The sequence below is a fragment of the Pseudomaricurvus sp. HS19 genome, assembly GCF_009857815.1.
Lineage (GTDB): Bacteria > Pseudomonadota > Gammaproteobacteria > Pseudomonadales > Cellvibrionaceae > Pseudomaricurvus.
In genome coordinates, this window is sequence record NZ_WVVW01000001.1 from 745586 (window position 1) to 803256 (window position 57671).

The 57671-nt window shown below is 55.9% G+C and carries 49 protein-coding genes (2 of these 49 running past the window's edge); 26 read left to right on the forward strand and 23 right to left on the reverse strand.

Features of this window, described 5'->3' with window-relative positions:
* Positions 1-648 carry the 5' portion of a hypothetical protein gene (locus GSF27_RS03295; RefSeq protein ID WP_160965667.1) on the reverse strand. It extends 219 nt beyond the left edge of the window, so only the first 648 of its 867 coding nucleotides appear in the window; it begins with the start codon at positions 646-648; its stop codon lies off the left edge, out of view.
* Between the two features lie 259 nt (positions 649-907).
* Positions 908-1195 (reverse strand): hypothetical protein, encoded by a 288-nt coding sequence (locus GSF27_RS03300; protein WP_160965669.1) that lies wholly within the window; start codon positions 1193-1195, stop codon positions 908-910.
* Positions 1196-1513: 318 nt separating this feature from the next.
* Between GSF27_RS03300 and GSF27_RS03305 the strand changes: the two genes are divergently transcribed.
* Positions 1514-2041, forward strand: a complete 528-nt coding sequence (locus GSF27_RS03305; protein ID WP_160965671.1) for a TIGR02281 family clan AA aspartic protease — start codon at positions 1514-1516, stop codon at positions 2039-2041.
* 118 nt (positions 2042-2159) lie between these two features.
* The gene (locus tag GSF27_RS03310) at positions 2160-2765 is read left to right on the forward strand and encodes a carboxymuconolactone decarboxylase family protein (protein ID WP_160965673.1); all 606 of its coding nucleotides are present in this window, start codon (positions 2160-2162) and stop codon (positions 2763-2765) included.
* A 328-nt stretch (positions 2766-3093) separates the two neighbouring features.
* On the opposite strand, the gene GSF27_RS03315 is transcribed toward GSF27_RS03310, so the two are convergent.
* Together GSF27_RS03315 and GSF27_RS03320 are read right to left on the reverse strand one after the other, a co-directional pair.
* Positions 3094-4476 carry an SRPBCC family protein gene (locus GSF27_RS03315; protein WP_160965675.1) on the reverse strand — a complete coding sequence of 461 codons (1383 nt, stop codon included), beginning with the start codon at positions 4474-4476 and terminating at the stop codon, positions 3094-3096.
* A 201-nt stretch (positions 4477-4677) separates the two neighbouring features.
* Complete coding sequence (locus GSF27_RS03320) at positions 4678-6357, reverse strand: class I adenylate-forming enzyme family protein (protein WP_160965677.1); 1680 nt, start codon at positions 6355-6357, stop codon at positions 4678-4680.
* A 501-nt stretch (positions 6358-6858) separates the two neighbouring features.
* Here GSF27_RS03320 and GSF27_RS03325 point away from each other — a divergent pair.
* Entirely contained in the window at positions 6859-7704 is an 846-nt protein-coding gene (locus tag GSF27_RS03325; protein ID WP_160965679.1) for a TauD/TfdA family dioxygenase, read from the forward strand.
* 108 nt (positions 7705-7812) lie between these two features.
* On the opposite strand, the gene GSF27_RS03330 is transcribed toward GSF27_RS03325, so the two are convergent.
* From GSF27_RS03330 to GSF27_RS03340, 3 genes are all read right to left on the reverse strand, one after another.
* Positions 7813-8988 (reverse strand): MaoC family dehydratase N-terminal domain-containing protein, encoded by a 1176-nt coding sequence (locus tag GSF27_RS03330; RefSeq protein WP_160965681.1) that lies wholly within the window; start codon positions 8986-8988, stop codon positions 7813-7815.
* A gap of 154 nt (positions 8989-9142) precedes the next feature.
* On the reverse strand, positions 9143-9802 hold the full coding sequence (locus GSF27_RS03335; RefSeq protein ID WP_160965683.1) for a CoA transferase subunit B: 660 nt from the start codon (positions 9800-9802) through the stop codon (positions 9143-9145).
* A 12-nt stretch (positions 9803-9814) separates the two neighbouring features.
* Entirely contained in the window at positions 9815-10516 is a 702-nt protein-coding gene (locus tag GSF27_RS03340; protein WP_160965685.1) for a CoA transferase subunit A, read from the reverse strand.
* 109 nt (positions 10517-10625) lie between these two features.
* Here GSF27_RS03340 and GSF27_RS03345 point away from each other — a divergent pair, with 109 nt between their 5' ends.
* Entirely contained in the window at positions 10626-11522 is an 897-nt protein-coding gene (locus tag GSF27_RS03345; RefSeq protein WP_160965687.1) for a LysR family transcriptional regulator, read from the forward strand.
* Positions 11523-11541: 19 nt separating this feature from the next.
* On the opposite strand, the gene GSF27_RS03350 is transcribed toward GSF27_RS03345, so the two are convergent.
* Positions 11542-12369: a GntR family transcriptional regulator gene (locus GSF27_RS03350; protein ID WP_160965689.1), complete on the reverse strand. Its 828-nt coding sequence runs from the start codon at positions 12367-12369 to the stop codon at positions 11542-11544.
* Positions 12370-12729: 360 nt separating this feature from the next.
* On the opposite strand from GSF27_RS03350, the gene GSF27_RS03355 reads away from it, so the two are divergent.
* From GSF27_RS03355 to GSF27_RS03380, 6 genes are all read left to right on the forward strand, one after another.
* On the forward strand, positions 12730-14106 hold the full coding sequence (locus tag GSF27_RS03355; protein ID WP_160965691.1) for an SRPBCC family protein: 1377 nt from the start codon (positions 12730-12732) through the stop codon (positions 14104-14106).
* A gap of 147 nt (positions 14107-14253) precedes the next feature.
* Positions 14254-15414 carry a CoA transferase gene (locus tag GSF27_RS03360; protein WP_160965693.1) on the forward strand — a complete coding sequence of 387 codons (1161 nt, stop codon included), beginning with the start codon at positions 14254-14256 and terminating at the stop codon, positions 15412-15414.
* Positions 15415-15505: 91 nt separating this feature from the next.
* Complete coding sequence (locus GSF27_RS18070; protein ID WP_160965695.1) at positions 15506-16672, forward strand: acyl-CoA dehydrogenase family protein; 1167 nt, start codon at positions 15506-15508, stop codon at positions 16670-16672.
* A gap of 97 nt (positions 16673-16769) precedes the next feature.
* Positions 16770-17666 (forward strand): CoA ester lyase, encoded by an 897-nt coding sequence (locus GSF27_RS03370; RefSeq protein WP_160965697.1) that lies wholly within the window; start codon positions 16770-16772, stop codon positions 17664-17666.
* Positions 17667-17683: 17 nt separating this feature from the next.
* On the forward strand, positions 17684-18955 hold the full coding sequence (locus GSF27_RS03375) for an acetyl-CoA hydrolase/transferase family protein (RefSeq protein WP_160965699.1): 1272 nt from the start codon (positions 17684-17686) through the stop codon (positions 18953-18955).
* Positions 18955-19722, forward strand: coding sequence for an enoyl-CoA hydratase/isomerase family protein (locus GSF27_RS03380; RefSeq protein WP_160965701.1), 768 nt, complete (start codon positions 18955-18957; stop codon positions 19720-19722). Before GSF27_RS03375 ends, GSF27_RS03380 begins: the two co-directional genes overlap by 1 nt.
* A gap of 123 nt (positions 19723-19845) precedes the next feature.
* Here GSF27_RS03380 and GSF27_RS03385 read toward each other — a convergent pair whose 3' ends face one another.
* The gene (locus tag GSF27_RS03385; protein WP_160965703.1) at positions 19846-20001 is read right to left on the reverse strand and encodes a hypothetical protein; all 156 of its coding nucleotides are present in this window, start codon (positions 19999-20001) and stop codon (positions 19846-19848) included.
* Here GSF27_RS03385 and GSF27_RS03390 point away from each other — a divergent pair.
* From GSF27_RS03390 to GSF27_RS03400, 3 genes are all read left to right on the forward strand, one after another.
* Positions 20000-20770 (forward strand): enoyl-CoA hydratase/isomerase family protein, encoded by a 771-nt coding sequence (locus GSF27_RS03390; RefSeq protein ID WP_160965705.1) that lies wholly within the window; start codon positions 20000-20002, stop codon positions 20768-20770. The genes GSF27_RS03385 and GSF27_RS03390 overlap by 2 nt on opposite strands.
* A 38-nt stretch (positions 20771-20808) precedes the next feature.
* Positions 20809-21438, forward strand: coding sequence for a carboxymuconolactone decarboxylase family protein (locus GSF27_RS03395; protein ID WP_160965707.1), 630 nt, complete (start codon positions 20809-20811; stop codon positions 21436-21438).
* 337 nt (positions 21439-21775) lie between these two features.
* Entirely contained in the window at positions 21776-23503 is a 1728-nt protein-coding gene (locus tag GSF27_RS03400; RefSeq protein WP_160965709.1) for a thiamine pyrophosphate-binding protein, read from the forward strand.
* A 174-nt stretch (positions 23504-23677) separates the two neighbouring features.
* Here GSF27_RS03400 and GSF27_RS03405 read toward each other — a convergent pair whose 3' ends face one another.
* The 5 genes from GSF27_RS03405 to GSF27_RS03425 form a co-directional block, all read right to left on the reverse strand.
* A complete protein-coding gene (locus GSF27_RS03405; protein WP_160965711.1) occupies positions 23678-24841 on the reverse strand; it encodes an NADH:flavin oxidoreductase in 1164 nt (387 codons plus the stop codon).
* Between the two features lie 266 nt (positions 24842-25107).
* Positions 25108-25863, reverse strand: coding sequence for an SDR family NAD(P)-dependent oxidoreductase (locus GSF27_RS03410; RefSeq protein ID WP_160965713.1), 756 nt, complete (start codon positions 25861-25863; stop codon positions 25108-25110).
* Between the two features lie 39 nt (positions 25864-25902).
* On the reverse strand, positions 25903-26751 hold the full coding sequence (locus tag GSF27_RS03415; RefSeq protein WP_160965715.1) for a TauD/TfdA family dioxygenase: 849 nt from the start codon (positions 26749-26751) through the stop codon (positions 25903-25905).
* A 283-nt stretch (positions 26752-27034) separates the two neighbouring features.
* Positions 27035-27769, reverse strand: a complete 735-nt coding sequence (locus GSF27_RS03420; RefSeq protein WP_160965717.1) for an IclR family transcriptional regulator — start codon at positions 27767-27769, stop codon at positions 27035-27037.
* 31 nt (positions 27770-27800) lie between these two features.
* On the reverse strand, positions 27801-28757 hold the full coding sequence (locus GSF27_RS03425; protein WP_370462553.1) for an IclR family transcriptional regulator: 957 nt from the start codon (positions 28755-28757) through the stop codon (positions 27801-27803).
* Between GSF27_RS03425 and GSF27_RS03430 the strand changes: the two genes are divergently transcribed.
* From GSF27_RS03430 to GSF27_RS03450, 5 genes are all read left to right on the forward strand, one after another.
* A complete protein-coding gene (locus tag GSF27_RS03430) occupies positions 28708-29274 on the forward strand; it encodes a hypothetical protein (protein WP_160965721.1) in 567 nt (188 codons plus the stop codon). The genes GSF27_RS03425 and GSF27_RS03430 overlap by 50 nt on opposite strands.
* Complete coding sequence (locus GSF27_RS03435; protein WP_202410250.1) at positions 29271-30413, forward strand: hypothetical protein; 1143 nt, start codon at positions 29271-29273, stop codon at positions 30411-30413. Before GSF27_RS03430 ends, GSF27_RS03435 begins: the two co-directional genes overlap by 4 nt.
* A gap of 277 nt (positions 30414-30690) precedes the next feature.
* Positions 30691-32397 carry a thiamine pyrophosphate-binding protein gene (locus tag GSF27_RS03440; protein ID WP_160965723.1) on the forward strand — a complete coding sequence of 569 codons (1707 nt, stop codon included), beginning with the start codon at positions 30691-30693 and terminating at the stop codon, positions 32395-32397.
* Positions 32398-32543: 146 nt separating this feature from the next.
* Positions 32544-33785, forward strand: coding sequence for an MFS transporter (locus GSF27_RS03445; RefSeq protein WP_160965725.1), 1242 nt, complete (start codon positions 32544-32546; stop codon positions 33783-33785).
* Between the two features lie 44 nt (positions 33786-33829).
* The gene (locus GSF27_RS03450; protein WP_160965727.1) at positions 33830-34618 is read left to right on the forward strand and encodes an SDR family NAD(P)-dependent oxidoreductase; all 789 of its coding nucleotides are present in this window, start codon (positions 33830-33832) and stop codon (positions 34616-34618) included.
* A gap of 219 nt (positions 34619-34837) precedes the next feature.
* On the opposite strand, the gene GSF27_RS03455 is transcribed toward GSF27_RS03450, so the two are convergent.
* The 8 genes from GSF27_RS03455 to GSF27_RS03490 all read right to left on the reverse strand — a co-directional run bounded on the left by GSF27_RS03455 (position 34838) and on the right by GSF27_RS03490 (position 48232).
* Complete coding sequence (locus tag GSF27_RS03455; RefSeq protein ID WP_160965729.1) at positions 34838-36265, reverse strand: aldehyde dehydrogenase family protein; 1428 nt, start codon at positions 36263-36265, stop codon at positions 34838-34840.
* 109 nt (positions 36266-36374) lie between these two features.
* Positions 36375-38123: a thiamine pyrophosphate-binding protein gene (locus GSF27_RS03460; protein ID WP_160965731.1), complete on the reverse strand. Its 1749-nt coding sequence runs from the start codon at positions 38121-38123 to the stop codon at positions 36375-36377.
* Positions 38124-38278: 155 nt separating this feature from the next.
* Entirely contained in the window at positions 38279-39676 is a 1398-nt protein-coding gene (locus GSF27_RS03465) for an SRPBCC family protein (RefSeq protein WP_160965733.1), read from the reverse strand.
* 120 nt (positions 39677-39796) lie between these two features.
* Positions 39797-41662, reverse strand: coding sequence for an NAD(P)/FAD-dependent oxidoreductase (locus tag GSF27_RS03470; protein ID WP_160965735.1), 1866 nt, complete (start codon positions 41660-41662; stop codon positions 39797-39799).
* A gap of 314 nt (positions 41663-41976) precedes the next feature.
* A complete protein-coding gene (locus tag GSF27_RS03475; protein WP_160965737.1) occupies positions 41977-43365 on the reverse strand; it encodes an SRPBCC family protein in 1389 nt (462 codons plus the stop codon).
* Between the two features lie 123 nt (positions 43366-43488).
* Positions 43489-45336, reverse strand: coding sequence for an NAD(P)/FAD-dependent oxidoreductase (locus GSF27_RS03480; protein WP_160965739.1), 1848 nt, complete (start codon positions 45334-45336; stop codon positions 43489-43491).
* A 432-nt stretch (positions 45337-45768) separates the two neighbouring features.
* Positions 45769-46608 carry a TauD/TfdA family dioxygenase gene (locus GSF27_RS03485; RefSeq protein ID WP_202410251.1) on the reverse strand — a complete coding sequence of 280 codons (840 nt, stop codon included), beginning with the start codon at positions 46606-46608 and terminating at the stop codon, positions 45769-45771.
* A gap of 310 nt (positions 46609-46918) precedes the next feature.
* Complete coding sequence (locus GSF27_RS03490; protein ID WP_160965741.1) at positions 46919-48232, reverse strand: amidohydrolase family protein; 1314 nt, start codon at positions 48230-48232, stop codon at positions 46919-46921.
* Positions 48233-48472: 240 nt separating this feature from the next.
* Here GSF27_RS03490 and GSF27_RS03495 point away from each other — a divergent pair, with 240 nt between their 5' ends.
* The 5 genes from GSF27_RS03495 to GSF27_RS03515 all read left to right on the forward strand — a co-directional run bounded on the left by GSF27_RS03495 (position 48473) and on the right by GSF27_RS03515 (position 54301).
* Positions 48473-49888, forward strand: coding sequence for an SRPBCC family protein (locus GSF27_RS03495; protein WP_160965743.1), 1416 nt, complete (start codon positions 48473-48475; stop codon positions 49886-49888).
* Between the two features lie 791 nt (positions 49889-50679).
* On the forward strand, positions 50680-51459 hold the full coding sequence (locus GSF27_RS03500; protein WP_160965745.1) for a hypothetical protein: 780 nt from the start codon (positions 50680-50682) through the stop codon (positions 51457-51459).
* A 224-nt stretch (positions 51460-51683) separates the two neighbouring features.
* Entirely contained in the window at positions 51684-52277 is a 594-nt protein-coding gene (locus GSF27_RS03505; RefSeq protein ID WP_160965747.1) for a nicotinamide mononucleotide transporter, read from the forward strand.
* A 207-nt stretch (positions 52278-52484) separates the two neighbouring features.
* Positions 52485-52967 (forward strand): GNAT family N-acetyltransferase, encoded by a 483-nt coding sequence (locus GSF27_RS03510; protein ID WP_202410252.1) that lies wholly within the window; start codon positions 52485-52487, stop codon positions 52965-52967.
* Between the two features lie 176 nt (positions 52968-53143).
* Positions 53144-54301 (forward strand): sterol desaturase family protein, encoded by a 1158-nt coding sequence (locus tag GSF27_RS03515; RefSeq protein ID WP_160965749.1) that lies wholly within the window; start codon positions 53144-53146, stop codon positions 54299-54301.
* Between the two features lie 21 nt (positions 54302-54322).
* Here the strand turns inward: GSF27_RS03515 and GSF27_RS03520 are convergent, their stop codons facing one another.
* The gene (locus GSF27_RS03520; RefSeq protein WP_160965751.1) at positions 54323-54553 is read right to left on the reverse strand and encodes a hypothetical protein; all 231 of its coding nucleotides are present in this window, start codon (positions 54551-54553) and stop codon (positions 54323-54325) included.
* A 501-nt stretch (positions 54554-55054) separates the two neighbouring features.
* Between GSF27_RS03520 and GSF27_RS03525 the strand changes: the two genes are divergently transcribed.
* The 3 genes from GSF27_RS03525 to GSF27_RS03535 all read left to right on the forward strand — a co-directional run.
* A complete protein-coding gene (locus GSF27_RS03525; protein WP_160965753.1) occupies positions 55055-56011 on the forward strand; it encodes an alpha/beta hydrolase in 957 nt (318 codons plus the stop codon).
* Positions 56012-56341: 330 nt separating this feature from the next.
* The gene (locus GSF27_RS03530; protein ID WP_160965755.1) at positions 56342-56734 is read left to right on the forward strand and encodes a hypothetical protein; all 393 of its coding nucleotides are present in this window, start codon (positions 56342-56344) and stop codon (positions 56732-56734) included.
* 450 nt (positions 56735-57184) lie between these two features.
* Positions 57185-57671, forward strand: the 5' portion of a protein-coding gene (locus GSF27_RS03535; protein WP_160965757.1) for a DUF4760 domain-containing protein. 14 nt of this gene lie beyond the right edge of the window; only the first 487 of its 501 coding nucleotides appear in the window; the start codon lies at positions 57185-57187; its stop codon lies off the right edge, out of view.

Below are 57671 nucleotides of genomic sequence, written 5' to 3' on the forward strand. Positions count from 1 at the left end.
CAGCATCGCCTTCTCTTCATCGGACAGGGAGTTGCCCTTCTCGCGGCTGGCGCGTTCGATGGAGCGCTGCAGCTCCTTCAGCGCGCTCTCCAGCGCTTCACTGTAAGACTCGAGTGCATCCTCGGCTCGCCTGCTCAACACCTCCTGCTTTGCTTCCAGCTGCTCCAGCATCAACTCCAGTTCGGAGCTGGTTTGCGCGGCAGACTGGTCAAACTGGCGTGAGAACTCCTGGCTGAAGCGGTTCAGGCGCAGAAAGAGCTCGCCAAACACGCCACCACGAATGCCGGCGGCTGTGTGGTCGTAATCCACCAGCCACTGATCGTCGTTACGAACCAGATAGGTTACGAACACACGGCGTTTGGAGGGGGATTGGTCGGCAGCATCGAAGGTAGTTTCGATACTGGCTTCGTTGCCATCAACCACCAGCCGGCCCCAGCTGGTGGTGAAGCCCTGCCAGCGCTCGCCAAAGCCGTCAAAGTTGCGCTGCTCCTCCAGGGTGGAGTAACGCACCGCGTTACTGGCGTTGTCCTCAATCACACTCTCCCAGAAGGCTTCGGCCACACCCTCCGGTGTATCCGGTGTGAAGCAGGCGCTCAGCATCAGGGCAACGGCGGTAATCAGGACAATACGGGCACGGGTACAAATCATTGGCTTTACATCTTTGGCTATGGGCGCCGCCGCAGTGGCAGCTGTCAAACGGAATCTCTCGGAGAGAATCTTCTGAGGATGAATAATACGCCAATCAGCCCGTTAAATCTGTGCGAATGATCCCGCGCTGAAAGCCCGGGCGGTTAAAGACCGGTGATGCACTCCCCCACATGTCCTGGAAGCGCAATAAAAAAGCCCCGGACGAACCGGGGCAAGGGCCTTCAGGTGGGCGGACCCACCTGAACTTGGGGTTTGGCGATCAGATATTGCGGTCGCTGCGGATACCGAATTTACGGCCAGAGGTTTCAGCGACGGCCTCGAATGCGGCGATTTCAGTGTCAACCACCTGAGGCGCGTTTACCCGACTCTGGTAGGTACGGTACTTACCGAGGTAAGCGTTGTACTTCACATCACCGGTAACGGCGGAAGGTGCAGCACTGTTGGTGTTGTTCACAGACAAGGCGTGCATGGTCATGGGCTCTGCCTGGGCGAAAGAAGCAACAGTGGCAGCGGCGGTCATTACGGCGGTAATCATCATCTTTTTCATAACAGTTCTCCTGTTTACGTAATCTCTCTGAGTTTTTTGGCAAAGCGTGTTCGGCTTTGATGGGTGTAGATTACGGGTTGGGCAGTGATGCTGACCAAGCGGTTGTCCCGATGCCTACCATAGGTGAGACCTATCAAACTGCGTTCGACTGAAACAGAGCCCGGATCGCTTGGAGAGACCGCTGCACAGAGCGCCTGAGAGAGCGCCATAGAAGAGAGCGCAGTAAAAGGGTTGGCTTGAGAATTGCCTTACTCTGCAGAGCGACACCGGGCTCCCGCAGCCCGTCCGCAGACTCTTTGGAAACAGAGGCTTATCAGCATGTTGTTCACCGGGATTTTCAATGGCCGTACCGCCACAGTGCTTCGGTTACTGCTCCTGCCAGTATTTGGTGCAGCCCAGCTCGCGGCGGCGGAGCCCTCTTCTGTTACACATACAGACATCGAGCTGATATCCAAGGCGACTGACGTTTACTATTTGCCGGCCCGCCTGGGGGACTCTGTCGAAGGGGATTTTTTGCTTGATACCGGCTCCGGGTATCTGGCAATCAACGAGAAACAACTGAAGGCCCTGACCCGGGACTCAGAAGCCGCCTATCAACGCTCGGAACGGGCCCGGCTCGCCAACGGCAGCACCCGCTCCGTAGCGATCTATCGTATTACCAGCCTGGAACTGGGCAGCTGTCGACTGCGGGATGTAGAAGCCGCCGTTCTGCCCGGTAATACGCGGCCAATTATTGGCATGAGCGCCCTGAAAAAGGTGGACGGTTTCAGCGTCTCTTTCAGCCCCACCCCGCGCTTGCGCCTCAGTGGTTGTGAAGCCACGGTAGACACCGTAGCGGTCCGCTAGCTGATAACGGGCGCAGCCTCTCTATTCGCATAAGCGAAACCTCATCGGTTCAGCTTTTTCACCACGCTCCGGCTTGCATTACTATCCGCAGCTGACCTGTTTGACGGAGCAATACCCTGTGGATGAGATCGCCAAGCGCCAATCCGAGATCCTTGATCACCCACCGCGCATAACCCCGCTGGATGCCGACATCGTCACTGAAGCCCAGAAACAGACTGTGCTGGAATTGTGGCAAGCCATTGGCATTCCCCCAAAAGATGAGCTGCCGGAGTTTTTCGCCACCATGCTGCGCCACCCGCCATTGATGGTGGCCCAGGCGGCCTATGCCACCCAGCTGCTGAAGAGCGAATTAACGCCCAGACATCGGCAACTGGCCATCTGCCGTATCGGCTGGCTCTGTCAGGCACCGTTTGAGTGGAGCCAACACCTGAAAAACGGCAAGGCGCTGGCGGGTGTTACTGACGCCGATGCGGAGCGCCTGACCATTGGCTCAGATGCCGAAGGCTGGGATGAAGAAGCTCGCCTGATCGTACGAGCGGTGGAAGAGATGTATGGCAACGCCATGATCAGTGATGATACCTGGGCAGAACTGGAAGGTTTCCTCAACGACAAACAGCTGCTGGAACTACCATTGCTGGTGGGGTACTACCAGAGTGTAGCTTATTTGCAGAACTCCCTGCGCTGCCGGTTAATGCCCGGATCTGAGGGGTTGTACGCCCGTTAAAAGGATTTGTGTTAAGAGCGTTGTCAGCACGGCTGACTGTCAGAACAAGGTCTGTCGTCGTAACGTAGAAGGTAATCCCCGCGCAGGCGGGGATTCATGAAGCCCCTCACGAGCAGGATTCCCGCCCCCTGGAGCGTTCTCACTGCAATTAACCTTTTGCCAGGGAACACTGTGTGGGAAGGTGTCGCGCACTTATCAAGGTGGATCCCCGCCTGCGCGGGGATGAAAGTGGGTGTGATGACTAAATGCGCCGGCGGTCTCGAACTTCCATCCAGCAAAGAAAAAGGGGCCAAAGGCCCCTTTTTCTTTCGAGTATGACTGACAACAGTTATTTCTCGTCGGTCATATAACGATCCATCTCCTGATGCATGTTCAGGATGATTTTCTCGAAGTAGCTCGCCAGCCAAACCTGCTTGCAGCCGGAGGTATGCAAACCTTTCTGGATGCGTGGTACGTTGGCAAAGTCCTGACGCGGGATCTGGCGGAACTGCTCCGGATCAGAGACATCGTCCATCGGCTGAACTTCAGCGCGCGGCACAGGCTTGTCCGCCGGGTAGGTCTTGGTGGAAAAGATCTCGAAAATACAGGAATCCGGATCGTTACCGTTGGGGCGAATGCGATACATCATGCAGTTGCCGGCCTGTGGCAGGATCAGCAGGTTGGGGAAAACAAAAATTTCGCCGCCCCACATATCCAGAATCTCTTTCTCCAGTTTCGGCATCGGACGATTTTCCGCAGCCGCGGTTGAGTAGAGTGACTTAACATATTCGCCACCGAGGCTGGAACCTTCAGGAATTGGCTTGCCCTTTAGGGCGCGCACCAGATCCACATCCTCTTTCAGAACCATGGCGTCCATCCCTTCAACCAGCAGGTTGAGACGGTCGGCCATCAGATCTACCGGATCACCTTCAGGGCGAACCTTACCCGCCATCGGCGTGTTGGGACCGCCAAAGAAACGACCGTGGCCATTCTCAAAGGTCTCGTAGAAATGGTTGTTGTGAGCGTAGGTCTGCTCACCGGAAACGTCATCACCAAAGAGGAAATCGGCACCGGGCTTTTCCAGCTGCGGGTGTGTGGCAGGCACGTGGTAACCTTCGAGGAACGCCTCAACGGCCACCTTCCAGTTACAGGGTGCAGTTACGGATTTCCACCAGTAGTGATGCATCTCGCCAACAGCCAGGCCGTCGATCAGGTGTTTTACCGGCGCAATGTGCTCGGCAAACGGCTGCGGGTTTTCGGAGAAGTTAACAAACACGTAACCGGCGTAGATTTCCATGTTCACTTCACGCAGGCGCACATCGTGGTCGCACAGGTTGCCGCCCTTGAAGTTGTCGCGCTCAAGCACGTACTGGATCTGGCCTTCCAGGTTCCAGCGCCAGCCGTGGAATGGACAGATGATACGCCCTTTCTCGTAGTGGCCTGAGCCGGTGGCCAGCGCGGTACCACGGTGCGGACAGAAGTTGTGGTAGGCCTTGACGGTGTTTTCGTCGGCGCGAACGATGATCACAGACTGCTCACCGATTTCGTATACAGTGTGGTCACCCACCTCGGGGATCTCATCCAGACGAGCGGCCATTTGCCACACTTTGAGCCAGAGTTTTTCATGCTCCAGCTTGGTGAATTCAGGGTCGATGTAGCGGCCGGCGCGGATGCCGTGACTCAGGGTGAGCCAGCTGTCAGGCCAGGCGGTTTTGGTTTGCTGTTCAGACATGGCTATGCCTCATTTTCCAGGAGGTTTTGTAGTTATAGCGGCCGCAGCAGGAGTCCTGCGGCCTTGGCTTAACGGCTTATACAAGAACGTTACGCAAGAAAGCGGTTACTTTGACGCAGCCACACCGGAAACTCAATTCAGAGCTGACAATTCCTTACAGTTACTGCGTGGATTGTCGGGTTTCCGGCGTGAGAAGACGAATTACAGGCGCCCTTTAACCAGCTTCTTCAGCTCCGGACGCTGGATTTTGTTACTACCGGTCATCGGCAGCTCTTCCTCACTGAAGAAGAGCACGCGGCGTGGCACCTTGTAGCTGGCCAGGGTCTGCTTGGCGAAGGCACGAATGCCATCTTCATCGGCAGAGAAGCCGTCGCGCAGTACGATACAGGAGACCACGATTTCCCCCAGGGTGTCGTGTTCCATACCTACGGTGAAAGAGGTTTGTACCGCTTCGTGCTCAACAATGGCGGCATCGATCTCGGCTGGTGATACATTCGCGCCACCGGTCTTGATGATGTCTCCCAGGCGGCCTTTCCAGAACAGGTTGCCCTCTTCGTCAAAGTAACCGGCATCCTTGGTGTGAATAAAGCCCTCGGCGTCCAGCATCTCTTCCGGTGGTGACTTCAGGTAACCCGGGGTCAGGGTTGGGCCCTTGAGGATAATCTCGCCGGCCTGGCCCAGCGGCAGCACTTCACCGGTCTCCGGATCGACAATGCGCACTGTGTTGCCAGGCAGGATTGGGCCATGGCTGCCGGCCTTGATCTTGCTGCCGGCACCACCGGACACAAAGGTAAAGGTTTCGGTCATGCCGTAACCGTTGGGCTGATCCCAGCTCTTGCTGGTGGCAGACGGGTGTTTGGCGTACGCCGAGTTCCGGTCGATGCAGATCATTGCAGACAGGTCGGCGCTCTCCCAACCCGGACACTCCACCAGTCGGGCCTCCTGATGTGGCCAGGCGATGGGCATGGTGACCTTCTCTTCCTGGAAAATAACCAGGGCTTCATCCGGGTCGAAGAAGCGTTGCAGCACCAGGCAGCCGCCACGGGAAAGCGTACTGCCCAGCGCCATACAGAAGTTGCCGGACCAGAAGAAACCGTTGGCGCTCCAGCAGCGGGTAGTCTCGCTGGTTTCGAAATAGTCACCAAACCGCCAGCACTGCAGGGTCGCTCCGCGATGGGTCTGCTGAATACCTTTGGGCAGCGCAGTGGAGCCTGATGAGAAGAAGATAAATCCACGATCCATCGGGCTCAGGGCATCGATAGCACCGTCAATGATCTCCGCCGGGGTGGCCGGAGCCAGCTGCAGGAACTCCGGCCACGCCTGGATGCCCTGTTGGGTGCTGTCAAAATCAACGCACACTACGCGACGCAGGTAAGGCAGCGCGGCAAACTGCAACTCGCCGGGCACACTGGCTTCCAGTGCCGGACACAGCTCATGCATGTAACCCACAAAACTTTTGGACGCGACGCTCTCTTCCATAATGAGGACTTCTACATCGGCCAGGTGCAGCTGGTACTGCAGCTCGTGCTGTGTAGAGAAGGTGTTCATGGCCACCACGGTACAACCGGCCATGGCAGCACCGAAAACGGAGATGATCCACTCGGGACGGTTGGTGATCAGCACCCCTACACGGGTGTCCTTGCCGGCACCGGCGGCCAGCAGCGCACCGGCCACCTGACGGCACTCCTGATACATTTCCGCATAGGTCCAGCGCCGGGTGACTCCGGAGAGGTTTTTCCAGCACATGGCCTCGTTGTCGGAGAAACGTTGGCAGACATCCGTCATGAAACCAGCCAGTGTCAACGACCCCAGCCCTGCTTCTTCAGACAAAGGGGCTCCGGTGACAATGGACAGTGGCGCTTGTGCCTGCTCGTTAGCCATAGGCTCTTCTCCTCTTAATTCGGTCTTTGTGGCTCTTTTGGTATTTATCATGCCCGGCCCGGGGGACTGCCTGCCGCGCTTATGGCCGTGCATCAGCCATAATAATCATCAGTGTTGACTCATACAGCTCAGGCGCGAAAGTATACTTGTCCCGAAGCTTTATTGCAGCAGACCTCGGGGCAAAAACACACCATCACTGTTCTATTTTTAGCCATTTTGTTCTTTTTACTTAACTTTATAGACAACGGTGTTGATTTTTGGCCCGCAGATCGTTAAAACGGCACTCCGGATTCCATGAGAAGACCAGACCGCGGTGGCACAACCGCACCCGTGAGCGTGATTATTTCCGCGTTCGGGGCAATAATATCCGCATAAGCCAAACTGGCGGCGGTACACACGAACAGTACAGCAGCACCCCCGGAATTCACGGCCGACCGGCAGTCCAACAGCAGTCAGCCGCGCTCGTGGGCGCGAATTTGAGTTAACCACAGGAGATACGAAATGGCCCTCGAGACCAAAGAGATCAAACCGCAGATCGGCACCGAAATTCATGCCAGCAAAGAAGTCCTGCTGAGCGGTGAGTACGCCTCCCAGATTCGTGATCTGCTGGAGCAGCGTGGCGTTCTGGTATTCCCGAAAGTGGGCTTTACCGATGCCGAGCAAGTGGAATTCACCAAGACCCTGGGTAAATTCGCCCCGGAAATCGCCCACGGCGGCAACCTGGATGACGCCAACCCCGGCGAAGGCATCCACAAGATCACCCTCGACGCCAGCCAGACCGGCGCTGCCGACTACCTGAAAGGCTCCATGTACTGGCACATTGATGGCACCATGAACACCGTGCCAATCCTGGCCTCCCTGCTGTCTGCCCAGTACATGCCACCCGAAGGCGGCCAGACCGACTTCTGTAACACCTACGCCGCCTACGACGAGCTGAGCGACGAGGAGAAAGAAGACTACGATGACCTGCGCGTTCTGCACGCTGCCTGGGCTTCCCTGTTCTACTACAACCCTGAGCCCGTTCAGCCTCACCTCGAAGCCATGATGAACATCGGCGACGCCGAGCTGCCCCTGGTGTGGGAACACAAGTCAGGCCGCAAGTCACTGGTTCTGGGCTGTACCGCCTACGCCGTCGAAGGCAAATCCGTTAAGGAAGGCACCCGCCTGCTGAACAAGCTGCGCGAGTGGGCCACCCAAGAGCGCTTCAGCTACACCCACGACTGGAGTGTTGGCGACCTGGTGATCTGGGACAACACCGGCACCATGCACCGTGCCAAGCCCTACGATCCAGCCTCCGGCCGCCTGCTGCATCGCACCAAGCTGGAAGGTGAAGAGCCAATCATCTGATTGCTCCTGGTGCCTGGCCGCTTACGGCGGCCTGCCCTCACAAAAAAGCTCGCCAATGGCGAGCTTTTTTCGTTGCGGAACCCCGTAACCGGCCAGATCAGGTAGCAATCAGGCCGCAGGCAGCATCACTTCCGCTTTGGCAGTAGCCATAACCGTTCCGTTCTGGTTTTCCATGCGACACTTCACCTGCACCACCTGGCGACCCTGCGCGTCCACAGACTTGCCTGTCACCTCGCCGGTCATAATGGTGGCATCGCCAACAAACGCCGGCCCACGGTACTGGGCATTGCAATAAGTCACCATGCCCCACTCTCCTGCCCAGCCGGACAGGTAATCCAGTACCCACGCGCCCATGGAGGCGCCGTAACCATAGCCACGTGGCATCCCGATCTTCTGCGCATAGCGACTGAACAGGTGTCCACGGGAGGGCCCGAAATAGGCACCATCGGTCTGCTCCGGATTGAGGCGCTCCAGGTCGCCATCCATCTCGGCACCGTCCATCTCATCGGTCCAGCCCAGGTCGCCCATATCGGTACGGCGGCGCATGCCGCCCCAGATGGTCATGGTGTAAGCGCGCCATTCTGTGGCGAAGCTGGCCACACTGTGAGGACCAAAAACCCGGGTCGGCAGCTGCTCACCTTCTGCCACAGAGCCCAGCAGGCGCTTGCCATGTCCCAGGTCGTGTAACGATTTAATCCACTGGAATTTTTTCTCTTCCAGCTCAACGACCTGCTCATCACTCCACTGTGGCTCTTCGGTTTCCGTCAGCGAGTTCATCTCCCGCGCCAGGTCAGGGCGATAGCGAATACCAGTGGAACGCTGTGTAGCGATCTTGTCGCCATCCTGGTTGTAGTAGTGGTTGTCGCCGCGCTGGAAACAGGTGGGGCCGGCAAAGCCGGTTTCCTTCACCACGTAGTCAAATGGAATGCGTTCGTTGTGAATCATATCGCCGGGCTTGATCAGTGGCCCATGGAACCACCATTCGTCACCGCCGAATACCAGGTGGGAATTGGGGATCTTGCCCACGCAGGCCGGTGCAGCACCGTGACCGTCATCCGTGGATATGGCGAAAGACTGGGGTGCCACCATGCCACCGAAGCGACTCTCAGCAAAGTAGTCGCGGTCGTAGTGCAAACGATTGGGATAGTGCATCGCCTGCACCCAGCGGCGAATGTCGTTGGCTGCGACAGGCTCAAAAGCAATGGCGTCCTGCAGTTTTTTGCCCATGTAACGGTCGAGATCGGACGTATCCAGGGTCGCGCTATCGGGAGTCTTGTTGGTCATTATTGTTATCCTTGTTCATCACTCAAACGAAAATACTGCCCTACTGCACGAGAGAAAAAAAGCACCCCTGCAGTGCATCGACATGAACGGGGCTTTGCAGACATTCCGCAACAAAAAAAGGGGCCCGCAGGCCCCAGTGCAAAAACATAAGCTATCAGGCGAATGTCATTTCAGGCACGTGATCAGGTACGATCAGCTTACCTTCAGTTTTGGCAATGATCTCCTCCACAGAGATCCCCGGGGCGCGCTCTTTCAGGATAAAGGCGCCATTTTCGATTTCCAGGTAGGCCAGGTCTGTCAGCACCTTGTGAATGCAGCCGGAGCCGGTTAATGGCAAGGTGCAGCTGTTCAGTAGCTTGGAGTTACCGTGCTTGTCGGCGTGGGTCATCATCACAATGATGTTGCGCGCCGCTGCCACCAGGTCCATGGCGCCGCCCATGCCCTTGATCAGCTTTCCTGGCACCATCCATGAGGCGATATCGCCATTGACGTCCACTTCGAAAGCGCCCAACACAGTGAGATCGACGTGACCACCACGAATCATTTCAAAGGACGCTGCAGAGGAGAATACCGCTGCGCCGGCAATGGTGGTAACGGTTTCCTTACCGGCATTGATCATGTCGGCGTCCAGTTCGGCTTCGGTGGGGTACGGACCCATGCCAAGAATGCCGTTTTCCGACTGCAGCATTACTTCCATACCTTCCGGCACGTAGTTGGCCACCAGCGTCGGCATGCCGATGCCGAGGTTTACGTAGTAGCCGTCTTCCAGCTCGCGGGCCACGCGCATGGCCATTTGTTCTCTAGTCAGTGACACAGTAACTTCCTCCTAGCCTTGGCGCACGGTGCGTTTTTCGATGCGTTTTTCAAACGTGCCCTGAATCAGGCGATTGACGTAGATACCCGGGGTCTGGATCTGAGCCGGGTCCAGCTCGCCTGGTTCAACAATCTCTTCCACTTCCATCACACAGATCTTGCCGCAGGTAGCGGCCATGGGGTTGAAGTTCTGCGCGGTGTGGCGATAGATGGCGTTGCCATAGCGGTCGGCCTTCCAGGCTTTCACCAGCGAGAAATCGGCGTTAATAGCCTCCTCCAGCACGTAGTGGCGACCATTGAACTCACGGGTCTCCTTGCCTTCGGCGATGGGCGTGCCGTAACCGGTGGCTGTGTAGAACGCGGGAATGCCAGCGCCACCAGCTCGCATCTTCTCCGCCAGCGTGCCCTGCGGAGTGAGGATCACTTCCAGCTCGCCTTCCAGCATCTGCCGCTCGAACTCTTTGTTTTCACCCACATACGAGGCATAGATGCGGGAGATCTGCTTGTCCTGCAGCAGCAGGCCCAGGCCGAATCCATCAACGCCGCAGTTGTTGGAGAATACGGTCAGGTCGCGGGTACCCATTTTCTTTACCTGAGCAATCAGGTTTTCCGGTATGCCGCAGAGGCCAAAACCCCCAACCGCCATACTCATGCCATCGGTCAATCCGGCCAGTGCCTCTTCGTAGCTGTGCACCACCTTGTCAAATCCGGCCATGCAGCCTCCCCTTCTGTTTTGAAAACTCACTCAACGTTTTGTGTTGTCTAGTGTTGCCAATCGCAATATATTTAGCAAATTGATACTTTTTATGCATTGATTTAGAAATATGATTAATGTCTCCCCCAAGCAACTGAAGGCCTTTGTCGCCGTGGCAGAGTGTCGCAGCTTCGCCGAAGCCTGCGCAGTGGTGCACCTGTCGCAACCGGCCTTGAGTATGGCCATCAAAAACCTGGAGCAAGCGGTGGGCGGCCAACTGCTGGTGCGCACCACCCGCACCATTTCACTGTCGCCAGAGGGCCAGAGCTTCCTGCCGGTAGCGAGGCGCCTGCTGACAGACTGGGAAACCGCCTTCAACGACCTTCACAACCTGTTTGCCCGCCAGCGCGGCAAGCTGACGGTGGCCGCCATGCCCTCCTACGCCGCCACCCGCCTGCCTGATGTTTTGGCTGCCTTCAGCCGCGACTACCCCAACATCAACGTGCTGATCGAGGATGTGGTGGCAGAACAGGTTAACGAGCGGGTGTTATCCGGGCGCGCAGAAATCGGCGTCACCTTCCAGCCTGATGATCTCAATGAACTGACATTTGTGCCCCTGTTCGAAGATCGCTTTGTGGCCGCCCTGCCAGCCGGCCACTCCCTCGCGACCGCCAAAAGCCTTACCTGGAAGGTGATTGCCGCACAGCCCCTGCTGCTGCTGCAGCAACCCTCAGGAATTCGGGCGCTGGTAGAGAGGACGCTTGAGGAGCTCGGCCTGCAGGCCAGCGTAGAGATGGAGGCGCACCACCTGGCCACCCTCGGGAAAATGGTTGCTGCGGGACTGGGGGTCAGCGTGGTGCCCACACTCTACAGCGAGCAACTGCACGCACTGGGGGCGGTCTGCCTGCCTTTGCGCAACCCCACCATTGAAAGAAAAGTCGGCGTTATTTATAGAAAAAACAACCCGTTATCTTCAGCAGTTAAAGCAATGATTGAAGTTCTGCAGGCCCAGGGGGCAACCCCCTGAAGCCTGCCGAAGGTGCCTGTCAGCCCTTCATGCGGCGCATGGTCATGCTGTGCTGGTAGCGGGACGCCGGGTGCACGTTAATGGTTACCTGCGCCACTTTCTGATCGGTGGTTTTGTAGCTGCGGCGCACTTCCAGTGCCGCCGCAGCCGGCTCCTCACGAAACTCCGCGGCCAACTCCGGTGACAACAGGGTCGCGGAAATCTGCTGGTTTACCTCGCTGATACTCTGCCCGAACAGATCCTCGATCAGCGGAAAGATCGGCCCGCTGTGGCGATGCAGCAACCGCCCCACCGCGGCGTAATCGCGATTGATGTAGTACTCGGTGTAGCAGACCGGCACATCAACCCCGTCCTCATGCCGGAAAGCCTTTACCTGCAGCCACTCCTCACCTTTGGTCAGGCCGGCGCGGGCCGCCAGCCGGGCATCCAGAGTGACCATCTTGACACTGCTGATTACCAGACGGGTGCCACCGGCAAAGGCCACCAGGTCATTGATGGACATCACCTGGTGGATGTCCGAGTCACTGTTGCTTGGCGGCACCACTACGGTCCCGGCACCGCGACGGGAAACCACCAGCCCATCCTCACGTAACAGGCGCAACGCCTCCCGTACGGTGTAACGACTAACCGAAAAACGGTCGCAAAGGTTGTCTTCCGTGGGCAGCAGGGAGCCTACCGGGTGTACCCCGGAGACGATCTCATCCCGGAGCACATTGGCGAGTTGCACATACAGCGGGCCGCTACCCGGGCCGGACGCCAGGCCGGAGTGTTGCTGGCCATCGCGCAAGGAGCGGGACTGGGTGGACGATTCGTTGTCGCCCTCCACCGGGTTAGTGATTTCGTTCATGTCAATTTTGGCCTCGGGTCAGAGCAACGATTGCACTCATGGCACAGGTGCCTGGAGCGTTCATCCCTGCTGCCAGCCACCATTCGGGTTGGAACCGGCGCATAGGCGAGCGGTAGGGCCGCAGGCCTGCCGGAATCTCAAACAACACCAGACTACCACCATTAAATTGTCCGTACAACATGTAAATATATCCGTTAGACCAAGGGTTAATATTGATTAAATGGCACCACTATGCCAATGTATATGTCTGGACATGTACGTGCCTTCCCGCACTCCCCTGCACCTCCGCAGGCTCCAACCTCAGAGACAGATGGTCACTGCCGCGCAAGCCGGCCCGATCAACCAATAAGCGAGGATCCAATGAGCGATATCGACAACAACCTGCACATTGACGACCTGGAGCAACCCGTCGTCATTCCTACCGAAGCCTATATTTCCCCCGAATACGCCCGCGCCGAAAGCGAAAAGCTGTGGCGCAAGGTCTGGCTGCAGGCCGGCCGTGAAGAAGACCTGCCCGAGGTGGGCGACTTCCTCACCTTCGATGTCGGTGTCGATACCATCCTCATTACCCGCCCTGCGGCGGACACGATCAAAGCCTTCCACAACGTCTGTCCGCACCGCGGCCGTCGCCTGGTGGACACTCCCGCCGGCCAGCACAACGCCAAGGGCCGCCGCAACCAGTTCATCTGCGCCTATCACGGCTGGCGCTTTAACCAGGACGGCGAAAACACCCACGTCCCTGAAAAGCAGGATTGGCAAGGCGCCCTGGATAACGGTTGCGCCGATCTCGCCAGTGTGAAGTGCGAAACCTGGGGCGGCTGGATCTGGATCAACATGGATCCCGACTGCGAGCCACTGAAAGATTTCCTGGAGCCCGTCACCACCATGCTGGACCCGTTCCAGCTGCAAAACATGCGCGTGCGCTGGCGCAAGTGGGGCATTTTCGACTGTAACTGGAAAGTGGCCATGGAAGCGTTCAACGAAACCTACCATGTGCAAACCACCCACCCGGAATTCAACCGTTACGGCAACTTCCGCGGCTGGGCCCGTGCCCAGGGCGAGCGCGGCCTGCACAGCAACATCGGTTACGACACGCCCAAGGACATGGACGAAAACCAGTCCGCCAAATTGCGCGTCGGCACCACTGCAGATCCACGTATCACTACTGCCGAACTGCAGAACTACACCTGGGAAAACGCCAACACCAACACCACCCAGACCCTGGTGGATGCGGCCAACCGCCTGAAAGACGAACTCCCGGAAGGCACCCCGGCCGGTGAAGTACTCATGCACTGGCTGAAAACCGCCCGCGAAGACGACGCCGCCAAGGGTGTAATCTGGCCAGAGGTGGAGCCTGCCCACGTTGGCAAGAGCGGAACCGCCTGGCAGATCTTCCCCAATTTCCAGATCGGCCACGCCGTCAACAACATGCTCTGCTACAGCGCCCGCCCCTACGGCAACGACCCTGACAAGTGCATCTTCGAAGGCGCCGTTTACCAGCTGTTCCCCGAGGGTGAAGAGCCTAAAGCCGAGTGGGAATACTGCGAAGCCACCGCCGAAGCCTGGTGCTACGTGCTTGGCCAGGACTTCTCCAACATGGCCGCTGTACAGCAGGGCATGAAGTCAGCCGGCTTCATGGGCCCCCGCCCCAACCCTTACATGGAACGGGCCACGGCCAACCTGCACCGGAACCTGGCCAACTACATGGGCGCCGGCGCACCGCGCAAGCTGAAATAAACCGGCTCCCGCTACACCGGGACAAACACTACAACCAAAGAGGCCATTCAGAGCCTCCAGGCAACAACATTACGCAAGACCCTGCCCACCCCGAAGCAGGGTTTTTGCGTTCAAATTCGCTGACAAAGCGCATGAGGATACACACAAGTGAACCACTCTGGACCTTTAGCCGGAATCCGGGTTGTCGATCTGACAGCCATGGTCATGGGCCCCTACTCCACCCAGATCATGGCCGACATGGGCGCCGACGTAATCAAGATTGAGCCGCCCGCCGGTGACCCGACACGCTTCGTCTCCCAGGGCGTGGAAGCGGGGATGAGCGGCGTATTTATCAACGTTAACCGCGGCAAGCGCAGCATGGTACTCGACCTTCGTAGTGAAGAAGGTAAAAAAGCACTGCGCGACCTGATTGCGGAGGCTGATGTCTTTATCCACTCCATGCGCGCCAAAGCCATCGCCAAACTGGGCTTCGCCTACGACGACGTTGCCGCCATCAAACCGGACATCGTTTACACCAACTGCTATGGCTACGGACGTCGCGGCCCCGATGCGGACAAGCCCGCCTACGACGACACCATCCAGGCGGAATGTGGCCTGCCATCCGTGCAGGAAGCGCTGACCGGCAAGGCCGACTACGTGGGCACCATCATGGCCGACAAGATCGCCGGCCTGACCGTGTTCTACGCTACCGTGCTGGCCCTGTTCCATCGCCAGCGCACCGGCGAAGGCCAGGAAGTTGAAGTGGGCATGTTCGAGACAATGGCCTCCTTCATGCTGGTTGAGCACGCCGACCGCGCCATCTTTGATCCGGCCATCGGTCCCGCCAACTACCATCGCGCCGTGGCCCCGAACCGTCGCCCCTACCAGACCAAAGATGGCCATATCTCGGCACTGGTCTATAACGACAAGCACTGGAACGCCTTTGTGGGTGCAGTGAAACCCGCCTGGGCCAGCGATGAGTTCGACACCCTGCAGAAACGCGCCAAACAGATCAACCTTGTCTATGGTCATCTGGGTGAGACCTTCAAGGAGCGCACCACCCAGGAGTGGCTGGACCTGCTCAACGAACTGAGCATCCCCTGCGCCCCGCTGCGTTCACCGGGCGAGCTGTTTGATAACGAACACCTCAATGCCGTGAACTTCTTTGAAACCATCGAAACCGCGGCGGGCAAAATCCGCTTCCCCGGCGTACCTACCTGGTTTTCCAAGACTCCGGGCAAAGTACACGGACCGGCTCCGACACTGGGCCAGCACACCAGTGAACTGCTGGAACAGCTGGGCGACGCCGCCAACGATGAGCCCATTTAAGGCAGTTGATATAGTTTCTCGATACATCTCTTAACTTATTGATTTTCTGGCCATTCGTGCGCCAGCCGAATATTGAAAGAGGAGCACTACGGTGGACTTTTCATTTACCGAAGACCAACAGAACATCCGCGATGCGGTTCTCAAGCACTGCTCCCAGTTCTCCGATGAGTACTGGCTGGAAGTAGACAAGAAGGGTGAATTCCCTTTCGAGTTTCATATGTCCATGGCAGAAGCCGGCTGGCTGGGTGTAGCCATGCCCGAGAGCGTGGGCGGCGCTGGTCTGGGTATCGCTGAGGCAGCGATCATGATGCAGGCCATCGCCGAATCCGGTGGCGGCATGACCGCAGCTTCCAGCGTTCACGGTCCGGTATTCAGCCTGGAGCCCATTGCCCTGTTCGGCACCGAAGAGCAGCAGCAGCGTATGATCCCGCCAATTCTCTCCGGCGAGCAGAAGATGTGCTTTGCAGTGACCGAGCCCAACGTTGGCCTGGACACCACCAAGCTCAAGACCCGCGCGGAAAAAGTGGAAGGCGGCTACAAGGTCAACGGCGAGAAAATCTGGATCACCAACGCCCATGTAGCCGACAAAATGATGCTGCTGGCCCGTACCACCCCGCTCGAAGAGTGCAAGCGCAAGACCGATGGTCTCTCCCTGTTCTTTACCGACCTGGATCGGACCAAGATCGAACACCGCCTGATCCCGAAAATGGGCCGTGCAGCGGTAGGCTCCAACATGCTGTTCATCAACGACCTGTTCATTCCTGAGGAGGATCGCATCGGCGGCGAAGGCGATGGTTTCAAAATCATCCTCAAGGGCCTCAACCCCGAGCGTATCCTGCTGGGCGCCGAAGCCGTCGGCCTGGGTCGCGTGGCCCTCAACAAAGCCTCCCAGTATGCCCGTGAGCGCGTGGTGTTTGATCGCCCCATCGGCATGAACCAGGGTATCGCCCACCCGCTGGCAAAGTGCTGGGCGCAGGTGGAAGCCGCCAACCTGATGGTGATGAAAGCCGCCACCCTGTTTGATAAGGGCGAAGACTGTGGCGTCGAAGCCAATACCGGTAAATACCTGGCCGCTGAAGCCGGCTTTGAAGCCTGCCACACCGCCATGCTTACCCTCGGCGGTATGGGCTACGCCAAGGAGTACCATGTGGAACGCTACCTGCGTGAAGTACTGATCCCGCGTACCGCACCGGTGAGCCCGCACATGATTCTCAATTTCCTGGCAGAAAAGGTTCTGGAACTGCCGAAGTCCTATTAAGCTTAAGCCCCCAGCAAACCTGGGGGCTGGTTATCTGCGACGGCAAACCAGCACTAAAATCATAATCGCCAGAGTATAGAAATAAGGATTAAATCAGATGAGCGACGTATTCAGCGCCCGTTCCTGGCTGTTCGCCCCCGGCGACAGCGAAAAGAAAATGCAGAAAGCCACCGACGGCAGTGCCGACATTGCCATCTTCGACCTGGAAGATGCGGTAGCCCCGGAAGCCAAAGCCACCGCCCGTGAAATGGTCGGCGCCTTCCTGCAAGCACAGCCAGCCGAAGCCAAGCACCGCCTGTGGGTGCGGGTGAACCCGCTGGATGGCGAGCATACCCTGCAAGATCTCGCGGCTATCATGCCCGGCCATCCCGGTGGCATCATGCTGCCCAAGGCCTTTGGTCGTCAGGACGTGGAACTGCTGAATAACTACCTCTCCGCCCTGGAAGTGGCGAACGGCATCGAGCAAGGCAGCACCAAGGTTATTGTGCTGGTAACCGAGACCGCCGAAGGCATGTACACCACCGGCGACTACAAAGGCGCACCGCGCGTAGTGGCCATGACCTGGGGCGCGGAAGACCTGGCGGACGCACTGGGCGCCAGCGAAAACCGCAACCCCGATGGCAGCTACGGTTTCACCTACGAGCTGGCCCGCAGCTTCTGCCTGATGGGCGCTTCCGTTGCCGGCGTGCTGCCTATCGAAACCATTCAGGGTGACTTCCGCGATCTGGACGGCCTGCGCAAGCGCGCGCAGAAAGTTCGTCAGGATGGCTACCGCGGCATGCTGGCAATTCACCCTGCCCAGGTGGATGTGATTAACGAAGCCTTCACACCGACCGAAGAAGAGTTGGCCGCCGCACAGGAAATCGTTGATGTGTTCGCAGCGAACCCCGGTGCCGGCACTATCGGCCACAATGGCGCCATGCTGGACCGCCCTCACCTGGCCCGCGCCCAGGCGCTGCTGGCCTTAGCTGGTAAAACCCAAGCAGGCCGATAAGGGCAGGACGGACACTCATGAAACATCTCAACAGCATCGACGAACTGGACCTGAAAGAGTTCCTGCGCCCCGGCGATCACATCATAATGGGTCAGGCCTGTGGCGAGCCCACCTCACTCGTGGAAGCACTGATTGCCCAGGGCAAGGAGATCGGCAACCTGTCGGCTTTTATCGCCACCAGCTTTTCCGGCCTGTTCCAGCCCGAAACGGCTGAGAGCTTCAAGCTCTACAGCATGGGTGCCATCGGTGCCCTGCGCTCCATGACCAAGGCCAATGCCCTGCAGGTGATCCCCATTCATGTGAGCCAGGTAGCTCCCATGATCGAAGCCGACATCATGCCCTGTGACGTCGCCTTTATTCAGGTCAGCCCTGCGGATGCCAGCGGCAACCACAGCTGCGGCCTGATCAGTGACTACGTACAGGCCGCTGTGGACAAGGCCCGTGTGGTCATTGCCGAGATCAACGACCAGGTACCGTTCAGCAACGGTGAGATGATCAACGCCTCCCGTATCGACGTGGCCGTGCATGTCTCCCGTGCTCCCGTACAGGTACCACCGGCCAAAATCAGCGAGCTGGACGAAGCCATCGCCCGCCACTGTGCCAACTACATTGTCGACGGCTCTGTCATCCAGACCGGCGTCGGCGCCGTGCCCGATGCCATCCTGCGCCTGCTGCACGACCGCAAGGACCTGGGTGTACACTCCGGCATGCTGGGCGACGGCCTGGTGGAACTGGTGGAAGCCGGTGTTATCACCAACGCCCGCAAAAAAATCGATACCGGTGTCTCCATCAACGGCGCATTGATCGGCAGCCAGAAGCTCTACGACTGGGCCAACAACAATCCGCTGATGCGTATGTGCGCCACCTCCTACACCCACGATGCCGCCGTACTGGCACAGGTGGACCAGCTGGTGACCATCAACTCGGCACTGGAAGTGGACCTCACCGGCCAGGCCAATGCCGAGCAGTCCGGCTCCGCCTACATGGGTGGCACCGGTGGCCAGGTGGACTTTGTTCGCGCAGGCGCCCGCTCCAAAGGCGGCCACTCCATTATCGCCCTGCCCGCTACCGCCAAGGGCGGCACCCTGAGCCGTATCTGTACCAGCCTTTCCGGCCCGGTCACCACTGCCCGTACCGATGTGGATGTGATCGTCACAGAGTTTGGCGCCGCAGAGCTGAAAGGCCAGTGCCTTGCAGAGCGCACCCGTCGCCTGATCGCCATTGCCCACCCGGATTTCCGTGAGCAGCTGGAGCGCGACGCCTACACCATTCAACAACGAGGTTTCTGATGAGCGACGCAGTACTGTTTGAAGGCCGCGAAGACGGCATTGCCATCATCACCATCAACCGCCCCGAGCAGCGCAACTGCCTGAGCCGCGAAGTCCGTGAAGGTCTGCGTGTCGCCTGGGAGCGTTTCGAAAACGACGATACCCTGCGCGTCGCCATTCTCACCGGCACCGGCGAGAAGGCCTTCTGTGCCGGTGGTGACCTGAAGGAGATGGTGGAGACCGGCATGCAAGTGCCGCCGCGGGATATGTTCCCCCTGCCCTACGACACCATTGAGCTCTCCAAGCCCACCATCGCCGCCGTCAACGGAGTGGCGTTTGCCGGTGGCTGGATGATCGCCCAGGCCTGTGACCTGTGTGTGGCCGCCAGCCACGCCAAGTTTGCAGTGACCGAAGTAAAAGTGGGTCGCAGCTCTCCCTGGGCCTCGCCGCTGATTCACATGATCCCACAGCGCATCATGATGGAGATCCTGCTCACCGGTAAGCCCATTACCGCCCAGCGCGCCTACGAAATCGGCCTGGTAAACCGTATTGCGGAGCCGGAAGAGCTGATGAGCAAGGCGCTGGAACTGGCCGGCGAAATCCTGGAAGGCGCACCACTGTCAGTGAAAGCTGCCCGCGAGACCGTAATGGTCTCAACGGAAATGGGTCGTGCTGCCGCACTGCAGGCCGCACGTCATGCGTCCGAGTACTGCTACCACAGCAATGATGCCCAGGAAGGACCCCGCGCCTTTGCCGAAAAGCGCAAGCCCAACTGGTCAGGTAAATAACTTCGATCCACTGTATGTGAGACGACACTCCGCTCGCTCAATAACATTCGCGCCCTCTTGATCGCGTAATAACAAAAGCGGGATAACACAATCCCGGAGCCAGCGGGTTGCCTGTCGCACGAATTAGTTTCCATCCTTGGCAGAAGAGGCCCCGCCTCTTCTGGTTTTTTTCCAGCGAAACACACGGGCAGCCAGCACCACTTCGCCCATCGTCGTTGTAAACTGTTGTGATTCCGGCAACCCGCCAGCGGACAACCCTGATAGGGATAACAGCGTCATGAAACACACCATCGATGTAGAACTGAGCGGTCACCTGGCCGTAATCCGTTTCCACAATCCACCCCTCAACTACGCCACCGTGGGCTTGCTCTCCAGCCTGGCAGACACACTGGAGCAACTGGATCACAACAACCAGGTACGGGCCGTCGTCCTGACCTCGGCACTGCAGGTGTTTTGTGCAGGCGCCAATCTGGCAGCAGAGAACGGCTTCGGAGCTTCCGGTGATGACCCGTTGCGGGAGTTTTACGATCAGGCCCTGCGGATTTACGCCTGCCGTAAACCCATTATCGCAGCACTGAAAGGCGCTGCGATTGGCGCCGGACTTGGGCTGGCACTGGCAGCTGACTTTCGCGTAGCCACACCGGCAGCACGCTTCTCCGCCAACTTCACCAAACTGGGCTTTCATCCCGGCTTCGGTCTTACCCACACCCTGCCGCGCACAATCGGCAGCCAGCGGGCTGCGGAGATGTTCATGACCTCCAACCGCTACAAAACCGTGGAGGTAGCCCCCTGGGGATTGGTGGATCGCATCGCCGAAGAAGGCAAGCTGCTGGAAACCGCTTGTGGCTTTGCCAATGAAATTGCCGTCAACGCCCCACTGGGACTACTGGCCACCCGCGCCACATTGCGCGCTGGCCTGCTGGAGAGTGTACGCGCCGCTATTCTGGTGGAACACGCAGAGCAGCTGAAACTGCAGCCCACCGAGGATTTCGCGGAAGGCGTGAAGGCCATGGCCGAGCGTCGCGATGGCGTCTTTAGCGGGCGTTAATCCAACAACCCGAATAACCAAAACCATCAGGAACCCCCATGAGCGATAACAACACACCCCGCCACGAGGTACTGCTACCACCAGACTGGAGCGACGAAGCCCGTGACGCACTGGGCCAGTTCCCCGGCGCCATGAACTTCGTGGTCAAGGGCTGGGACGACAACGGCTATGCGGTGCGTGGCACCAACATGCTCGGCGCGGCCGCCAACTTCCCCGCCCTGACCAAAGCCTTTATGGCTTACAACAACCAGGTAGTGACCAATAGCAGCATCACCACCAGGGAGCGGGAAATCATCATCCTGCGTCTCGGCTGGCTGGCAAAGTGCGAGTATGAGTACGTGATGCACCTGATCCTGGGGCGCCGGGCAGGCCTCACTGACGCCGAGATCGCAGCCATAGAACAGGGCCCGGACAGTGAAGGTTTGACGCCGGAAGATGCTGACCTGGTGCGCATGACCGATGAAGTGCTGCGCGACTGCCGCATCAGCGACACCACCTGGCAGCGCCTGGCCGGCCGCTACACGGCCAACCAGATTATGGACATGATCTTCCTGGTGGGTTGCTACAATGTGTTGGCGATGTACATCAACACCTTCCGCATCCCGGTAGAAGAGAGTGAGCCGGCGCTCGACGAAGATGTGCGCGCCAGAATGATGGGGCAGTCCTGAGCGGGACTCCACATAACACCAAAATTAAAAATCCGGACAGATTTTTACGGCGCTGAGTTGTTTTTCGTCAATTGCGTGCCGCCACAGACAAATATTTGCAACTTGTCCGTACTAATAAAATCTGTTTTTGTTGATCTGGAGGACCTCGGGGGGTATCCTTGGTGCGCTTTAAGGTTACCGCCTTTGGCGCCACCCACGGCAGTTGGCTACAGTATTCTGATCATGTGGACCTTAATAAGTCCGGATAACTGCAGTAGCCCCGGTGCCCGCTTAGTCAACAGTGCGCAACACCGAACAAGATACACACTGAATAATCAACGACGAGGTTAGCTAAACCATGACCGTTAAAGTTTATGAGCGAATTCTTGAGCTCTTCGAAGCCGAAGGCGTAAAGGCAATTTTTGGTATCCCTGATCCAAACTTCGTCCACATGTTTGTCGCCGCAGAGAAGCGTGGCTGGACTGTGGTAACCCCACACCACGAACTGGCTGCCGGTATGATGGCAGAAGCCTACGCTCGCATGAACGGCACCCCAGCCCTGTGTATTTCTACCCTGGGCCCAGGTATCGCTCTGAACGCCGGCTCTATGATGAACTCACTGGTAGAAAACTCCCCGGTTATCTACATGGGTGGCCAGCGCGCCCGTATCACCGAGCGTCGCGTACGTCGTGGTCGTATTCAGTTCATCCAGCAGGAATCCCTGTTCAAGAACTCCGTGAAGTGGAGCGCCTCCATTGAATACGCCGACCAGACTGACGAAATCATCCGTCAGGCATTGCGTGTATGTCAGTCCGGCACCCCGGGTCCTGTGTACATTGAGTACCCTGCCAACGTCATCCTTGAAGATCTGGACGTACCACCTGCACTGCCACCATCAGCCTACCGTCTGGTAGAGCCAGGTGCCGATGGCGCCCAGGTTGCAAAAGCCATTGAACTGATCAAGAACGCCGAAAACCCGATCCTGCTGGTAGGTCATGCTGTACAGTGCACCCGCGCCGGCCAGAAGATCCGTGAACTGGCTGAGCTGATGGGCTGCCCTGTCATCCAGACTTCCGGCGGTACTGCGTTTATCGAAGGTATCGAAGACCGCACCTTCCCTTACATGTTCTCCGAAGTGGCCAACGAGATCGTTACCAAGTCCGACGTTGTTGTCGCTATTGGTACCGAAATCGGTGAGCCTGTGCACTACGGTGTGGGCATGTACTGGAAAGAAGGCAAAACCGATCGCAAGTGGATCTACGTTGAGCTGGACGCCGAGGCCATCGGCCAGAACCGTCCTATCGATGTACCACTGGTAGGTGACCTGCGTACTGTTGTACCCCAGCTGTCTGCTGGCCTGAAAGATGCGCCACGCGCCGAGCACCCTGAGCTGGCTCGCTGGGTCGAGGAAGACAAAGAGCGTCTGGCTGCACTGGCTGTTCAGGACTTCTCTACCCCAAGTGGCCGTATGCACACTGGTGAGTGGGTTATCGAAGCCACCAAAGCCATGCCTGAGAACGCGATCCATGTGCGTGACGGCGGCTGTACCGTGATCTTCACCTGGACCTACCTGCAGAGCAAGCCACGCGACGTGATCTGGAACCAGAACTTCGGTTGTCTGGGTACCGGTCTGCCATACGCTGTAGGTGCTTCTATCGCTGACGGTTGCAAGCGTCCTGTACTCTTCACCACCAGTGACTCCGCCTTCCTGTACCACATTGCGGAACTGGAAGTGGTTCAGCGCTTCAACATGCCAATGGTTATCGTTGTGGGCGTGGACAACTCCTGGGGCCTGGAAGTGGGCGTGTACAAGCGTACCTTCGGCCACGGCAACACCACCGAGCCAGGCGTACACTGGAGCAAGAAAGTACGCTTCGACGAAATCGCCCGCGGCCACGGCTGTGAAGGCATGTACGTCGAGAAAGGCGAGGAGCTCGGTGCGGTTATCGAAGCGGCGTTTGCCAGCGGCAAGCCAACCGTTATCCACGTGCCAATCTGCCCAACCGTGAACCACGGTGGTAACGAAAACAAAGATACCCCGAACTACGAGCGCTTCCGTACCTGGTACGCCGAAGGTCAGCAGTAAGTTCTAATGAACTCTGGCGAGTAGCCATCCCGCTTCGGCAGGATGGTTTTTAAAGCGGCAAGTCTTCGGACTTGCCGCTTTTTTATTGCCCGGAGAAAAAGGTTAATTCCAGCGTAGCTGGAAGAAAGTCTCGCCCGGGGCGGCAGCAGGCCCGTGCCACCGCCGACAGAAATCTTAATTGAGAGCAGCAAGGTCTTCGCGCCTGAATACAGCTGGCTCGTCCCCTGCCCTGACCTTGTTGGCCCACTCCGGATCAGAGATCAACGCACGACCCAGCGCCAACGAATCGAACTCACCTTTTGCCATTCGTTCGGCCGCCTCGTAGTAGTTCTTCTCCACGGTAGCGCCACCGATACTCAACGAATTGAAGAGGCTGTCGGACAGGCCTATCCCTCCAACCGCCATCGACGGTTTACCACTCAGCTTTTTCGCCCATGCCGCCAGGGGTAACGGCGACCCTTCAAAGGCCGGCTTATTGAAGTAAAGAGTGCTGGCATCAAACATATCAACGCCGGCATCGGTCAACATGGCCAGCATAACGCCGAGCTCTTCCGGTGTTTTGGCAATCTGTGCATCGAAGTCCTGCTGTTTCCACTGACCAAAGCGGAACAGGATGGGCATTTCCGGCCCAATGGCCGCGCGAATCGCGCGTACAACTTCCACAGCAAAGCGGCTGCGACCCGCCATATCACCACCGTAACCATCTGTACGCCGATTGGTCTCCGGCCAGAGAAAACTATCGATCAGGTAGCCGCTGGCGCCATGAATAGCAATGCCGTCAAAACCGATTTCTTTGGCAACCGCCGCGCTGCGGCCGAAAGCCGAGACTACGTCACTGATATCTTCCTCGGTCATGGTTTTGTGTGGACGCGCGTAAGCCTCCATGTACTCGGCATGGGCATTGGTTCGCCTGTCCGTCGGGCCCCAGGTCCCTGACGGGCTGACACTCTCAGCTTCGGGAAAAGGACCGGTGCCCGGCAACCTGAATGGTCCCTGATGCCACAACTGGGGAAAAATAAAGCCACCGCCAGCGTGTACTTCATCTACCACCTTTTTCCAGCCAGCAATTGCTGCGTCGCCGTAGAGTACCGGAACGCTCTCAGCAGAACCCGCACCAATACCAACAGAGGCCGGATGATCAATACCAACCCCTTCGCTGATAAGCAGAGCGGTACCACCCTCCGCCCGGCGACGGTAATAAGCAGCCACCTGATCTGTGGGCACATTGCCGGGGCAAAACCCCCGGGTCATGGGTGCCATCGCCAGGCGGTTGTGCAGTGTTAAGCCATTCAGCTGTAACGGTTGGAACAGTGGAGCCAGATCGTCCAGATTGTGCATAGCCATCTACTCATTATTGGTTTTTTGTGCGATTGATGCGGGCCTTTTCATGCCCGGTAACGACGGAATGTTGAGCAAATTGTACCGGGAAATGTACTGACGAAAACGACACGGCCCTTACAGAAACGCTAAAAACTGTAAAGCACAGGCCCTGGGGCTATGTCCCAGGCGGTCCACGTGTATTGTCGGAGGCATAAAAAAGCCACCACTACCGGGGCAGTGGTGGCAGGAAACGCGTATGGCGTTACGCGTAAGGGGTGAAACGTTTACTGCATATAACGGCCACCATTCACGCTCAGGGTGACGCCGGTGACGTAGCTGGACGCCTCTGATGCGAGAAAGGAGACGGCGTTGGCGATATCGGCGGGCTGACCAACACGCTGCACAGGAATGGTATTTTTTACATATTCATCAATACTGCCCAGTCGCTCTTCCATGGACTGCAGGCCGGCGGTATAAACCGTGCTCGGTGGAATATTGTTGACGGTAATTCCCATAGGCGCCACTTCGCGCGCCAATGCCTTGGTGTAGGCAATAACAGCGCCCTTGGTTGCAGCGTAGTGCACCATACGAGGCGCACCGGACTGGGCACTGGATGACGAGATATTAATCACCCGCCCCCACTTGGCATCGATCATGTCACCAATCACGGCCTGGGTGCAGAGGAATGTGCCTTTGGCATTAATATCAAACACTCTCTCCCACTCATCCTCCGTGATGTCGACAAAGCTTTTCTCCGGAGAGATACCCGCGTTGTTGACCAATATGGCGACAGGTCCCAGCGCTTCACGCACCTTGGCCGCCGCGGCATCCACCTGCGCCTTGCTGGATATATCCACTTCACAGGCGATCGCATTCACGCCCGCGTCACGCAGTTCAGCTGCCACCTGCTGGGCAAGGCCGATGTTGCGATCCCACACGGCGATGTCAGCACCATCACGGGCCAGGAAGCGGCAAATCTCGGCGCCAAGACCTTCAGCACCGCCAGTCACCACGGCTACTTTTTTTGTCGAAAATGTCATTGTTATTACCTATATGTGTGAGTGAATGAGGTGGAGAAATCAGGCAAACGCCTCTGTACCCATAATGGTTGTGCGGTGCATCAGGCGGCCGGAGTCCACGGTGTAGCGATGGGCGCGGTGCAACACGCCGGGGTTGTGGAAAATCACCATGTCGCCCTTGGACCAGTGATGGCGATAGCAGAATTGGGGCTGGGTACACCACTCCAGCAATTCCGCCAGCAAAGCACGCCCCTCCTCCACATCCATGCCAACGATATGATCAGCAGTAGAACCAATTACCAGCGAGGTGTGACCGTTGGACTGCTTCCACACCAGCGGCTGTTCGGTGGGAGGGCCATCGCGCAACCAGCGCTGCAAATCGATAACGGTGGGATTTTTAAAGTAACGCAGGTTGGCGGCCGCTGCGCAGTGCACCACACGCAGGTTTTCGATTTTTGCTTTCATCTCTGCAGGCAAAGCTTCATAAGCCGCATACAAATTACAAAATTCGGTGTCACCACCACTGGAGGGCGGCACCACACATTTCAGGTTGGTAGCTTTTGGCGGCACTTCATAGGTGGTGCCATCCATGTGCCAGTGTTCGTTGGAATGCACGTAGTCGAGAAATTTGGCCTTGGTGGGATCCAGTGTGACGGGGTAGATACCTAACTTATCGGCCTCGTCTTTCTTCTCGCCGGTAAATTTGGACGCCTTGGTTGGCCCAAGACGGTTGCTGAATTCCACCTGGTCGGCGTCACTCAGGTTTATTTCAGGAAACACCAGTACGCCGTACTCGTTCAGCGCCGCCAGGCACTGTTCGGCTACACCTTCATCCAGCAGGTGGCTGGCAGAAACCAGGACCCGCGCGCCCATATCGGGGGAAATTTTTTCAATCTGTACATCGCTCATCGTTTCGGTCACTCGTCGTTATTGCTGAAGCACAGGGCCTACACCTGAGTGTAGAACCGCTTTGAGTGAAACGATGTTAGAAAGCCGGTAAAAGATTCTCCAAACAGATCTTTCTGGATTTCGCGTATGCGAAACCTGAAACAACTACACTGATGACGACCGAACCAGCTGCCATGACCTGTGAGGCTGTCAGGTTGCTGAAAGGAAAACCGGCCTGAAACCCATATTACCCGCAAAGCGGGCCATCCAGACCAGTATGCAGTGGCCACCTGAAGAGCTTGCGCTAATTCGATTTAAGGCGCTCAATCACCAGACGCAGGGCCTGGACATAGCTGTCGAGGTTGCGTTCAATGCGACCGAGGGGGCCGATGATGCCAATCGCCAGTGTCTTGCCCCGTAACTCCATGGGAATGGCAATCCCCATAACGTCAGAGTTGCGCTCGCCGCGGGAGACGAAATAACCATCCGACAAGCCTTGCTTGATGCTGTTCTCAAGGTCACGGATACGAGTCAGCGTTCGGTCGGTGAAACGGGTTAACGGCAGTGCCTTGATCAGCCGCTCCCTGGCGGCCGGTTGCAGTGATGCCAACAGCGCCTTGCCCAGGGCACTGGCGTGCAGAGGCTTCAGGTCGCCGACACTGGCGTTGTAGCGAATGGTGTGGGAGCCCTCAAACACATCCATATAGACCACCTCCTTGCCCTCCAGCATCCCCACCACGATGCTCTCCCCTGTGGCATCGCGGATACGGCGCAATTCCAGGTGCACCTTCTCCTTGATTGGGTTGAATTCGTTGATGCGGTTGGCGGTGTTGAGGAGACGCCTGGATGGGTAGTAGCGCTTACCGTCGTCCAGCACCAGCAGGAAGCCGAGCTCAATCAACGTCTGCACCAGTTCATGACAGCTGCTGGGTGGCGCGCCCACCCCGGCGCCCAATTCGGACAGCGTCAGTGGCCGGCGCTCCTCGGCAAACAGCGAGAATAGCTGCAGCGTTCGCGCAGCAGACTTAACAATCTTCATGACCGATCCTCTCTACCGGCGCTGCCAGACATCAGGCGCGACGAGCCGGATTCTGCTGGTGGAACTCCGCCACCGCCTTCTGCAGCAGCTCACCCAACTCGTCGATACGACTGCCAATGCGCGATTCCGGCCCCCCAAGGGCCAACGCAGTACGCCGGCCCTCCAGATTGAAAGGCACGGCGACCCCTGCAACGCCAGGTGCGTAGATGGCCATGTTGATATGCCAACCACGACCTGTGCCCCGCTCGATCTCCTGTGTCACCGACTCCGGGGTCATGAACGTATCCTTCTCATACTTCTGGTAGCGGATACGTTTCAACACTGCCTCAACCTCTGACTGCGGGTACTGAGCCAATATGGCGCGACCACCGGCGGTGACATGGATGGGCAGACGCTGGCCGACGTTGGCAATAAAGCGAATATCCGCGGATGACTCCACCACATCCTCAAACACCGCACTGCTCCCTTCCGCCCGCACCAGAAACAGCGTTTCGCCGGTCTCCCGCGCCAGCCGTTCCAGCAGCTGGTGGACCGAGAGCGGGATTGGCTGCGCCCCTACCAGGGTTTGCCCCATATGCAGCCACTTACTGGTTGGGTAGTAGCCACCGCGGGCCTTGGGCTGGTAGAGGAAATCATACTCGACCATGGTCTCGACAATGTTGAAAGCGCTGGATCTGGGCCAGCCCAGCTCAGCGACGATTTCGGAGACCGAGAGGGGTTTCTGGCACCGGACGAAAAGATCCATAAGTGCGAAAAGGTTTGCAATCTGCTTGACAAGCATCGGACCACCATAGAATAGTGTCTGGAAATGTGGATATAAAGATCCAGTATATTGGACTTTATGGAAAGAGCAACCCCCGAAAACGGAGAGTTGCGAATCACATGGCACCGCACAATAACCGATAGTAAATCGATAACACGCAACAAGGAGAGACACGATGGCTCTAGGCAAGGTTCTTGACCCCACTGCCGTGCGCAGCGATGACATTACCTCACCGGGTCCTGACGCGGGCCCACTGGCTGGCAAGACTGTTGGCTTCCGGCTCGACGAAATCTGGCGCGCCTGGGACTGGATCGCCGAGATCTGGGCTGCAGAATTCCGCGCGGCAGGCGCCGAAGTAAAATTCTGGCGCTCGCATCAGGGTCGCACTGGCACCGAAGGCGAAAAAGTCGCTCGCGAGCTGGAGGAGTTTCTGGCATCCATCGATGTGGCCGTTGTTGGGCTGGGCAATTGCGGCTCCTGCACGGGCTGGACGATTCGCGATGCGCTAGCCGCAGCCGCCAAGGGCCTGCCCACCACCGCTGTTTGTACCGAAGTGTTTGACGAGCTCGGCCATCAGCTGGCGGCCCGCGGCGGTCGCTCCGGTCTGCGCATCCATATTCTCCCCTACCCGCTGAACGAGAAGCAGCGCCACGAGGTAGAACCCGTCGCTCACGAATATTTCCAGGGCATGCTGCAAACCATGGGCGCAACACTGTCCCAGAGTAAGGAGAAGGTAGGATGAAACGAGGTATTGCCACTCAACAACACACCGAGCAGAAAGTCGTAAACCTGCGTGACTGCGGCGAAGCCGGCTGCGAGCTGGACTGGCTCTCCAGTAAAACCGTCGAAACCGAAATCGATGATGTAATGCAGTTTACCCGGTTCGCCATGCAACAGGGCTGGGGCGACGGCCTGCCTCTGATCCCACCGACAGAGGCCCGTGTACGTGCTTTCCTGGGCGCCAATAACCGCTATGCCGACGAGGTTATCTGTCACCTGCCCCCCACCGATGCCGACTGCACCGTGGAGAAGATCGCCATCAACGCCGTGATGGCCGGTGCACCTGCGGAATCCATGCCGCTGATTATTGCAGCCCTCGAAGGCATGGCAGATCCGGACTTCGAACTGTTTGGCCTGAACGCCACCACCGCGCCGGTAATTCCACTGACACTGGTCAACGGTGACATTCGCAACAAGCTGGATATCCCATACCAGCATGGCTGTCTCGGCGGTGCTGCCTCCATGTCCACCGCCATTGGTCGCACCATCCGCTTGCTGGTGCGCAACGTGGCGGGCCAGGTCGCTGGTGTTACCAGCCAGACCACCTTTGGATCACCCGGACGTGTTGCCGGTATTGTCTTTGGTGAATGGGAAGAGCGCTCCCCGTGGGCACCATTTGCCGAGCGTCGCGCCGGCATCAAAGGCGATGCGGTGTCGGTCTACGGCACCATGGGCACCCAGAACATTATCGACACCACCTCCCAGACCGGCCCGGAGTTCCTGGAAATGATTGGTAAGTCCCTTGCCTATCCCGGTGCCAATGGTTTCTCCCCGGCCATGCCCTTTGCCGAGATGATGGTAGCCATCAATCCGGTATGGGCAGAGATCATCCATCGCGATGTGCCCAACCTGGAAGATGTGCAGGAGCTGATCTGGAAGCATGCCAGCATCGACGCCAATCACCTGACGCCACAACATCTGAATCAGCTGGAAGCTCAGAACCGTGTAATCAACGGCCGTGTGTTTGTTTCGGTAGAGCCCAAGGATGTACTGGTGATCTGCTGCGGCGGCACCGGTGGCCTGCACGCCACCGGCTTCCACAGCTTCGGCTCCTGCATCACCCAGACTCGTGCGATTGTGCCCGGGCCTGAGCAACACTGAGGCACCGAACGTATCGCTTATTCCTTCTCGTCATCGAGAGCAGAGCGTGGCGATCCATGTTTACTGCCAGACCTGGGATACAGAGGCAAACATGGATTGCTTCGCGGCCGAAAAGCGCCGCTCGCGATGACGGGGTTGAGTTATCAGCAGCGCGAAAACCGGTAAACTCAATACCACCGCAGGTAGCAACGAATACAATTTACGATTTTTTGGGGCGCAGCGATCCATGCTCGCCCTGCCATCTGGAAAACCCTCAGAGATTTACGGAGAACACCCAATGACCGTCTTTTTATACGAACGTGTGCTGCAGCTGCTGGAAGCCGAAGGCATCAAGACCCTTTTCGGCATTCCTGATCCCAGCTTCTTCCACATGTTCAATCGCGCTACCGATCGCGGCTGGCAGGTCATTGCTCCCCACCACGAAGAGGCCGGTGCCTTTATGGCGGAAGCCACCTGGCGTATGACCGGCATTCCAGGCGTCGTGGTTGGTAACCAGGGCCCCGGCGTTGCCAACCTGGTACCTGCGGCCATTAATGCCGCCAAGGAAAACGCGCCGATGATCTTTATCGGTGGCCAGCGTGCACAAATTGCCGCCCGCCGCGTACGTCGCGGGCGCATCCAGTACACACCACAGTGGCGTTACTTTGAAGAAGCCATGAAATACACCACCGTGGTTGAGTACCCGGAACAGCTCGACGAAATTATCCATGAGGCCTTTAGGCAGGCACTAACCGGCACACCGGGTCCGGTCTATATCGAGATCCCCATGAACGCCATGATGGCAGACCTCGGCGATCTGCCTGCGCCACTGACACCCGCCGAGTATCGGCTGATGCATCAGCCGGCACCGGCACAAGCGATCAACAGCGCCACCGACCTGATCCGCGCAGCAAAACGGCCAATCATGCTGGTTGGCCAGGGCGCTTTTACCGCACGCGCCCATGAATCGCTGGCGGCACTGGCAGACAACCTGCAGTGCCCCATCATTCACACCTACCCTATCAGTTCGTTTCTGCCTGGCTCGGAAGAGCGTACATTCCCCTGCGGTTTTTCACCTGCCGGTGCTGCCGCCGTATCCAACTCTGACCTGGTGATTGCCATCGGCAGCGAGCTGGGGGAACCCATACAGCATGGTGTCGGTGGGCATTGGGCCAAGGGCTGCACCGACCGCAAGTGGATCTATATCGAGCGCGATCCGCAGGCCTTTGGCGTCAACCGTTTTATTGACGTGCCACTGTTGGGCGATCTTCGCGATGTCGTGCCACAGCTGGTGGATGCGCTGCAAGATGAGCCACGGGCAATGCCCGATCATGTGAAAGAGTTGATCGAAATGCACAGGCAGCATCGTGCCGAATACCAGACCAAGGCCCCGGTGCAGCAGCCCCTGCATCCAGGCCGCATGATGGTGGAAGCCACCCGTCACATACCCGAAGATGCAGTGTTTGTCCGCGACGGTGGTGCCACCAGCATCTACACCTGGACTTACGCGCAGGTGACGCCGGAGGACTCCATCTGGAACCAGAACTTCGGTCACCTCGGCACCGGCCTGCCCTACGCGATTGGCGCCCAGTTAGCCGTGGGGAACCAGCGCCGTGTTTTCCTGGTCAGTGGTGATTCCGCCTTCCTGTTCCACACATCGGAGCTGGAGACCGCCGTACGCAAAAACCTGCCGGTCATTTGTATTGTTTCCTGCGACTACGCCTGGGGTGTTGAGGTACGTGGCTACCGCGGCATGCTGGGCGAAGGTACCTCCGAGACCGAAGCACACTGGGGACACCACCTGCGTCTCGACAAAGTTGCCGAAGGTTACGGAGCACACGGTGAGTACGTTGAACGCGAGGAAGATATTGGCCCGGCTATCCAGCGCGCACTGGCCAGTGGCAAGCCAGCCGTGATTCAGATCCCTGTTGATGGTGACGCCAATGCCCGCGATGTACCGGGACACGAAGAGTACTCCACCTGGTACAACGACTTCTGGTATTGATCCGCGCCATACGGAGCCCGGCGCCATGGAAAACGCCGGGCCGATCTTTAAGTAACTTAACCGCCGCGGCTGCAGCAGAGTGTTAGACTCGTCAGCCAGACTGAGTTTTCAGCCTGTCACAATCATAAAAATTATCGGAGTTTCTCATGGCAGCAGCCGGCTCAAAGACCGCCTGGGTACAGGTATTTCTCGCCACACTGGCCCAGGCAATTTGCGCGGGTACTGTCTTCACTGCCTACGGCGTGATTGCAGCTCCTCTGAAGGCGGAGTTTAACCCCAGTAACATGGTGCTGATGCTGGGTATGACCGTGATCTCCCTCTGTTCCGGAGTACTAAGTCCCATGCTTGGGGCTGCTGTGGATCGCTACCCCATTCGCAAGTTGATGGTCACCGGCCTCGGATTGCTGAGCGCCGGCCTGTTATTGCTGTCCGTGGTGCAGAACATGGTGCAGGCCATTCTCGTTTACGGCACCTGTATGGCCGTAGCCAGTGTACTGCTCGGCCCTATTGCCACCTCTGCCCTGCTGGCCCGCTGGTTTACCGCCCGTCGTGCGCTGGCCATGGGGATCGCATCCGCCGGTGCGGCACTTGGTGGTTTTGTATTTCCTCCCCTGTTGCAGTACCTGTTGAGTGACATGGGCTGGCGCACCGGCTTGCAGGCTTACGCCATTGTCCTGCCACTGCTGACGGCGCCGCTGTTTTTGCTCCTGCTGCGGGATCGGCCCACTGCAGAATCGAGTCCACAGGCCACAGCGGCAGCCCAACCACAGGTGAAAACGCTGACCACCAAAGAGGTGCTGGCTGATGCCAACTTCTGGTTGCTGGCGTTTGTTGTCGGCTGCCTGTTCGCCGGCCCTCTGGCCATTGTCAGCAACCTTATGCAATTAGCCGCTGAAAAGCAGATAGCCGCAGCCCAGGCTGCCTTTCTCCTGTCCCTCTTTTCCGTTGCCGGCTTCATTGGTAAACCGCTCATAGGCGCCATCGCTGACCGCATTACCGCCCGTGTGGCGCTGATGCTGGTCATCCTTGGCGTAGGCACGGGTGTGATCACACTGTTGAGCGCCCACACCTATGGCGTGATGATGATTGCCAGTGTACTCATCGGCTTTTTCGCCGGCCCGGCTTCGTTGCTGTGGAGCGTCATCCTCGCCCACACCTACGGGCCACAGAATATCGGCAGAATCATGGGACTGATGAATCTCACCTTCCTGCCACTGACACTCAGTTCGCCGCCACTGTTTGGCTATCTGTTCGACACCTTCGGTACCTATCAGATTGCACTGGCCGGCTATGCGGTCTTACTGCTGGTGATACTCGGAGCCACCATGCTGCTGAAAGTGAAAGCCGCCCAGGTCAGTGCACTGCCCGCCGGGGCCGCCAGCAGCTAATCGTTTCACGACATCAAATTGCACCAAACAGGAGTAACGTCTGCATGCAGTTGAATAATCAGGTCGCCATCGTCACTGGCGGCGGTCGCGGTATTGGCCGTGGCATTGCCAACAAACTGGCCGATCATGGCGCTACGGTTGTTATCGCCTCCACTTCCATGGAGCCCGCACAAATAGTGGTAGCCGAAATCGAAGCCAAAGGCGGACGTGCGCTGGCACTGCAAACAGACGTCAGTGATTTCGACAGCGTGCGGCAAACCGTAGCCACCACCATCGAACGCTTCGACCAGATCGACATTCTGGTGAACAACGCCGGAGGCAGTGCCCGGGGGCGCATGTCACTGTTCTGTGACTCGGAGGAAGACACCTGGGATTACGTACTGGGTACGAACCTGAAAGGTGTGTTCTACACCTGCCGCGCCGTGATTAACCACATGCAGGATCGGGGTCACGGCAGTATCGTTAATATCGGCTCCGTAGCCGGTATGATCGGCCTTGCCAGCCAGGTCGATTACTCCGCCGCCAAGGGCGGTGTGATTGCGTTTACCCAGGCGCTGGCGAAAGAGACTTCCAAACACAACGTACGTGTTAATTGCGTGTCACCAGGCCCGGTAAGCAGCGAAGCCGGCCGCTCCATCCCGCCGGAGATGCGCAAAAACCTGGCGATGAATGCGCTCAGCGAATCCACCGGTTTTGGTCATTTTGCCGAGCCTGATGACATTGCCAACCTGGTGGCGTTTCTCGCCAGCAGCGATGCCAAGTTTATTACCGGGCAAAACTATCCGGTGTGCGGGTTGATGAATTTGGGATTGAATGTGCCGTTGGGGGGTTGAGTCATTCACAACTGAACCTGCTCAAAATATAGTGTCACCCGACGCTCACGCTTTCTCCCAAGTCGTCACTCCCGCGCAGGCGGGAGCCCATGGCTGGGGATTCGACACCTGGATTCCCGCCTACGCGGGAATGACGTAAATCCAGATTGAGGTAATTCAACGTCAAACAATAAAAAAGCCCGCTTTAAAGCGGGCTTTTTCGTGACTGGCTGACAGCGCTCACGCCTCTGGCGCAAAGCCCGGCATGCTTTTGATTTCCAGATATTCGTGGAAACCAAACTCACCCCACTCACGACCGTTACCGCTGCGCTTATAGCCGCCGAACGGTGCGTTAAAGTCGAAGCCGTTGTTGATGTAGACACAACCGGTGCGCATGCGACGGGCAACCGCGCGACAGGCTTCCAGATCCACACCACCGACGTTACCTGCCAGACCAAACGGTGAGTCATTGGCGATACGAATGGCGTCATCAATGTCGTCGTAACCGAGGATGCACAGTACCGGGCCAAAGATCTCTTCACGGGCGATGACCATGTCGTTGGTCACATTGGCAAATACGGTTGGTTTGACATAGAAGCCCTTGCTCAGACCTTCCGGACGACCCAGACCACCAGCAATCAGCTCGGCGCCTTCGTCGACACCTTTCTGGATGTAGCCCTGAATCAGGTCAAACTGGCCAGCAGACACCACCGGGCCCATGGCAAAGTCGCCATTAGGATCACCAACGGTGACCGTTGCGGCAGCACTGCGGGCTGCTTCAATCACTTCTGCCATTCTCGCTTTAGGCACCAGCATACGTGACGCAGCGCTACAGGTTTGGCCAGAGTTCACCATCATGGTGATAACGCCACCGCTAACATTGTTCAGCAGCTCGCTGTCATCCAGCAGAATATTGGCGCTCTTGCCGCCCAGCTCCTGACCAACGCGCTTAACGCCTTCGGCAGCCGCCTTGGCAACCTGAACACCAGCACCTTCAGAGCCGGTAATGGAAACCAGATCCACTTCCGGGTGCGATGCCATAGCCATACCGACCACAGAACCCTTGCCCTGGATCATGTTGAACACACCAGCAGGTACACCGGCGGCATCGATGATTTCAGTCAGCACCTGGGCAGAGTAATGAGACTCCTGCGACGCCTTCATAACAACGGTACAACCCGCGGCAATAGCCGGGAATACTTTTACCGCGATCTGGTTTACCGGCCAGTTCCACGGTGTGATCATGGCGCACACACCGATAGGCTCGTGACGGATCATGGTCTGGCCACGCAGTTCTTCAAACTCGAAGTTTTTCAGGACTTCTATCGCGGTATTCAGGTGACCGGTACCCAGCATCAGGTGGAAACCGCTCGCCAGCGCCTTCGGGGCGCCCATTTCATCAGTGATGGCCTGGGCCAGATCCGCAGAGCGCTTCTCATACTCAACCGCAATGCGCTGCAGCACGTCAAGACGCTCTTCCTTGGTCGATTCGGACCAGGTAGCGAACGCCTTGCGTGCAGCCATAACAGCACGATCCACGTCCTTTTCAGAACCCAGGGCAATGGTGCCGGAAGGCTCTTCCGTCGCGGGATTGATGGGATTGACGGTTTTCATCTCGATCGGGTCGACCCACTGACCGTCGATGTAGAACTTCAGGTATTCGCGCATGTTCGCATCCCTCTGGGTGTCATTATGTTCAGGCGCACTATTCTAATAAAAAACCGTGCGGCGGGGACAGACCCACCACACGGTTTAGCGCGCAGGTTACCACTTCGCCTTAGTAGGCTTTTTCCGCTTCAGCACCGTAGCCGGCCTTGAAGTCGGTGTACCAGGACTTGAACTCCTCATAGTTGGGAGCGTCCATGGCGTTGGCGTATGGCTCTACCGGCACCTGGATAACGGTAGGCTTGCCTTCGGCACGGGCACGCTCGATAGCACGCTCAACCGCAGGGCCGATATCCGCTTCCGCCTCGACGTACTCACCGTAGGCACCGTAACCTTCGGCGATCTTGTCGAAACGTACCCAGTTACCCCAGTGACCTTCGGTCTCAGGGGAATCCGGACCCACCTGCTTCTTCCAGCAGCCCACTTCCAGGCCCCAGGCGTAGTCACAGGCTACCACGGTAACGATTGGCAGCTTCTTACGCACTGCGGTCTCCAGCTCGTTGAGGGAGAACTGGAAGGAGGAGTCACCGGTCACGAAAACCACAGGACGCTTGGCGTCGGTGGCCAGCGCAGCACCAATAGCGTATGGCAGGCCGGTACCCAGGTGGCCGGTGTTCTGGTTCCACACCAGGTCTTCCGGCTTGTACTGGGTGTAGGTCCAGCCATAGATGGTGGTGGAGCCGCCGTCGGCCGCGTAGATGGCGTCGCCCGGAATCACTTTGGTCGCTTCCACGATCAGGCGTGCAGGGTGTACCGGTGAACCGCCGGTTGGGACTTCGGCCACCAGTTTGGCTTTCCACTCTTTCTGCATCACTTTCCAGCTGGCGAACTCTTCGGAGCCGGTGCGCTGGAAGTCGCCCAGGGCGCCAATCAACTGAGGAATAACATCGCGCATGCAACCTACCAGAGGCGCATCGATGGGTCGGTTAACCCGCATGGCAGCGGCGTCACGGTCGATGTAGACCCACTTGCGGTCTGCATCGCCCTGCTCCCAGTGACGGCCGATACCCATGTGTACGGGCTCGCCCAGCTCGGTACCGATGGCGATACAGAGGTCAGACTCGCTGGCAGCGGCGCGGCCAGCGGGAGAGAAGCCGTAGGCAAAGGTGCGATCTTCCTGACCCTTGATGGTCATTGCACAGCCGGAAGTCTGCAGGATCGGGCAGTCCAGCTTCTCGGCCAGCTCCGCCACCAGGGCGTGAGAGCGGGAGGTGAACATGCCCTGCCCCACCAGCATCACAGGGTTCTTCGCACCCTTGATCAGCTCTACCGCTTTCTCGATCATGGTGCCGCTGGCGGCCTGCTCGGTCAGGCGGTACTGGTCCGGAGTCTGTACCGGTGGCCAGTTGAAGGTTTCGTGGATCACGCTCAGTGGCAGCTCAACGTAAACAGGTCCAGGCTTGCCGGTGGTGCACTGGCGGATCGCTTCGCGAATAATTTCGTCAGTCTGGTCAGGCTCTTCGATGATTGCCGCGTACTTCACCAGTGGACGGAACATCTCCAGCTGGTTCAGGTACTGGATACGACCCACGCGGGCGCGCTGGTTGGCAGTGCGTGAACGGTTGCCACCGAAGAAGATGGTTGGGGAACCCTCTTTCTTGGCCACGATCATGGCGCTGGCCAGGTTGGCAATGCCGGGACCCTGGGTACCAAAACAGACACCGGGCTTACCGGTCATGCGGGACCAGGCGTCCGCCATGAAGGCACCGTTCTGCTCGTGGTGAGGGGCGACGACTTTCCAGCCGCGCTGCTCACACACCATAGCCATGTGAATGAAACCGGGGTCAGGAATACCAAACAGGGCATTGATTCCCTCGGCTTCCAGCAAATGAACGATACGCTCATGAACAGGTACGGACATAACTCATCTCCAATGTGTATCTGGCGAGTGAATCCCCCTTGCGGGGGATCCCTTTTTTAGTGTGTTGCTTTTGTTATCACCGGCTGATGCCGGCGTTGGTTTCTCATACTCAAGTGAGCAGTTTCTCTGCTTCTTTTTTGGGTCGATCTTGTAGATCAACTCTTCTTGATCAGTTTGGGCTGACCACGACCTTCCAGCACACGAGCCAAGTGGCGGTGCATGTTGGTGATCTTCTGCTCCTGGTGTGGATTCGGCAGCGTGCCGCGGAAGCCTTTGGACTTCATACCTTTCTGCACGAACTCCATGTTGGCAAAATCCTGCGCCAGCACCATGCCCCACTTCTCGCTGGATGGTTCGGCGTAAACCCACTCGGTCTGTGGCTCTTCGCCTTCCGGGTAGCGCTCCAGCGCGTAGGACTCAAAGATGCACTTGTTGGGATCATCACCATAAGGACGTACGCGGTAGCACAGGGCAAAGGTACGGCCGTGAAGGATGGTCTGGTTGGGGAACAGGCTCCAGGCCAGCCCGGATTCCGCCTGCTGCTCCGGGGTGATCTCCGGCCAGATAACACCGCGCGCGGCGTCGTCGGCTTTGGCAGAGGCCATCCAGTGCGCCATGACTTCGGCAACCGGGGTACCTTCAGGCAGCTCGTCTTGCAGGCGTTTGGCAGCATTCACCAGGGTGTCGGTGGAGGCGGCGTAGTTAACAGTCTCGTAGTTTTCGCGGGCCAGCTCGTAGGTAGAGATGCGCGGATCGCCCAGGCCTGCACGGGCAACACCCGTGCTCTGGCTGGTTTTCTGGCTCGCATCTTTCTCGTCGAAGCCACTCACGCCGTGCAGGCCATAGGGCTTGCTGTAAGCGTAGTACTTGCCGTACTTGAGCAGCTGGGTATGGGTGCCGGCTACGTGGTAAGGCTCCATGAACGCTTCAATGGCGGTTTTCCAGTTACAGGGGTAAACCGCCCACTGGCGCCACTTGTAACGCATCTTGTCGAACTGGAACGGTGACAGGATTCGATCCACGTCACCGAGGAACTCGCTCAGCGATTCGCAATCCTTGGTGAAGTTAACGTAGATCCAACCCATCCAGGTGTCGAGATTTTCCACCGGCGTTAGACAAGTCAGGGACTTGTTCAGCACGCCCTGCCAATCTTCCTCGTCAAGGATGCCGATGTTTTCGCCTTCCAGGTTGAACTGCCAACCGTGGAAGCCACAGACAAAACTCTTCTTGCGGCCACGCACGCAGTTCTGGTCGTCCGGGGTGCTGATCAGCTGGCGGCCACGGTGCGGACAGACGTTGTAATAGGCTTTGATGGTGTCTTCTGCGGTACGGATGATAACGATCGACTCATCGCAGATGTTGTAGGTGATGTAATCACCAATGCGTGGAATATCTTCCAGACGGGCAGCCATCTGCCAGGTGTTGGGCCACAGCAGCTCTTTCTCTTTGTCCAGGTATTCTTTGGACAGGAAAGCATCGACCGGATAGGTCAATGGCTTGGCCAGGTCCTCATCAGACAGAGGTCCGTGATTGTCGTCTGTAGGTATACTCATAATTATTCTCCTGTTTTTACAGGCTGGCTGTAAAAAAGGGAGAGTCTTGCGACCCTCCCGGTATCTGGCGAGTTTTTCTTGGGTACAGCGTCGCTGACCCGCACGCGGGTCAGCCGGGTTTTATTTTTCGGTGATCATACCTTCCAGCAGACCGGCGTCACGCCACTCGTCCATAACGGCAGAGAAAGCCTCCCAGCCCGGACCGTAGGTTTCACCAAGGAAGTTACGGTAAACCTCGTTACCGTTCTCGTCCTTCACCTTCTGGCCTTCGTTGTTGTAGTAACCGGGAGGACACTGGTCCACAAACTCGGTCATGTCGATCAGGGTTTCACGAACGTGTTGCACCCACTCAGCTTCCGCTTCGGCGGTTGGCTCGACAGCAACGAAGCCCTTGTTCAGGGTCTCCTTGATCACCTGTGCGGCGTGGTAGCCCTGGGCTCCATACTGCTCGGTGGTAGTAGCGTTTACACCACCCTGATAGTAACCAAGGAAGAACTGGTTGGGGAACTTGCTGGTCATGATGCCGTGCAAAGTTTTGTAACCGTAACGCCAGTGATCGTAGATGGAGAGGCCATCGCGACCGGTGTAAGTTTTGATACCCCAGCGGCTTTCCAGTTCACTGGTGACCTCGAAACCACTGGCAAAGATCATGCAGTCGATCTCGTACTCTTTGCCGTGAGCGATGAAACCTTTTTCGGTCATGCACTCAACACCCTGGGTTTCGGACACATCCACCAGCTCAACGTTAGGCAGGTTGAAAGTATCGTAGTAGTCATCGTTGGAGAGAGGACGCTTACACAGGAAGCGGTACCACACTTTCAGCGCTTCAGCGGTCTCTTTATCATCGATCAGGCTCTCTACGCGCTGACGCATACGCTCCATCACGCGGTAGTCCATCTCTTCACGACGGGCGAAGTACTCTTCGATAGAGATAGTCTCTTCGATGCCCTCTTCGCGCAGCTCTGCAGCCATGTTGCGGCTGATTTCTGTCCAGAAATCCTGTACCAGGTCATCTTCACCCGGCAGCAGGCGACCCATCATGGCGGCACGATGGAAGTTGTCGATACGCTCTTTCTGCCAGCCTGGCTTCAGGGACGCAGCCCACTCGGGATCGGTTGGGTGGTTGTAGCGCTGGTCAACCACGGAAGGCGTACGCTGCAGAACGTAAACTTTCTTGGCGTATTTACCCAGGTAAGGAATCGCCTGGATCGCGGTGGCACCGGTACCAATAATGGCTACGGCCTTGTCCTTCAGCTTATCAAGCACAGGCTCGCGGTAGCTGCCGCCGGTGTAGTCGTAATCCCAGCGCGAGGTGTGGAACATCTTGCCTTTGAAGTCGTGAATGCCGGGGATACCGGGGAACTTCGGAATGTTCAGCAGGCCGTTGGCCATGATCACGAAGCGGGCCCGAATCTTGTCACCGCGGTTGGTGCTGATGTGCCAGCGCTTGCTCGCTTCATCCCACTGCAGGGACTCAATCACAGTGTGGAACAGGGCATTCTGGCCCAGTTCGAATTTCTTCTCGATCAGCTTGAAGTAGTCGTAGATCTCGTAGCCGTCGGAGTACTTCTTGGAGGGCATAAAGCCGGTCTCTTCCAGCAGCGGCAGGTAGCAGTAAGCGTCATTATCGCACTGGATGCCAGGATAGCGGTTCCAGTACCACACACCACCCCAGTCACCGGCGTGGTCGATATTGCGGTAGTTGGTGATGCCTGCATTTTTCAGGTGGTAAGCCGCCAGGATACCGGACCAGCCAGCACCCAGGATCGCAACTTCCAGCTCCTCCTCAATGGCCTCACGGGGCTCGACCGGCATATGCGGGTCATGGAGGTACTCTTCCTTGAATTCTTTGTCTTCGGTGGCGCGGGCGTACTGCTTGTTGCCCTCTTTACGGATGCGCTTCTCGCGCTCTTCACGGTATTTCGCTTTCAGGGCCGGGATATCAAGCTCGCCGCGAGCCGGAACGTTGGTCGCTTTAATTGTCATTGGCTACCTCTCTGGGTATTTGGCGCTCATTCGGGGTCCATATTCCGGGACCAGGGCGCGTGGTGGCTATCAAATGTGCTGTCGATCTTAGTTAAAATCAACAGTGTTGTCTACTCTGGATGCTGAGCCCCGCCCTGCACCCCCGCCAACCGCGGCCTCCGGGAAGAATTGTAGACCCCAATGGGACTTCCGGGTTCTTAACCACCCCGGTTCCCAACCCACCCATTAGCCAATATCCAACCCCCTGAAACGCAAAAACCCACCCCCTCACGGGGATGGGCTCTGGCCTGCGACCGTCAGCCAGGCTGGGGCGATTATTCCATTTCCCGCGGCACACCGGTCCCCATGTAGTAGGCCAGCATGCGGTGCAGGTTGGTGACCTTCTTCTCCTGGTGGGGATTGGGCAGGTTGCCGCGGAAACCGCGGGACTTGAGGCCCTTCTGCACCTCCACCATGTTGGAGATGTCCTGGGCAATCACAAACGGCCACTGCTCCGGGTCCTGCTCGGCATGGATCCACTCGGTCTGCGGCTCCTCGCCCTCGGGGAACAGGTCCAGCGCCACCGCCTCGTAGATGCACTTGTCAGGGTCGGTGCCATAAGGACGAACCCGGTAATAGAGCCCGAAGGTGGGCCCTGGAATGATATTGAAGTTGGGGAAGATGCTTAGGGCCAGGCCAGCATCCGCCATCTGCTTCTCGGAGATCTCCGGCCAGATGACGCCCCGCTCCGCATCTACCTTACGGGCCTTGTCCAGCCAATAGTGGTGCACCTCGCTGGCCGGAGTACCTTCAGGCAGTTCATCCACCAGGGTCTGCGCGGTTTTCACCAGGGTTTCACTGGTGCTGGCACCAATGGTGTCCCAGTACTCCTGCTGCATCTGGGCGATGGAGACACGGGGATCTGCACCTTTGGCGGCCCGGTGCACACTGTTGTCGGACGATGAGGTGTCACCACCCTTGCGGGTATCGAAACCGGTGTTGCCATGAAACCCCAGCGCCTTGCTGTAGGCATAGTAATCACCGTACTTGCTCAGCTGCGGATGGGTAGCGGCCACATGGTAGGGCTCCAGAAAGGCCTCCAGTGCCACTTTCCAGTTGCACTCAAAGATACCGAACTGGCGGAAGCGGTAGCGCATCTTGTCGAACTGGAACGGATCCATCAGGCTGGCCACCGGCTCCAGGTATTCACGCAGCGGGCCGGCCTGGGGATCCATATTGATCCAGATCCAGCCGCCCCAGGTGTCCACTTGCACCGAGGTCAGGCAGGTATTGTTTTCATTAAGGGCACCTTTCCAGTCATCCTTGTCGTGGATATAGGTGGCCTGGCCTTCCAGGTTGAACGTCCAGCCGTGGTAGTTACAGAAGAAACCGGGGTGCTCGCCAGCCTGGTCTTTCTTGCCCACCGCCTGGTTGGCACCGGCCGGCGTGGAAACCAGCTTGCGGCCGCGGTGCGGACAGACGTTGTGGTAGGCCTTGATGCTCTCGTCGGTGGAACGGACGATGAGGATAGAATCGGTACCGATGTCGTAGGTGATATAGCTGCCCACATCGGGGATCTCTTCCACCCGACCGGCAATCTGCCACACCCGGGACCAGAGTTTGTCCCCTTCGGCTTCGGCGTAATCTTTTGAAATGTAGGCTTCGGCGGGATAGACCAGTGGCTCGTCCAGCAGTTCAGCGGGAATCAGCGTGTTGTTATCCATGACCATCTCCTGAGTATCTGGCGAATTATTATCAGGCTCATCGGCCTGCATTATTTTAATGGAGAGACATATTGAAGCGCCGGCACAGGCTTCCTGCACCGGCGCTTTTTCAGCAGCGCTCGGTTATTTCAGCTCCAACCCTTTCAGGTCACCATCATTGCGCCAGTCTTCCAGCATCTTGATGAAGGCATCCCAACCCGGGCCATAGACCTCACCGAGATAGAAGCGGTATTTCTCGTTACCGTTCTCATCCACGTCTGGCTTGCCTTCGTTGTTGAAGTAGCTGGGCGTACATTCACGGATCCACTCAGTGCGATCCACTTCGGTATCACGGAAGTGCTGCACATAGGCCGCCTGCGCTTCAGCGGTGGGTTCGACGCTGGCGGCACCGCGGGCCTTGGTCTCCTTAATGATGTGCACGATGTGGCGCGACTGCTCTTCAAAGTTGTAGGTCAGGGTGGAGTTGAGGCCGCCCTGGAAGTAACCAATGAAGTAGGCATTGGGGAAGTTGGTGGTCATGATGCCGTGCAGGGTGGCATAGCCGCCGTTCCAGCGATCGTAGATGGATACACCATCGCGACCAACAAACTCGTCAAAGCCCCAGCGACGATCCAGGTCACTGGTTACCTCGTAGCCGCTGGCAAAAATGATGCAGTCGACTTCGTACTCCTGGCCGTTGGCGATAAAGCCCTTCTCGGTCAGGCGCTCCACACCCTGGGTCTCCGATACATCGATCAGGTGCACATTGGGGCGGTTGAAAGTGTCGTAGTAGTTGTCGTTGGAGGTTGGGCGCTTGCACTGGTAGCGGTAATAAGGCTTCAGTTTTTCCGCGGTCTCCTTGTCCTGCACGATGGCATCCACACGGCGGCGCAGGCGCTCCATCACGCGGAAATCCATAACATCACGCTCGGCGGCGTAACCTTCCATATCCGGATAGTAATCTTTCTCATTGAATTCATCGGACAGGCGACGGTTCACTTCGGTCCAGATGTCCACAATCATATCCGGCTCACCGGGCTGATAACGCTCATTGGCACCACGGTGGAAGTTGGCGCGACGCTCAGCCTGCCAGCCTGGTTTCAGGGACGCTGCCCACTCAGGATCGGTCTCGGAATTGCGACGGGTATCCACACAGGATGGTGTGCGCTGCAGTACGTAGAAATCCTTGGAGTACTTGCCCAGGTATGGCACCAGCTGCACGGCAGTCGCGCCAGTACCCACCAGAGCCACACGCTTGTCTTTCAGCTTGTCCAGCACAGGGTTCTTCTCGCTGCCACCGGTGTAGTCATAATCCCAGCGCGCGGTGTGGAACATGTGACCTTTGAACTCACCGATACCAGGAATGCCAGCCAGCTTGGGAATGTTCAGCAAGCCGTTAGCCATAATGATGTGGCGACCGCGCAGCTCATCGCCTTGCTTGGTTTTGACAATCCAGCGGCTGCTCTCTGCGTCCCACTTGAGGCTGTTGATCATAGTGTGAAACAGCGCTTTCTCGTACAGATCAAACTTTTTGCAGATGGACTGGGCGTACTCGCGGATCTCGTAGCCTTCGGTGAATTTCTTCGACGGCATAAAGCCGGTCTCTTCCAGCATCGGCAGGTAGCAGTACGCATCGTTATCACACTGCAGGCCGGGGTAACGGTTCCAGTACCAGACGCCGCCGAAGTCACCGGCGTGGTCGATGATGCAGAAGTCGTTGAGGCCTTCCTGACGCAACAGCACACCACTCAGAATGCCTGACCAGCCACCGCCGAGAACCACTACGTCCAGATCTTTCTTGACCGGAGAGCGGGGTGTAGTCGGGGTATAGGGGTCGCCCTCGTAGGTATAGGAGAACTCATCGACAGGCTTCACGTACTGGTCCTGGCCAGCCTTGGTCATGCGTCTGTCGCGCTCCTGCTTGTACTTCTCTTTCAGCGCAGGAATGTCAATTTCTTCAGCGGTAGGCAGATCTACGTCGTAAAGAGTCATCGTTGGTAACCTCTCATCGGCTCGCGGCCATTTATTGGTATTTGGTGAACTTGTGAGCCTATAAAACAACAGTGTTGTTGACTTTGAAAGAGGCAAGTTGAGATATGTAGGGCTTGGTTGATTTGAGTCAAAAATGGGGGCTGTTGGCAGTTTAGTTGGGGGCGCGCACCCCAAAAGATCGCCCGGGGGATAAGGTGAATTCCAGTGCAGCTGGAAGAGAGGCTGGTCTGGGCCACCGGGCTCCTACAACATGCACCGCCATCGTAGGAGCCCGGTCCCCCGGGCGATCCTTAACGCTCCATTTCCCCTGCCCACCCTAGCCCGGCAGCAAGGCCCGGATAACCGCAACACCAACGAAAAAGCCCGGACCTGAGCCCGGGCTTTTCAAAGGACAAAGCAATTCGCCGCCAACAAACCCTCGGCGGCCACCCATCAAACGATAGGCTCAACACCCGCAGTCTTGGTGCGGTGCAACAGACGACCACAATCAGGATCATAAGGCATGGCGCGGTGCATGGTGCCGGTGTTATCCCAGATCACCGCATCACCCAGTTTCCACTCGTGGGCGTAATGGAACGGCTCGCTGGTAGCGAACTCACGCAGGCCGTGCAGCAACAACGCGCTTTCCATATCACTCACACCAATCACCCGCATCGCAGTGTTGCCCAACACCAGGGATTTACGTCCTGACTGATGCGTCCACACCAATGGCAACTCCACCTCACCACGAGCCATATAGCCCTCCAGCTCCGCCTTGCTGGGCTCCGGAGTGTGATACATGAGGGTGTTCCACATGGAGTGCTTGACCTTAAGGTTCTCGATCTGGTCCTTGGTCTCCTGTGGCAGCGCATCGTAGGCGGCGTAGGTGTTACAGAATTCAGTATTTCCACCCCAGGTCGGCAACACCTTGCTGCTCAGTACGGCTGCACCGATAGGCGCCTGATTCATGGTGCCGTCGATGTGCCAGTAAAGAGACCCTTTCAGGTAATCGCGGTTGGGGTTCTTCTCTTTGTCGAGGGAGATGTTAAATACTTTCTGCCCTTGGAGCTCCGGCATAAACTCGCCCAGCTGCTCGGTAAAGATTACCTGCTCATCATCGGTAAAATTGATTTCCGGCAGTACCAGCACGCCGCGCTGCTCCAGCAGCTCTCTGAGCTCGGGGCCCAGCTCACCACTCAACAGCTCATCTTTGCTGTTAAGTACGCGGGCACCGATGTTGTCCGAGATATTTTCAACCTGCAGGGTCACTTTCTGTGTGGCTGCCATACTCATAATTACTCTCCTGGATTCACCTGTTTTATTTGGGCTTTTATATCTGTGTATCTGCACTCAGCGGATCCGGTGCCTGCCCTCAACCAGCAGCAAGTCGCCAGCCCATTTTGTCCGTACTTTTTGCCTGACTGCGGCGTACGTAATTGACTGTCCCTGCAGTGTATTTAATGCAGGACACTCACTACCTTGACTCAAATCAACCAGCCTATCAGCGGAAAGGTAAAGTCCGGACACATCTCTATATAAAACAAAAAGGCGCTACAACCTCGCGATTGCAGCGCCCTCTTTCAGCGGATCAGCAGCCCGGTAATCAGGCCACTTTCTCCTGCTTGGCGAACATCTTGACGATGTCACCAGTGGTAATGCGACGTGGTACTTCACCCTCTTCCAGAGGCGCACAGCCGCCGGAGGAGATAGGAGTGGTGTCTACGCCGTCAGCCTTGGCCTGGGCACGCAGGGCACCAACAGTCAGCTCTTCACGCTTGTAGCCCTTGAAGATGTCATGCTTCAGCCAGTTCATAGCGTTTTTGTGAGTGACCTTGTCGATCTGCTCATCGGTCAGGTTTTTAACGCCCTGCCACAGATATTCAGGTACTTCTGGCCACAGCGCATCAGAGTGAGGGTAGTCACACTCGTAAGCCACGTTGTCTTCGCCAATTTCACCCAGGTTCTTCAGGCCAAACAGGTCGTCTACAAAGCAGCTCATAAAGTGTCTCTTGAACACTTCACTTGGCTTCATGCCGCCAAAGGTAGAATGGGTCCAGGCGGTATGACGGGCATGACTGAAGTCAGCGCGCTCCATGAAGTAAGGAATCCAGCCGATGCCACTCTCGGACAGGGAGATCTTCAGGTCCGGGTAACGCAGCAGCGCAGACAGGTTGAGCCAATCCGCAGCACCCACATTAATAGCCATTGGCATGGTGGTGATCCACGCTTCGATTGGCGTTTCATCGGAGGCGTGCGGTGCCGCGTTACCAGAGCCGATATGCAGGTTGATGGTCATATCGTTCTCGGCCAGCGCTTTCCACATTGGCTCCCAGTAAGGGTTGTGGATGCTGGGCAGGCCAATCTTGGTGGGGTTGTCGCTCAGGCTGACGTTGTTACAGCCCATCGCCTTAACGCGCTTGATCTCGGCTACGGTGAAATCCATATTCCAGGTTGGCAGCAAGGCACAGGCGATGAAACGGCTGCTGTCGTAGCCACACCACTCCAGGATGTGCCAGTCGTTGTAGGCACGCAGGTGGGTGTAGGCCATATTCTTATCGGGCGCGCGGTGGAACAGGCGGCTGCCTTCAAAACCACCGATACTGCCGAAGTTCAGGGAGCCGGCAATACCGTTCACGTTCATGTCGTCGATGCGGGCTTTCGGGTCGTAACAACCCTTGCGTACCTGCTCCAGCGACTGAGGCTCCATGCCGTACTCTTCGGGCGGGCGACCAACCACAGCGTTCAGACCCACTGAGGTCATGATCATGCCCTGGTAAGTCCAGTAGTCAGCACCGTTGCGCTGCTCAAACTGGGGGGCACTCTTCAGATCGTCACCAGACAGGTGCTTCTGAAACATATCTGGTGGCTCACTGATGTGGTCATCGACGCTGATGATCACCATATCGTCCATTTGCATGGGGTATTCCTCCGGTTCGCGGTTATTATTTGATCAAATCACTGCTATTCAACAGTGATGACCAATGATTCGCATGATTCCCGCTCTTGAACTTTGGGGCATTGACCTGGATCAAGGACTGGCATCAGCCCCGCCACCTAGGATGCACTCATCGGCGGGCCACCCGGGTAGGGGGAACAGTGCACCGCTGGGCAATAACAGTTACCCCAAAGGCGGGTAACCCAAAAAAGGAAAAACCTTATGAGCGCCAACCTGAGCCCTGTTAACACCCCGACTTCCCTGCAGAAAGACGCCACCGACTGGCCCGATCGCTGGAAGACCCAGAAGCAAGCCCTCGGTGTAGGCCGCTACACAGATAAGGAGTTTGCCGAGCTGGAATTCAGCAAAATGTGGAACCGTGTGTGGCAGATCGCCGCACGTTTGGACGAGATCCCGCAAAAAGGCGACTACACCACCTACACCATCGGCGACCAGTCCATCCTGCTGGTGCGCGGCGAAGGCGACAGCGTGAAGTCCTTCTTCAACTTCTGCCCCCACCGTGGCACCACCCTGGGCGAAGGCTGTGGCCATTTCGAAGAAGAACGCATTATTTGCCCATTCCACGGCTGGCGCTGGAACCTGGAAGGCGAGATCCAGATGGTACTTGGCCGCGACGAGTTTGCCGGTGGCAACCTGCGCGACGAAGACGTGGCCATGCGCCAGACCCACTGCGAGGTCTACGCCGGCTTCGTATTCATCAACCTGGATGACAACCCCCAGCCCTTCTCCGACTTTATCGCTCCCATGAAGCAATTCCTCGACGACTTCGTGGTTGGCGACATGCACCACATCTGGTGGAAACAGGCGGAAATCCCCTGCAACTGGAAAGTGGCCCAGGAAGCCTTCTTCGAGGCCTACCACGTCTCTGCCACCCACCCACAGCTGGAAAAAGTGGGCAGTGAAGTGGTCTACGGCAACCGCGAAGAAGACGACGACATGTTCTTCAAGGATCTCACCTACCGTTCACTGGACAACGGCCACGGCTACTTCCACGGCGGCGCCAAAACCCCGATTGCCGGTCATGTGCAGGGAGGCCCTCCCCCCACCAAGGCCGAGCAGATTGAGGCAATGGCCACCCGCATGAACCTGACCGCGGAAGGGCTGGGCGCCATGATCCTCAAGAAAGACATCGACCTGCTGCGCACCCTGAAGGACAAGGACCTGCCGGCGGATGCCAACGTGGGCGCCGAGTACGTGAAGCTGCAATACGCCACCGCTGCCGAGCAGAATCGCCCCATGCCGAAGATGACCCCGGAGCACATCGGTAAATGGGGTGGTGTGAACTTCATCTTCCCGAATGTACTGATCCTGCCACAAGCGGGTAACGCCGCCATCTACCGCGCACGCCCTCACCCAACCGACCCGGACAAATGTATTTTCGAAATCCGCTCGGTAACCACCCTGCCCGCCAACGAGCAGCCAGTACGCTCCACCGTGGAAATCGTTACCGACCCGGAAACCCAGATCGGCCTGATCCCACAGCAGGACCTGGGCAACATCCCCCGCGTGCAGGTTGGCCTGCACTCCAAGGGCATGAAGCAGGTATGGCTGGCGGAGGATCAGGAGCAGCTGATCTCCAATATGCATCGGGAGCTGGATCGCTACCTGCAAGACTAAAGCCTTTACATATCGGCTTAGAAAAAAGGGCGCATGTGAAAACATGCGCCCTTTTTTATTCTCCCCGCGTAACCATGCGCCAACTTGTGGAACTTTCGGCTAGACATAACTTCATTCAGCGCAGATATTAAATTGGCAACCTATAAATGGCGATATTGCGATGTCGGCACCGTTCCGCAAGCAAGCTATCAGTCGCTAATGGATTTATAAACCTGCCAAGGAAAGGCGCCCTTCCAAATGACAACACTTCCCGTGCCAGCTTTTATCAGCCCAAAAATCCCTGTTAGGAAGAGCATTTCCCTTTCTACTATTCACCATCTAGTTCCGAGCAATAAAAAACCAAATAAAACATACATGCACACCAAGAATAAATACCAAATTAATTATAAAGACTCCCCTCTAATTATTTTTAAGGCCAGCCTTCATAAACAGACTATTACGCGTCCATTCGTTATTTTTGATAGGGCGTAGGTTTTAAAGAATATGTGCCGGTGCGTGTTGTTCGTCGCCAGGTGTACCACGGAAGGTTCGTCAGGGTTTACAAAACATGCCGGCTAGGGTGTTCGGCCTGAGGCCTAGTTTCCGTAAAAGTACAGGGTGCCGCTGAAAGCAGAACAACCATCATCGGCAGTAAATTAACGTTGGGCAGTGGTAAATCACAACGCGCGCAACTAGTTACTCTTGGTCGCAGCGAAAAAGGCGCGCGGCTGGGACGGCTAAGCTGCGCTCCGCTGCCCAAAATCAATACGTTAGTACTCTGTGAGCAACACAACCCATCTAAGGAGAGAAATATGAAATATATAGTTTTTTTATTAATTGTGCTTATTCCGTCCGTGTGCCTGTCAGGAGAAACTACCATTTGTAATGACAATGATAGGTGTATTAATACAGAAACAAACGCACGTTTTGGGTTTACGTTTACACCATCATATAAAAACCAATACCAGATTGATTTGCTCGACATCGATGCCTCGTGTGAGGATGACGCTATACCTGCAACAGATAAAGTTCCCCTTCCTAAAAACTCATATTTTAGACAGACATTAGATAAAGATGCGCAAACATCAAATGAATTGATGGTTCATGTATATGAACTTGATAAGGTAGATGATGGTGATGCCAATACTGATAATACTGAATATACAATAGAGAAATATTTTTCAGCACCACATAAAGTATGTCTTAATGGCAAACACCGAGTACAAAAATCAAATTACAAACGCGTCGGCGGGGTAAGCACTGGAGTTCTGGTTGTTCCGTTCAAGCTAAGAGACGGAGATTTGTATAGTGATTCAACGATTGGTCCGTATCTATCATATAAATGGGAAGTAATTGAGATTTTGGCAACAGCTGGTTTATCGCAAATATCAGTTAGTGAGGTTGGCACTGAGGATGTTGAAAGCGAAACGGGGTTAACAGCTGCCATAGGTATAAATTTTGAAATTGATAAAAACTGGGATGTAGCACTTCTACTTGGAGCAGATCACTTGTCTGGCGATAAGGGGGATGAGTGGGAATATCAAGATGACATCTGGATTTCTTTTGGTATAGGGTTTAATTTCACCCGATAGTGCTAACAAGTGAAGGCAGCGGACAGCTAATACTGCCGCTGCTTTAGGTGTTATGCATAAAATCTGCCTTGAGAAATAGCGCGCCCCCTTACCTTTTTGCGGATCAATTTATAGCCAACTAACAGCCATCCCGAGACTGTTGCTATCCCTCCATTTCTGGTACTGTCCGCCGGCCGCTGCCAAGCACCAAACCCACACACATACCCCACAAGAACACCTGAGCCATGGACCTATTTTTACAAGTCTGGGGCGGAAGCTGCTACCTGTCGAACAAGATACTGTTCGCCACCGCAGAGTCTTTTGCCGAAGCCAGAAAACGCCAACTGAAGATTCTGGGATGGATTGTCTATCTGCTGGGTGTACCTGCCTGGGTGGTGATTCTTGTCGCCCACAACGACTGGATCGCCGCGTCCATCGAGGCCGGGGGCATTCCGGCCATGTTGCTGGGCCTGTACAACACCATCCATAACCACCAGAGGGTAAACCGGCGCTTTAACAAGCTGGTGTCGCTCTGTACCTACTCCGCATTGGCGTTCGGGTTTTCCATCAGCATCTACCACCACGGGGGCTTAGCGTCAGTGAGCCAGATTCTGGAGGTTGGCGTGATGTTCGGGTTTCTGTTAGGGAGTTACTTTCTGGCTAAAGGCAATAACAATGGCTGGCTGATGTTTATGCTGATGAACGTCAGCATGGCGGGCCTGATGTATATTCAGGAGAAGCCTATCCTTATGGCGCAGCAGCTGCTGTCATTATGCTTTGTGCTGTTTGGCTTTATAAAGGCGCACCGCAATCACAAGGCGGCGCTTTTGCAGAAGTGATAACAGGCACAGCAGCGATAACCGATATCAGTCGAAGTCGCGTCAGCGCCTCCAGTCCGGTAGATTTACCAATTGCAATTCCGGTAGACTTGCGCCACTTTTCCTGTGAAAACCGGAAAACTGCGGGCCTGCCCTGATTACCGGGAGCCGCCCTCCCCCTCTTTATTGACCAGCCACCCATCCCTAACCACAGCGCTGATAACGCCCATGATCATTTATTACCTGGAAATGACCTCAAAAGATAACCTGCTTCCGAAAGAGGCTGTGGCCGGAATTTCCATCAATGAGGCCAAGGTTAAGAATTTCCGCTTCAACCGCTTTCTGTACCAGTTGGTTGGCGAGGCCTGGAGCTGGACGGACAAGCTCTCCCTCACGGATCAGGCGTGGCAGGAGTACGCGGAGAACGACAATTTACGCACCTGGGTTGCGTACGTCGAGGGCAGCATTGCCGGCTATTACGAACTGCAGGTGCAGGATGAAGGCAATGTGGAGCTGGTCTATTTCGGGCTCGCGCCCGATTTTATCGGCAAAGGCCTTGGCGGTTATTTGCTGACCCATGCGATTGCCACTGCCTGGTCACTGCCCGGAACCCGCAGGGTCTGGGTACACACCTGCGATCTGGACCACCCGAACGCGCTCAAAAATTACGAGGCACGAGGCTTTACGCTTTACGATGTCGAGCACAGCTAACCCTGTGACCTGCTTCACGCAGAGACTACTGGACATCCTGTCTGCCACTCAGACAACATCACCTGACAACAACTACGAGCACCTGTAGGAACGGCGGCATCTGTCTGGCTACTTTACGCACAGAGTCTCCATACAGCGCGCGCCCCAATCCTCAGCAGCAAAGGCACATTCAGTACATGGAAGAACAGTACCAATATCGTAACCGGGAAGTTATCAAGGATGAGTCCAGGGAGTTTCGCCTGGGCGAGGGACGAATCAGCGGCTATTTGTCGTTTACCCTGGGCTTATTAAGCCTCCTCGCTGTACTGGCCTACCTCTACCCTTCTTACCTGACTACAACAGACTTGCGTGCAGCCTACGATGCCAAGCAGCTGCAGCTGGTGTTGAGGTACGGCATGTACTTCTCGTTGTTGTTTGGGGTTTTGGCTCTCATCCTCAACAAAGCCAAATACAAAGTTCCGGGCGTGGCCGGTGTGGTTCTTACCCTGCTCGGGTTCTACCTCGGCGGACACACCATACCGGTTGGTCCGGTTGAGCCGCATGCTCTCTCGCTGGGCGTGGATTGGCTGATCATCGCGTTCCTGCTGTCTGCGGTTGTGTTTATGACCCTGGAAAAGCTGTTCCCCAAATACCGCGATCAGTTGATCATGCGGCCGGAGTGGGATGTAGACCTGTTCTATTTCGTGTTTAACCACCTGGCCATATCCGCCATCCTGATCTTTGCCAACTACCACGCCAGCCATTTTGAGTGGGCGCTCAGCCCCTCACTGCAAGAGGCGGTTCGCTCCATGCCCATTCTGTTACAGGTGGGTATTATTGTGATTTGCGCCGATTTTGTTCTCTACTGGGAGCATCGCCTGTACCACGAAGTGAAGCCGCTGTGGCCGATCCATGCGGTGCACCACTCGGTGGAAAACCTCGACTGGCTGGCCGGCTCCCGAGGGCACTTCCTGCAGGTATTCTCGGAACGAGCCATGGTGATGGTGCCGCTGTACCTGATCGGTGCAGATCCCCAGGCGCTCAATATCTATGTGACCTTTGCGGCACTGCAGGCCATCCTGATTCACTGCAATTTGTCGATCAACTTCGGGCCATTGAAATACATCTTTGTCACACCGCAATTTCACCATTGGCACCACAGCTCGGAAAAGCCTGCCATCGATACCAACTACTCAGCGCATACGGTGCTGTTTGACCGACTGTTCAAGACCTATCACCTGCCCGACCAGCACTGGCCGGCGGAATACGGCACTACCGTCAGGTTGCCTCGCACGGTGCTCGGACAGCTGCTCTATCCCATAACAGCGCTGTTGGGTTCCAAAGACAAGACGTGAAATCTGGCAAACAGGTGAGCGTCAGAAGATACTCATGACCCGGTCCATGGTTTCGATTTCCGACAGACAGATACTCCGGGCATTGGGGCGCGAATACTTTCTGGTGATCTCGGCAGTATACTTGTCATTGAAGCTATCAAACCTGGCCATGTAGCTGTCGTTATAGATGGGCATATAGACACTGATGCACTGTTGATACTGAGCGTAGTCAGCAAGCAGGGTTTCCCGGCATTGCCGGGCTGTGTTTTGCAATCGTCGTGCACAGCTCCCCTACTCCAAGAGCATGAAGCATGGATAAGTGACGGAAGATGAGTTGCAGCTGACATCAATTGGCATCCGGATCAGGATCACTACATGAAAAATTCAAATTAAGTTAACGACTTAGAACAGAAGGTCACATGTGAAAACATGTGCCTATTTTGGAAGGCCGTTATTCCGGAGATTAATTTCTGGCACATGATTCCATAGTATGCACAATTAATTATTGATCATCTCCGAATTGCAGGCTATACAAACAGAAATTGACACCTCAGATCGACGCGCTACGAGCAGCTCATTTTGATATGGAGAAATCGCCATGGACTGGCGCCCCCCCAACGACCTCAAACTCCCCGATAGAGCTTTCCAACACTAAAGATCTTTTCGACGACTCTCTATTTTTTAATTAATCCTATCTAAGGCTGACGATCAAAAACACCAGAAAAATAGCTTGTTCGGATTACTCGAAACTCCAACCCAAGAAGGAAATATACCATGCTAATAATTACAAACCGGAATATTAATTTATCCAACTTTCAGAATGGAATTGGAGATCAAAAAGCTTTTGGAGATAGCGTTAATTCAAAGGGCCCAAATGAGGTCAGACTAGCAACTGCAGTAAAGATCAATGGAAAATGGAATGTTGAATTAATTAAAGAACCATCAAAACTTACCGAGAGCAACATGCCCTCTAGGAAAGAGTTCTCCAAAGTCAGAGAAAAATTAACATCCGAGGGAAAAAATTGCGTTTTTTTTGTCCACGGATTCAATCAGTCCTTTGAAAAGAACCTAGAAAAGAGCCTTGCTTTAGAGCAGGAGCATAACGTAGAGGTCATTGCCTTTTCTTGGCCTTCAAATCCCGGAGGATTTAAAACCAAGGAATATCGACACGCCAAGCGAACAGCCAGAGCTTCGGTGGGGGCACTTGACTCTACTTTAGAGAAGCTTGGATCATATCTAAAAGAACCCTTCAATCGGAAGGCGCTAGAGGCGTGTGATATTAAATTTTCTTTGATGGCATATAGCTTGGGAAACTATCTATTTCAGAATTACATTGTTGACTCTGTGTATGAAAATGAAACTGCAATTTTCGATAATGTGATTCTTTGCCAGGCCGACGTGGACAACAAAGGACATTCCGACTGGGTAAACCTAATAGAATCCGGAAAAAAGGTATATATCACCATCAACGAGAACGACTGGGTTCTTAAGTGGTCAGACGCAAACTTTCAGAAAAACCGATTGGGAAGAACTGCAAAGAACTTAAATTCCGAAAATGCCATATATTTTGATTTCACAAACGGGGATAACGTAGGAAAAACTCACGGAGTTTTTTACAAGAAAACAAACAATACGGTAAAACAGTTTTTTACAAAGGTTTTAAACGGAGAAAGAGGCCAGGACACCCCAGGGATGACTTATGATGCCCGATCAAATTCTTATAGATTTTAAGATAACTGTAAAGATAAAAAAATATGCCAAAAAATATTTAGGAACATATATTTAACGGATTACAACTAACGGCCTTGGAACTCCTGCTTACCGCAAAAAATAGAATTTCATTTCCCCTCCACCTAGGTCATATTATCAACAGAAATTAAAAATAAATGGATGAAAATATGAATTATCAGTATGTTTGCCCAATTCACCATGATGTTGTTTTATTTGTTGAGAGCTTAGAAAAGTTGAACTATGTGGTATTTGCTAAGGCCGAGTATTGCCCAAAGTGCAAAAAATCATACTTTAAAGAACAGTGCGACGAATTAGATTTGGAAAGCGAAGATGGCAATTAAATTTAAGGGTGATGATTTAGAGTCAGGTTTGGTAGAGTGGGTAAAATCCAACATTAAAGAATCACACAAAATATCCTATGATTTAGGAAAATTCTTTTTCACGGTATCGATAAGCACCATAGGCGTCGTGGCAACTCTCGAGAAACTTGACAATAATTCAGAATTTGACAGCCCCATGATTGTGTCGTTAATTTCACTTTTTACTGCAATGCTTATTTCCATTGATTTAGCACGCCCCAAGGAATTAAAAATAACCGGCGAATCCGATTTGCAAATTGTTTATCACGATAAAATACGAAAAGTCACATGGAGAATTTTATTTTGGTTCTCGGCATGGCTAGCGGGATCTGTTCTCGGCGGATATGCGGCTGTTTTCACATGATCACCTAAAATAACCCGGAATATATTCCCATTATCTCCAGCCCTTGTTAACGATATTTTTTACGAGGAAATTAATTTATAAGAGAATTGAAATATTTTTGTTATAAAAATACAAGTATAAAAATATTTTAGGGAATCACTATGAGATATCTTTATTCAATTTTTATAGATCTACCATTAACAATGGTGCGCAACATTTAATCTTGTCAGACAATACGACGAAGTTACAGATAAAGGGCTAAAGAAATATAAATAGTCCATCAACTTTTTGTCAGATAATTTGGATGATAACGCAGGCAAAATCCGTGACCTTACAAGAAATTATTGAAAACCATAATGTTCTTTAATGAATAATAGAACCTTTAATAGATAAGGCCCTTAATATCCCACCGCCTCTAGAAAAAGCTGTGTTAGAGGTTCAGATTAACACTAAATAAAGGAATATCTTAAAATGGAATATTTTCCAAATATTATTTCAGCGATAGGATTGATGGCGCTCGCAATTCAATTACATTTGAGCCGTAAAGAGCGCCGAGCCTACCACGAAAGAACAAAAAAGCAGGCAACATTAGAGCACGCTGGGCCTCAATGGGTAGACGCGAAATTTGAGTTAGAAACTAGATTTGGAAATGAATTAATTCAGAAAGCAAAAGCAGATGAGATATTCAAAAACCATGAGCTAAAAGCTCATGTTGACAGATTACTAAGCTCGCTTGAGGATATTTCTGCTGGGGTAAACGCTGGGATTTATGATGGCGACATACTGTATAGAATGTGCGCAACCTCTTTTATTCGGTCTTTTGAAAGATTCAAGACATACATTGAATTGAGAAGAAAAGAAGAAAGTCAAGAAATGTATATTGAACTTGAAGCTGTCGTTACTACTTTCACTGAAAGAAGGCGCAAGCATCCAATGTCTGCGGGAGACATACTTCATT

Bases quoted from the DNA above. Each gene is read 5' to 3' on its own strand.
- GSF27_RS03400 (WP_160965709.1), top strand. From the start codon at position 21,776: ATGACCGTTAAAGTTTATGAGCGAATTCTTGAGCTCTTCGAAGCCGAA.
- GSF27_RS03430 (WP_160965721.1), top strand. From the start codon at position 28,708: ATGGCTCTAGGCAAGGTTCTTGACCCCACTGCCGTGCGCAGCGATGAC.
- GSF27_RS03315 (WP_160965675.1), bottom strand. From the start codon at position 4,476: ATGTCTGAACAGCAAACCAAAACCGCCTGGCCTGACAGCTGGCTCACC.
- GSF27_RS03330 (WP_160965681.1), bottom strand. From the start codon at position 8,988: ATGACCAACAAGACTCCCGATAGCGCGACCCTGGATACGTCCGATCTC.
- GSF27_RS03420 (WP_160965717.1), bottom strand. From the start codon at position 27,769: ATGAAGATTGTTAAGTCTGCTGCGCGAACGCTGCAGCTATTCTCGCTG.
- GSF27_RS03455 (WP_160965729.1), bottom strand. From the start codon at position 36,265: ATGCGCGAATACCTGAAGTTCTACATCGACGGTCAGTGGGTCGACCCG.
- GSF27_RS03470 (WP_160965735.1), bottom strand. From the start codon at position 41,662: ATGACAATTAAAGCGACCAACGTTCCGGCTCGCGGCGAGCTTGATATC.
- GSF27_RS03350 (WP_160965689.1), bottom strand. From the start codon at position 12,369: ATGAACGAAATCACTAACCCGGTGGAGGGCGACAACGAATCGTCCACC.
- GSF27_RS03525 (WP_160965753.1), top strand. From the start codon at position 55,055: ATGCTAATAATTACAAACCGGAATATTAATTTATCCAACTTTCAGAAT.
- GSF27_RS03510 (WP_202410252.1), top strand. From the start codon at position 52,485: ATGATCATTTATTACCTGGAAATGACCTCAAAAGATAACCTGCTTCCG.
- GSF27_RS03425 (WP_370462553.1), bottom strand. From the start codon at position 28,757: ATGTCATCGCTGCGCACGGCAGTGGGGTCAAGAACCTTGCCTAGAGCC.
- GSF27_RS03340 (WP_160965685.1), bottom strand. From the start codon at position 10,516: ATGGCCGGATTTGACAAGGTGGTGCACAGCTACGAAGAGGCACTGGCC.
- GSF27_RS03435 (WP_202410250.1), top strand. From the start codon at position 29,271: ATGAAACGAGGTATTGCCACTCAACAACACACCGAGCAGAAAGTCGTA.
- GSF27_RS03505 (WP_160965747.1), top strand. From the start codon at position 51,684: ATGGACCTATTTTTACAAGTCTGGGGCGGAAGCTGCTACCTGTCGAAC.
- GSF27_RS03410 (WP_160965713.1), bottom strand. From the start codon at position 25,863: ATGACATTTTCGACAAAAAAAGTAGCCGTGGTGACTGGCGGTGCTGAA.
- GSF27_RS03405 (WP_160965711.1), bottom strand. From the start codon at position 24,841: ATGCACAATCTGGACGATCTGGCTCCACTGTTCCAACCGTTACAGCTG.
- GSF27_RS03395 (WP_160965707.1), top strand. From the start codon at position 20,809: ATGAGCGATAACAACACACCCCGCCACGAGGTACTGCTACCACCAGAC.
- GSF27_RS03515 (WP_160965749.1), top strand. From the start codon at position 53,144: ATGGAAGAACAGTACCAATATCGTAACCGGGAAGTTATCAAGGATGAG.
- GSF27_RS03415 (WP_160965715.1), bottom strand. From the start codon at position 26,751: ATGAGCGATGTACAGATTGAAAAAATTTCCCCCGATATGGGCGCGCGG.
- GSF27_RS03390 (WP_160965705.1), top strand. From the start codon at position 20,000: ATGAAACACACCATCGATGTAGAACTGAGCGGTCACCTGGCCGTAATC.
- GSF27_RS03300 (WP_160965669.1), bottom strand. From the start codon at position 1,195: ATGAAAAAGATGATGATTACCGCCGTAATGACCGCCGCTGCCACTGTT.
- GSF27_RS03345 (WP_160965687.1), top strand. From the start codon at position 10,626: ATGATTAATGTCTCCCCCAAGCAACTGAAGGCCTTTGTCGCCGTGGCA.
- GSF27_RS03445 (WP_160965725.1), top strand. From the start codon at position 32,544: ATGGCAGCAGCCGGCTCAAAGACCGCCTGGGTACAGGTATTTCTCGCC.
- GSF27_RS03495 (WP_160965743.1), top strand. From the start codon at position 48,473: ATGAGCGCCAACCTGAGCCCTGTTAACACCCCGACTTCCCTGCAGAAA.
- GSF27_RS03485 (WP_202410251.1), bottom strand. From the start codon at position 46,608: ATGAGTATGGCAGCCACACAGAAAGTGACCCTGCAGGTTGAAAATATC.
- GSF27_RS03320 (WP_160965677.1), bottom strand. From the start codon at position 6,357: ATGGCTAACGAGCAGGCACAAGCGCCACTGTCCATTGTCACCGGAGCC.
- GSF27_RS03380 (WP_160965701.1), top strand. From the start codon at position 18,955: ATGAGCGACGCAGTACTGTTTGAAGGCCGCGAAGACGGCATTGCCATC.
- GSF27_RS03475 (WP_160965737.1), bottom strand. From the start codon at position 43,365: ATGGATAACAACACGCTGATTCCCGCTGAACTGCTGGACGAGCCACTG.
- GSF27_RS03490 (WP_160965741.1), bottom strand. From the start codon at position 48,232: ATGCAAATGGACGATATGGTGATCATCAGCGTCGATGACCACATCAGT.
- GSF27_RS03440 (WP_160965723.1), top strand. From the start codon at position 30,691: ATGACCGTCTTTTTATACGAACGTGTGCTGCAGCTGCTGGAAGCCGAA.
- GSF27_RS03375 (WP_160965699.1), top strand. From the start codon at position 17,684: ATGAAACATCTCAACAGCATCGACGAACTGGACCTGAAAGAGTTCCTG.
- GSF27_RS03480 (WP_160965739.1), bottom strand. From the start codon at position 45,336: ATGACTCTTTACGACGTAGATCTGCCTACCGCTGAAGAAATTGACATT.
- GSF27_RS03450 (WP_160965727.1), top strand. From the start codon at position 33,830: ATGCAGTTGAATAATCAGGTCGCCATCGTCACTGGCGGCGGTCGCGGT.
- GSF27_RS03355 (WP_160965691.1), top strand. From the start codon at position 12,730: ATGAGCGATATCGACAACAACCTGCACATTGACGACCTGGAGCAACCC.
- GSF27_RS03530 (WP_160965755.1), top strand. From the start codon at position 56,342: ATGGCAATTAAATTTAAGGGTGATGATTTAGAGTCAGGTTTGGTAGAG.
- GSF27_RS03370 (WP_160965697.1), top strand. From the start codon at position 16,770: ATGAGCGACGTATTCAGCGCCCGTTCCTGGCTGTTCGCCCCCGGCGAC.
- GSF27_RS03385 (WP_160965703.1), bottom strand. From the start codon at position 20,001: ATGACGCTGTTATCCCTATCAGGGTTGTCCGCTGGCGGGTTGCCGGAA.
- GSF27_RS03500 (WP_160965745.1), top strand. From the start codon at position 50,680: ATGAAATATATAGTTTTTTTATTAATTGTGCTTATTCCGTCCGTGTGC.
- GSF27_RS03460 (WP_160965731.1), bottom strand. From the start codon at position 38,123: ATGTCCGTACCTGTTCATGAGCGTATCGTTCATTTGCTGGAAGCCGAG.
- GSF27_RS03465 (WP_160965733.1), bottom strand. From the start codon at position 39,676: ATGAGTATACCTACAGACGACAATCACGGACCTCTGTCTGATGAGGAC.
- GSF27_RS03325 (WP_160965679.1), top strand. From the start codon at position 6,859: ATGGCCCTCGAGACCAAAGAGATCAAACCGCAGATCGGCACCGAAATT.
- GSF27_RS03305 (WP_160965671.1), top strand. From the start codon at position 1,514: ATGTTGTTCACCGGGATTTTCAATGGCCGTACCGCCACAGTGCTTCGG.